The 56488-nt window shown below is 71.2% G+C and carries 51 protein-coding genes (2 of these 51 cut by a window edge); 30 read left to right on the top strand and 21 right to left on the bottom strand.

Annotation, left to right across the window (positions count from 1 at the left end; genetic code table 11):
• The 4 genes in view from ACGGAQ_RS17895 to ACGGAQ_RS17880 are tightly spaced (at most 44 nt apart) and all read right to left on the bottom strand, a layout consistent with a single transcriptional unit that may run on beyond the window.
• On the bottom strand, positions 1-1000 hold the start of the coding sequence (locus ACGGAQ_RS17895; RefSeq protein WP_393050394.1) for a penicillin acylase family protein. Its footprint begins 1055 nt before the window's first position; 1000 of the gene's 2055 nt are visible here — the first part of the coding sequence; its start codon is at positions 998-1000; its stop codon lies off the left edge, out of view.
• Complete coding sequence (locus tag ACGGAQ_RS17890) at positions 997-1800, bottom strand: ABC transporter ATP-binding protein (protein WP_393050391.1); 804 nt, start codon at positions 1798-1800, stop codon at positions 997-999. The genes ACGGAQ_RS17895 and ACGGAQ_RS17890 overlap by 4 nt, the downstream gene beginning before the upstream one ends.
• 23 nt (positions 1801-1823) lie before the next feature.
• Positions 1824-2852 (bottom strand): FecCD family ABC transporter permease, encoded by a 1029-nt coding sequence (locus tag ACGGAQ_RS17885; protein ID WP_393050436.1) that lies wholly within the window; start codon positions 2850-2852, stop codon positions 1824-1826.
• A gap of 44 nt (positions 2853-2896) precedes the next feature.
• Positions 2897-3847, bottom strand: coding sequence for a FecCD family ABC transporter permease (locus ACGGAQ_RS17880; RefSeq protein ID WP_393050434.1), 951 nt, complete (start codon positions 3845-3847; stop codon positions 2897-2899).
• Positions 3848-4076: 229 nt separating this feature from the next.
• Here ACGGAQ_RS17880 and ACGGAQ_RS17875 point away from each other — a divergent pair, with 229 nt between their 5' ends.
• The 6 genes from ACGGAQ_RS17875 to ACGGAQ_RS17850 all read left to right on the top strand — a co-directional run bounded on the left by ACGGAQ_RS17875 (position 4077) and on the right by ACGGAQ_RS17850 (position 11400).
• The gene (locus ACGGAQ_RS17875) at positions 4077-5111 is read left to right on the top strand and encodes an ABC transporter substrate-binding protein (RefSeq protein WP_393050388.1); all 1035 of its coding nucleotides are present in this window, start codon (positions 4077-4079) and stop codon (positions 5109-5111) included.
• 4 nt (positions 5112-5115) lie between these two features.
• Positions 5116-5973, top strand: a complete 858-nt coding sequence (locus tag ACGGAQ_RS17870) for a siderophore-interacting protein (RefSeq protein WP_393050386.1) — start codon at positions 5116-5118, stop codon at positions 5971-5973.
• A gap of 96 nt (positions 5974-6069) precedes the next feature.
• Positions 6070-7647 (top strand): pyridoxal phosphate-dependent decarboxylase family protein, encoded by a 1578-nt coding sequence (locus ACGGAQ_RS17865; RefSeq protein ID WP_393050383.1) that lies wholly within the window; start codon positions 6070-6072, stop codon positions 7645-7647.
• A gap of 26 nt (positions 7648-7673) precedes the next feature.
• A complete protein-coding gene (locus tag ACGGAQ_RS17860) occupies positions 7674-8951 on the top strand; it encodes a lysine N(6)-hydroxylase/L-ornithine N(5)-oxygenase family protein (RefSeq protein ID WP_393050380.1) in 1278 nt (425 codons plus the stop codon).
• On the top strand, positions 8948-9559 hold the full coding sequence (locus tag ACGGAQ_RS17855; RefSeq protein ID WP_393050378.1) for a GNAT family N-acetyltransferase: 612 nt from the start codon (positions 8948-8950) through the stop codon (positions 9557-9559). Before ACGGAQ_RS17860 ends, ACGGAQ_RS17855 begins: the two co-directional genes overlap by 4 nt.
• A gap of 101 nt (positions 9560-9660) precedes the next feature.
• Positions 9661-11400, top strand: coding sequence for an IucA/IucC family protein (locus tag ACGGAQ_RS17850; RefSeq protein ID WP_393050432.1), 1740 nt, complete (start codon positions 9661-9663; stop codon positions 11398-11400).
• A gap of 66 nt (positions 11401-11466) precedes the next feature.
• Here ACGGAQ_RS17850 and ACGGAQ_RS17845 read toward each other — a convergent pair whose 3' ends face one another.
• The gene (locus ACGGAQ_RS17845) at positions 11467-12516 is read right to left on the bottom strand and encodes a S66 peptidase family protein (protein ID WP_393050375.1); all 1050 of its coding nucleotides are present in this window, start codon (positions 12514-12516) and stop codon (positions 11467-11469) included.
• Between the two features lie 288 nt (positions 12517-12804).
• On the opposite strand from ACGGAQ_RS17845, the gene ACGGAQ_RS17840 reads away from it, so the two are divergent.
• The 3 genes from ACGGAQ_RS17840 (at position 12805) to ACGGAQ_RS17830 (ending at position 16353) form a co-directional block, all read left to right on the top strand.
• Positions 12805-15138, top strand: a complete 2334-nt coding sequence (locus ACGGAQ_RS17840; protein ID WP_393050372.1) for a beta-L-arabinofuranosidase domain-containing protein — start codon at positions 12805-12807, stop codon at positions 15136-15138.
• A gap of 151 nt (positions 15139-15289) precedes the next feature.
• On the top strand, positions 15290-16024 hold the full coding sequence (locus tag ACGGAQ_RS17835) for a hypothetical protein (protein ID WP_363938084.1): 735 nt from the start codon (positions 15290-15292) through the stop codon (positions 16022-16024).
• Positions 16021-16353, top strand: coding sequence for a winged helix-turn-helix domain-containing protein (locus tag ACGGAQ_RS17830; protein ID WP_393050370.1), 333 nt, complete (start codon positions 16021-16023; stop codon positions 16351-16353). The genes ACGGAQ_RS17835 and ACGGAQ_RS17830 overlap by 4 nt, the downstream gene beginning before the upstream one ends.
• 9 nt (positions 16354-16362) lie before the next feature.
• On the opposite strand, the gene ACGGAQ_RS17825 is transcribed toward ACGGAQ_RS17830, so the two are convergent.
• Positions 16363-16827 carry a MarR family winged helix-turn-helix transcriptional regulator gene (locus ACGGAQ_RS17825; RefSeq protein WP_393050367.1) on the bottom strand — a complete coding sequence of 155 codons (465 nt, stop codon included), beginning with the start codon at positions 16825-16827 and terminating at the stop codon, positions 16363-16365.
• Between the two features lie 136 nt (positions 16828-16963).
• Between ACGGAQ_RS17825 and ACGGAQ_RS17820 the strand changes: the two genes are divergently transcribed.
• The gene (locus ACGGAQ_RS17820) at positions 16964-17524 is read left to right on the top strand and encodes an NADPH-dependent FMN reductase (protein WP_393050364.1); all 561 of its coding nucleotides are present in this window, start codon (positions 16964-16966) and stop codon (positions 17522-17524) included.
• A 127-nt stretch (positions 17525-17651) separates the two neighbouring features.
• The gene (locus tag ACGGAQ_RS17815; RefSeq protein ID WP_393050361.1) at positions 17652-18926 is read left to right on the top strand and encodes an MFS transporter; all 1275 of its coding nucleotides are present in this window, start codon (positions 17652-17654) and stop codon (positions 18924-18926) included.
• A gap of 16 nt (positions 18927-18942) precedes the next feature.
• Here ACGGAQ_RS17815 and ACGGAQ_RS17810 read toward each other — a convergent pair whose 3' ends face one another.
• Positions 18943-19428, bottom strand: a complete 486-nt coding sequence (locus ACGGAQ_RS17810) for a GNAT family N-acetyltransferase (protein WP_393050358.1) — start codon at positions 19426-19428, stop codon at positions 18943-18945.
• Between the two features lie 153 nt (positions 19429-19581).
• On the opposite strand from ACGGAQ_RS17810, the gene ACGGAQ_RS17805 reads away from it, so the two are divergent.
• Positions 19582-20244: a fasciclin domain-containing protein gene (locus tag ACGGAQ_RS17805; RefSeq protein WP_393050355.1), complete on the top strand. Its 663-nt coding sequence runs from the start codon at positions 19582-19584 to the stop codon at positions 20242-20244.
• A 190-nt stretch (positions 20245-20434) separates the two neighbouring features.
• On the opposite strand, the gene ACGGAQ_RS17800 is transcribed toward ACGGAQ_RS17805, so the two are convergent.
• Entirely contained in the window at positions 20435-21508 is a 1074-nt protein-coding gene (locus ACGGAQ_RS17800; protein ID WP_393050352.1) for a LacI family DNA-binding transcriptional regulator, read from the bottom strand.
• A gap of 93 nt (positions 21509-21601) precedes the next feature.
• Between ACGGAQ_RS17800 and ACGGAQ_RS17795 the strand changes: the two genes are divergently transcribed.
• The 11 genes from ACGGAQ_RS17795 to ACGGAQ_RS17745 all read left to right on the top strand — a co-directional run bounded on the left by ACGGAQ_RS17795 (position 21602) and on the right by ACGGAQ_RS17745 (position 34876).
• On the top strand, positions 21602-22318 hold the full coding sequence (locus ACGGAQ_RS17795; RefSeq protein ID WP_393050349.1) for a cupin domain-containing protein: 717 nt from the start codon (positions 21602-21604) through the stop codon (positions 22316-22318).
• 244 nt (positions 22319-22562) lie between these two features.
• Positions 22563-23546 (top strand): ABC transporter permease, encoded by a 984-nt coding sequence (locus ACGGAQ_RS17790; protein WP_393050346.1) that lies wholly within the window; start codon positions 22563-22565, stop codon positions 23544-23546.
• Between the two features lie 23 nt (positions 23547-23569).
• The gene (locus ACGGAQ_RS17785; protein WP_393050343.1) at positions 23570-24574 is read left to right on the top strand and encodes an ABC transporter substrate-binding protein; all 1005 of its coding nucleotides are present in this window, start codon (positions 23570-23572) and stop codon (positions 24572-24574) included.
• Between the two features lie 43 nt (positions 24575-24617).
• On the top strand, positions 24618-25373 hold the full coding sequence (locus ACGGAQ_RS17780) for an ABC transporter ATP-binding protein (protein ID WP_387180513.1): 756 nt from the start codon (positions 24618-24620) through the stop codon (positions 25371-25373).
• A gap of 38 nt (positions 25374-25411) precedes the next feature.
• Positions 25412-26563 (top strand): Gfo/Idh/MocA family protein, encoded by a 1152-nt coding sequence (locus ACGGAQ_RS17775; RefSeq protein WP_393050340.1) that lies wholly within the window; start codon positions 25412-25414, stop codon positions 26561-26563.
• A complete protein-coding gene (locus ACGGAQ_RS17770) occupies positions 26560-27714 on the top strand; it encodes a dihydrodipicolinate synthase family protein (protein ID WP_393050337.1) in 1155 nt (384 codons plus the stop codon). The genes ACGGAQ_RS17775 and ACGGAQ_RS17770 overlap by 4 nt, the downstream gene beginning before the upstream one ends.
• The gene (locus tag ACGGAQ_RS17765) at positions 27711-28514 is read left to right on the top strand and encodes a sugar phosphate isomerase/epimerase family protein (RefSeq protein WP_393050335.1); all 804 of its coding nucleotides are present in this window, start codon (positions 27711-27713) and stop codon (positions 28512-28514) included. Before ACGGAQ_RS17770 ends, ACGGAQ_RS17765 begins: the two co-directional genes overlap by 4 nt.
• Positions 28507-29712, top strand: coding sequence for a hypothetical protein (locus ACGGAQ_RS17760; protein WP_393050332.1), 1206 nt, complete (start codon positions 28507-28509; stop codon positions 29710-29712). The genes ACGGAQ_RS17765 and ACGGAQ_RS17760 overlap by 8 nt, the downstream gene beginning before the upstream one ends.
• Before the next feature lie 56 nt (positions 29713-29768).
• A complete protein-coding gene (locus ACGGAQ_RS17755; protein WP_393050330.1) occupies positions 29769-30713 on the top strand; it encodes an acyltransferase domain-containing protein in 945 nt (314 codons plus the stop codon).
• Between the two features lie 246 nt (positions 30714-30959).
• Positions 30960-31688 carry a class I SAM-dependent methyltransferase gene (locus tag ACGGAQ_RS17750; RefSeq protein WP_393050327.1) on the top strand — a complete coding sequence of 243 codons (729 nt, stop codon included), beginning with the start codon at positions 30960-30962 and terminating at the stop codon, positions 31686-31688.
• A gap of 188 nt (positions 31689-31876) precedes the next feature.
• Entirely contained in the window at positions 31877-34876 is a 3000-nt protein-coding gene (locus ACGGAQ_RS17745; protein ID WP_393050324.1) for a S8 family serine peptidase, read from the top strand.
• A gap of 49 nt (positions 34877-34925) precedes the next feature.
• Here ACGGAQ_RS17745 and ACGGAQ_RS17740 read toward each other — a convergent pair whose 3' ends face one another.
• The 4 genes from ACGGAQ_RS17740 to ACGGAQ_RS17725 form a co-directional block, all read right to left on the bottom strand.
• Positions 34926-35693 carry a hypothetical protein gene (locus ACGGAQ_RS17740; RefSeq protein WP_393050322.1) on the bottom strand — a complete coding sequence of 256 codons (768 nt, stop codon included), beginning with the start codon at positions 35691-35693 and terminating at the stop codon, positions 34926-34928.
• Positions 35694-35748: 55 nt separating this feature from the next.
• Positions 35749-36153: a pantetheine-phosphate adenylyltransferase gene (gene coaD / locus ACGGAQ_RS17735; RefSeq protein ID WP_393050320.1), complete on the bottom strand. Its 405-nt coding sequence runs from the start codon at positions 36151-36153 to the stop codon at positions 35749-35751.
• A gap of 17 nt (positions 36154-36170) precedes the next feature.
• Positions 36171-36704: a DUF6817 domain-containing protein gene (locus ACGGAQ_RS17730; RefSeq protein ID WP_393050318.1), complete on the bottom strand. Its 534-nt coding sequence runs from the start codon at positions 36702-36704 to the stop codon at positions 36171-36173.
• Positions 36705-36842: 138 nt separating this feature from the next.
• Positions 36843-40307, bottom strand: a complete 3465-nt coding sequence (locus ACGGAQ_RS17725) for a ThuA domain-containing protein (protein ID WP_393050315.1) — start codon at positions 40305-40307, stop codon at positions 36843-36845.
• Positions 40308-40542: 235 nt separating this feature from the next.
• Here ACGGAQ_RS17725 and ACGGAQ_RS17720 point away from each other — a divergent pair, with 235 nt between their 5' ends.
• Positions 40543-40968 (top strand): nuclear transport factor 2 family protein, encoded by a 426-nt coding sequence (locus tag ACGGAQ_RS17720; protein ID WP_393050312.1) that lies wholly within the window; start codon positions 40543-40545, stop codon positions 40966-40968.
• 344 nt (positions 40969-41312) lie between these two features.
• On the opposite strand, the gene ACGGAQ_RS17715 is transcribed toward ACGGAQ_RS17720, so the two are convergent.
• Complete coding sequence (locus ACGGAQ_RS17715; RefSeq protein ID WP_393050309.1) at positions 41313-41954, bottom strand: DUF7003 family protein; 642 nt, start codon at positions 41952-41954, stop codon at positions 41313-41315.
• 192 nt (positions 41955-42146) lie between these two features.
• Between ACGGAQ_RS17715 and ACGGAQ_RS17710 the strand changes: the two genes are divergently transcribed.
• A complete protein-coding gene (locus ACGGAQ_RS17710; RefSeq protein ID WP_393050306.1) occupies positions 42147-42629 on the top strand; it encodes a hypothetical protein in 483 nt (160 codons plus the stop codon).
• A 51-nt stretch (positions 42630-42680) separates the two neighbouring features.
• Here ACGGAQ_RS17710 and ACGGAQ_RS17705 read toward each other — a convergent pair whose 3' ends face one another.
• From ACGGAQ_RS17705 to ACGGAQ_RS17685, 5 genes are all read right to left on the bottom strand, one after another.
• The gene (locus tag ACGGAQ_RS17705; RefSeq protein WP_393050303.1) at positions 42681-43076 is read right to left on the bottom strand and encodes a GNAT family N-acetyltransferase; all 396 of its coding nucleotides are present in this window, start codon (positions 43074-43076) and stop codon (positions 42681-42683) included.
• A 233-nt stretch (positions 43077-43309) separates the two neighbouring features.
• A complete protein-coding gene (locus ACGGAQ_RS17700; RefSeq protein ID WP_393050300.1) occupies positions 43310-44542 on the bottom strand; it encodes a cellulose binding domain-containing protein in 1233 nt (410 codons plus the stop codon).
• Positions 44543-44731: 189 nt separating this feature from the next.
• Positions 44732-46003 carry an RNA polymerase sigma factor gene (locus ACGGAQ_RS17695; protein ID WP_393050298.1) on the bottom strand — a complete coding sequence of 424 codons (1272 nt, stop codon included), beginning with the start codon at positions 46001-46003 and terminating at the stop codon, positions 44732-44734.
• The gene (locus ACGGAQ_RS17690) at positions 46003-46389 is read right to left on the bottom strand and encodes a YciI family protein (protein WP_393050295.1); all 387 of its coding nucleotides are present in this window, start codon (positions 46387-46389) and stop codon (positions 46003-46005) included. The genes ACGGAQ_RS17695 and ACGGAQ_RS17690 overlap by 1 nt, the downstream gene beginning before the upstream one ends.
• A 188-nt stretch (positions 46390-46577) precedes the next feature.
• Complete coding sequence (locus tag ACGGAQ_RS17685; RefSeq protein ID WP_393050292.1) at positions 46578-47525, bottom strand: LysR family transcriptional regulator; 948 nt, start codon at positions 47523-47525, stop codon at positions 46578-46580.
• A 123-nt stretch (positions 47526-47648) separates the two neighbouring features.
• On the opposite strand from ACGGAQ_RS17685, the gene ACGGAQ_RS17680 reads away from it, so the two are divergent.
• The 4 genes from ACGGAQ_RS17680 to ACGGAQ_RS17665 all read left to right on the top strand — a co-directional run bounded on the left by ACGGAQ_RS17680 (position 47649) and on the right by ACGGAQ_RS17665 (position 52757).
• A complete protein-coding gene (locus ACGGAQ_RS17680; RefSeq protein ID WP_393050289.1) occupies positions 47649-48896 on the top strand; it encodes an MFS transporter in 1248 nt (415 codons plus the stop codon).
• A gap of 206 nt (positions 48897-49102) precedes the next feature.
• Positions 49103-50083 (top strand): pectinesterase family protein, encoded by a 981-nt coding sequence (locus ACGGAQ_RS17675; RefSeq protein WP_393050286.1) that lies wholly within the window; start codon positions 49103-49105, stop codon positions 50081-50083.
• The gene (locus tag ACGGAQ_RS17670) at positions 50080-51498 is read left to right on the top strand and encodes a cellulose binding domain-containing protein (protein ID WP_393050283.1); all 1419 of its coding nucleotides are present in this window, start codon (positions 50080-50082) and stop codon (positions 51496-51498) included. The genes ACGGAQ_RS17675 and ACGGAQ_RS17670 overlap by 4 nt, the downstream gene beginning before the upstream one ends.
• A gap of 35 nt (positions 51499-51533) precedes the next feature.
• Complete coding sequence (locus ACGGAQ_RS17665; protein WP_393050280.1) at positions 51534-52757, top strand: cellulose binding domain-containing protein; 1224 nt, start codon at positions 51534-51536, stop codon at positions 52755-52757.
• A gap of 73 nt (positions 52758-52830) precedes the next feature.
• On the opposite strand, the gene ACGGAQ_RS17660 is transcribed toward ACGGAQ_RS17665, so the two are convergent.
• Both ACGGAQ_RS17660 and ACGGAQ_RS17655 read right to left on the bottom strand, forming a co-directional pair.
• Positions 52831-53118: a hypothetical protein gene (locus ACGGAQ_RS17660; RefSeq protein WP_393050277.1), complete on the bottom strand. Its 288-nt coding sequence runs from the start codon at positions 53116-53118 to the stop codon at positions 52831-52833.
• Positions 53119-53458: 340 nt separating this feature from the next.
• Positions 53459-54412: a hypothetical protein gene (locus ACGGAQ_RS17655; protein WP_393050275.1), complete on the bottom strand. Its 954-nt coding sequence runs from the start codon at positions 54410-54412 to the stop codon at positions 53459-53461.
• Between the two features lie 80 nt (positions 54413-54492).
• Here ACGGAQ_RS17655 and ACGGAQ_RS17650 point away from each other — a divergent pair, with 80 nt between their 5' ends.
• On the top strand, positions 54493-54918 hold the full coding sequence (locus ACGGAQ_RS17650; protein WP_393050272.1) for a hypothetical protein: 426 nt from the start codon (positions 54493-54495) through the stop codon (positions 54916-54918).
• Between the two features lie 30 nt (positions 54919-54948).
• Here ACGGAQ_RS17650 and ACGGAQ_RS17645 read toward each other — a convergent pair whose 3' ends face one another.
• Positions 54949-56488: the 3' portion of an NAD(P)/FAD-dependent oxidoreductase gene (locus ACGGAQ_RS17645; RefSeq protein WP_393050269.1), read on the bottom strand. The gene runs 17 nt beyond the window's last position; the window shows 1540 of its 1557 coding nt (coding positions 18-1557); its start codon lies off the right edge, out of view; it ends in the stop codon at positions 54949-54951.

The following is a 56488-nucleotide window of genomic DNA, read 5'->3' as shown; positions in this document are numbered from 1 at the left end:
TGTTTCGGGCGCGCAGCAGCTCCGGTAGCGCCGCGAAGCCCAGTTCGCCGCGGACCCGGGGCGGGTAGCGCAGGCTCACCGCCGTCTCGTCGTCCGGCCCGCCGACGATCACCGGCCCCCGCTCGGTCTCCACCACCTCCACCCGGACCGGGTCCGCGCCGGCCACCTCGATGGTCTCGACGTGGACGTGCGCCTCCCGCCAGCCGTCCGGGCCGAGCGCCCGCACCCCGGTGCCGTGCCGGCGCAGCCGCTCGGCGTAGACGTCCTGGTAGTCGGCCATCGCGTTGGTGATCGCCCACGCCACCGTTCCGGTGTGGCCGAAGTGCGCGATGCCCGGCACGCCGGGCACGGCCAGGCCGACCACGTCGTACTCCGGGCAGGCCAGCCGGATCTGCTGGTAGACGCCCGGGTCCTCGAGAATCCGGTGTGGGTCGCCGGCGATCAGCGCGGCACCGGTGGCGGTGCGGGAACCGGCGAGCAGCCACCCGTTGCTGCCGGCGACGGCCGGCCCGTCGGTGGCGAACACCTCGACCGCCGCCGGGCCGAGGCACTGTGCGACGTGCTCGCGCCAGAGCTTGCCGGGGAACCCCGCGAACAGGATGTGGTGCCCCAGCCACACCGCGAGCGGCGTCCACGGCTCCCACCGGCCCGGCGTCAGCCCGACAGCGGCGAACTCCGGTGACCGGGCCGCCCCGGCGGCGAGGCCGGCGTTCACCCCGTCCACGTACGCGCCCACCCACTCGGCGGTCGCCTCGTCCAGGTTGGCGTGGCAGCGACGGGCGGTGTCGCCGAGCCGCACCTGGCGGGCGAAGCGGTCCCAGGCGAGCGCGTCGACGCCGAGGAAGGCCGCGCTGGTGCCCGCCGACCGGTGCCGTTCCACCTCGATCTGCCACGCCCGGTCGTACGCGGTCACCCGACCCTGCGCCGCCGCGAGGGCCAGCGGGTCGTCGGCGCGTACGTGCGGCACGCCCCACGAATCGCGGAAGAGCCGCGTGCTCATGCCGGCTCGGTCGCGCGCCGGCGGGCGGCGGGGACGACCAGCGGGGTGCCCGTCTCCGGGTCGTCGATGACCCGGCAGGGCAGCCCGAACACGTCGGTGACCAGATCGGCGGTGACCACCTCGCGGGGGTCGCCGGCGGCCACCACCTGCCCGTCGCGCATCGCGATGAGGTGGGTGGCGTACCGGGCGGCGTGGTTGAGGTCGTGCAACACCGCGACCAGCGTGCGGCCCTGCTCCTCGTGCAGCCGGGCGCACAGGTCCAGGATCTCGATCTGGTGGGCGATGTCGAGGTACGTGGTCGGCTCGTCGAGCAGCAGCAGCGGCGTCTGCTGGGCCAGCGCCATGGCGATCCAGACGCGCTGGCGCTGGCCACCGGACAGCTCGTCCACCGGCCGGTCGGCGAGGTCGGCGACCCCGGTGGCGGCCATCGACTCGTCGACGATCCGCTCGTCCTCGCGCGACCACTGCCGCAGCAGCCCCTGGTGGGGGTAGCGGCCCCGGGCGACCAGCTCGGCGACGCCGATCCCGTCCGGCGCGATCGACGACTGCGGCAGCAGGCCGAGGGTTCGGGCGACCGTACGGGCGGGCAGGTCGTGGATGTCCCGACCGTCCAGCAGCACCGTGCCGGCGCTCGGGCGCAGCATCCGCGACAGCGCGCGCAGCAGGGTCGACTTGCCGCACGCGTTCGGCCCGATGATCACCGTGAACGACCGGTCGGGCACCGCCACGGTCAGATCCTCGGAGATGGTGCGCCGGTCGTAGGCGAGGGTCAGCGCGGTGCCGCCGAGGCGGGACGTCATGAGGGCTCCTTCGAAGGGGGTGTTCACAGCCGGCCCGCCCGGCGTTCGACGGCCAACAGCCAGACCAGGTAGCCGCCGCCGAGCACTCCGGTCACCACGCCGACCGGAAGCTGGTGCCCGGTGAACGCGCGCTGGGCCAGCAGGTCGGCGCCGACCAGCAGGGCCGCGCCGAGGGCCATCGACGGCAGCAGGTTCGGGCCGGGCGCCCGGGTCAGCCGCTTGGCCACGTGCGGCGCGACGAGCGCCACGAACGACACCGGGCCGGCGGCCGCCGCCGCGAACGAGACCAGCAGCACGGCCGCGGCGAGCAGCACCAGGCGCAGCCGGCGCACCGGCACGCCGAGCGCGTTGGCCGTGTCGTCGCCCAGCTCCATCATGCGCAGCGCCGGGGCGCAGGCGACGAGCAGCAGCGGCGCCAGCACGGCGGTGACCGCGAGCAGCGGACCGGCGTTGGCCCAGCCCCGCCCGTCCAGGCTGCCGGTGAGCCAGAGCACCGCGCGGGCGGCGTCCATCAGCGGGGCCCGGGTCAGCAGGTAGCCGTTGACGCCGGTGAGGATCGCGGCGACGCCGATGCCGACCAGGACGAGCCGGTAGCCGTGCACGCCGCGCCGCCAGGCGAGCGCGTAGATGAGCAGGCCGGTGGCGAGGCCGCCGACGACCGCGGCGCCGGCCAGGGCCAGGCTGCCGCCGCCCAGGACGACCACCACCAGCGCGCCGGTCGACGCGCCCTGGGTGAAGCCGAGGATGTCCGGGCTGCCCAGCGGGTTGCGGACCAGCGACTGGAACACCGTGCCGCCCAGCGCCAGCGCGGCGCCGACCAGCAGGGCGGTGACCAGCCGGGGCAGGCGCAGCTCGGTCACGATGAACTGCTCCGCCGCGCTGCCGCCGCCGGTCAGGGTGCGCAGCACGTCGGCCGGGCCCATCGGGTAGTCGCCGCTGCCCATCGCGACCAGACCGAGGCCGGCGGCGAGCACCGCCGCGCCGACGCCGACGGCCAGGGCGCGGGGGCGGAACCGCACCGACAACCCACCGGGGGTACGCAGAACCGTCACCGCTCCGCTTCGCTCCGCGCTGGCGCGCCTGCTGGTTCGCTCGTTCACGGGTGCGCCACCCGTCCCCGGGTGACCAGCCAGAGGAAGAGCGGGCCGCCCAGCACGGCGGTGACCATGCCGACCTGGAGTTCACCGGGCCGGCCGAGCACCCGGCCCAGCACGTCGGCGCCGAGCAGCAGCACCGGCGCGAGCACCGCGCAGTACGGCAGCAGCCAGCGCAGGTCGGGCCCGGTCAGCGCGCGTACCAGGTGGGGCACCAGCAGGCCGACGAAGACGATCGGGCCGCACGCCGCGGTGGCCGCGCCGCAGAGCAGGGTGACCGCGACGATCACGGCGGCCCGGATCAGGGCCGGTCGGGCGCCCAGGGCCCGGGCCGCGTCGTCGCCGAGCGCGAGGGCGTTCAGCGGACGGGCGGCGCCGAGCGCGACCAGCAGCCCGACCAGGATTAACGGTGCCACCCGGGTCACGGTCGCGGAGTCCGCGCTGGCCAGCGAGCCGACCGTCCAGAACCGCAGCCGGTCCAGCGAGGCGGTGTCCAGCAGCATGACCGCGCTCACGAACGAGTACAGGGTGGCGTTGAGCGCCGCGCCGGCCAGCGCGAGCCGGGCCGGGGTGGCGCCGCGTCCGCCGCCCACGGCGTAGACCAGCGCCGTGACCAGCGCGGCGCCGAGCAGCGCGAACCAGACGTACCCGCCGATGGCGGTGACCCCCAGGAAGGCGGCGGCGGTGGCCACGGCGGCGGACGCGCCCGCGTTGATGCCGAGCAGCCCGGGGTCGGCGAGGGGGTTGCGGGTGAGTGCCTGCATCACGGCGCCGGCCACTCCGAGCGCCGTGCCGGCGAGCAGCCCGAGCAGCGTGCGGGGCAGGCGCATCCGGTGCACCACCGCGTACTCGGCGGCGTCGCGGTGCAGCAACCCGGACCAGACGTCGGGGAGCGGCAACGACTTCGCGCCGACCGCGATGCTGAGCACCAGGATCACGCCGAGCAGCGTCACCGCGCCGAGCAGGCCGACGGTGCGGGCCGCTCGGTGTCGCTGCGGGGGAGGGGCCGTCGACCGAGTCGGCACGGAAGGTGCCGGTGCGGTGACGGTGGGTGTGGCGTCCAGTGTGGGCTCCGGGGGTGTGGCGACACGGCGAACCGCTGTTGACAACAAGCGAGGTTAGGCTAACCTAACCCCGCTGTCCCGGTCGACCCCGACCTTCCCTTGATCGAAAGACGACACCATGCCCGATGCACTGTCCGCCCGTCGCCTCTCTCGTCGTGGCCTGCTGGCCGCCGGCGGCGCCGCCACGCTGGCCGCGCTGCTCGCCGGCTGCGGTAAGGACGATGCCGCCAAGCCCGCTGGCAGCGGCTCTTCCGGTGGTCCCTGGTCGTTCACCGACGACCGCAACAAGAAGATCGAGGCGGCGGCCCGCCCGGCGCGCGTGGTGGCCTTCACCGGAGTGGCGGCAGTACTGGTCGATTTCGGTCTCGACAAGCAGCTCGTCGGGGTGTTCGGGGAGACCAAGCGCGCCGACGGCACGGCCGACCCGCAGGCCGGCGACCTGAACGTCGAGGGCGTCGAGATCCTCGGCAACGTGTGGGGCGAGTTCAGCCTGGAGAAGTACGCGGCCCTGCGCCCCGAACTGCTCGTCACCCACATGTACGACCCGGACGCCCTCTGGTACGTGCCGGACGAGAGCAAGGACAAGATCCTGCCGCTCGCGCCCAGCGTGGCGATCACCACCGCCCGGGTGCCGATGACCAAGCCCATCGAGCGGTACGCCGCGCTGGCCCAGTCGCTGGGCGCGGACCTCTCGGCCAAGAAGGTCACCGACGCGAAGACCCGCTTCGACGCCGCCGCCGACGCCGTCCGACAGGCCGTCAAGGCCAACCCGGGCATCAAGGTGATGGCCTGCTCCGGCAGCCCCGACCTGTTCTACGTCTCCAACCCCAAGGTCAGCACCGACCTCATGTACTTCGCCGAGCTGGGCGTCGACATCGTGGTGCCCACCAAGCTCGAGGCCGGCGACTACTTCGAGGCGCTCAGCTGGGAGAACGCCAGCAAGTTCCCCGCCGACCTGATCCTGCTGGACAACCGCAGCACCGCCCTGCAACCCAAGGACCTCACCGCCAAGCCGACCTGGCAGCAGCTGCCCGCCGTGCGGGCGAACCAGGTGACCCCGTGGGACGCGGTGCCCCGCTTCTCGTACGCCGGCGCCGCGCCGCTGCTGGAGAACCTCGCCACCGCCATCCGGAACGCGAAGAAGGTCAGCTGACGCCATGAGCACCAGCACCCGCGAACCCGTCGCCCTGCAGTACCGCTTCTTCGCCGCGCACGTCGTGCGGGCCCGGCGGGTCGGCGCCTCGCTGATCCGGGTCACCTTCGGCGGCGCGGAGCTGACCGACTTCGCCGGCGGCGGCCGGGACCAGAGCGTCTCGCTGTTCCTGCCGCACCCCGGGCAGGACGCCCCGGTCGTCCCGGTCGAGCGGGGCGAGGACTGGTTCGGGGCCTGGCGGGAGCTTGCGCCGGACGTCCGCGCGGTCATGCGCTCGTACACCATCCGGGAGCACCGCCCGACGGCCGGCGAGGTGGACATCGACTTCGTCGGCCACGGCGGCACCGGTCCCGCCTCACGCTGGGCCAGCCTGGCGGGGTTCGGCGACCGGGTGCTGCTGCTCGGCCCGGCGGTGTACGACAACCGCAGCGTCTGCTTCCGCCCGCCGGACGACACCGACCTCGTGGTGCTGGCCGCCGACGAGACCGCGCTGCCGGCCACCGCCGGAATCCTGGCCTGGCTGCCCGCCGGCACCCGGGTGCGTGCCTGGATCGAGGTCCCGGACGCCGCGGACATCACCGAGCTGCCCACCGAGGCCGCCGCGGAGATCCGCTGGATCGTGCGCGGCAGCACCACACCCGGCAGTGACCTGCTGGTCAGCGCGCTCCGCGCCGCCCGGCTGCCCGCCGGTAACCCGTACGCCTGGATCGCCGGCGAGTCCGGCGTGGTGCGGGCGCTGCGCCGGCACCTGGTCGGCGAGCGCGGCTTCGACCGTCGACGGGTGACCTTCGCCGGCTACTGGCGGCGCGGGCTCTCCGAGGAGGACCTGCGCGCCGCGGCGCTGGCCGGCGCCACCGCCTGAGTAGCGACCCACCACACCCGCAGCACGGCCCCCGGCGCGCGGATGCGCCGGGGGAGGGTTCCGGCTGCCCATCGTCGAGACCGTGGAGGACATCCCGTGACCGTGCCGACGTACCCCGTCGAGACCGACCCGCCCGTGCCGACCGGCGGGCAGGCCGCTCCACCACCGGTGTCGACAAGCGCGTTGCCCGCGGCGCGGGCGCAGCTGCTGCACGACGGCTCGGTCGAGCAGTACCGGCGGGCGATCGCCGACGGTGTCGACCGGGTCGCCCGCCGGGTCGCCACCGTGGACCGGCCCGCCACCGGCGTCGCTCCGGCCGAGCTGGCCCCCCTCGTGAACACCGTCGACCTGGACCGGCCCCTGGGCGACGCCGGCGCGGCCCTGGACGAGCTGGAGGACGTCTACCTGCGCGACGCCGTCTGGTTCCACCACCCTCGCTACCTGGCCCACCTCAACTGCCCGGTGGTCATCCCGGCGCTGCTCGGCGAGGCGGTGCTGAGCGCGGTGAACTCCTCCCTGGACACCTGGGACCAGAGTGCCGGCGCCACGCTCATCGAGCGTCGGCTGATCGACTGGACCGCCGCCCGGGTCGGCCTCGGCCCGGACGCCGACGGCGTGTTCACCAGCGGGGGCAGCCAGTCCAACCTTCAGGCGCTGCTGCTGGCCCGGGAGGAGGCATGCGCCGCCGCGACCACCCCGGCGGCCCGCATGGAGCTGCTGCCCCGACTGCGCGTACTCACGTCCGCCGCCGGGCACTTCAGCGTGCAGAAGTCCGCCAAGCTCCTCGGCCTCGCCCCGGACGCCGTGATCGCGGTGCCCACCGACGCGCAGCGGCGGATCCGGCCCGCCGCCGTCCGCGACGAGATCACCCGGTGCCGGCAGGCCGGACTGGTCGTGATGGCCGTCGTCGGCACCGCCGGCACCACCGACTTCGGCTCCATCGACCCCCTCGCGGAGCTGGCCGGGATCTGCGCGGCGGCGGGCGTCTGGCTGCACGTCGACGCCGCGTACGGCTGTGGGCTGCTTGTCTCGCCGACGCGTCGGCACCTGCTCGACGGCATCGAGCGGGCCGACTCGGTGACCGTCGACTACCACAAGTCGTTCTTCCAGCCGGTCAGCTCCAGCGCCCTGCTGGTCCGCGACCGGCGGGCGCTGCGGCACGCCACGTACCACGCCGACTACCTCAACCCGGCCCGGATGGTGCAGCAGCAGATCCCCAACCAGGTCGACAAGAGCCTGCAGACCACCCGCCGGTTCGACGCGCTGAAGCTCTGGCTGACCCTGCGGGTGATGGGCCCGGACGCGCTCGGCGCGCTCTTCGACGAGGTGGTCGACACCGCGGCCGAGGCCTGGCAGCTCGTCAGCGAGGACCCGCGTTTCGAGGTGGTGACCCGCTCGCAGTTGAGCACCGTCGTCTTCCGCTACCTGCCCACCGGCCCGGGTCGCGAGCTGGCCGACGCCGCCAACCTGTACGCCCGGGAGGCGCTGGCCGCCTCCGGCCTCGCCGTGGTCGCCGGCACCCGGGTGGACGGCCGGCACTTCCTCAAGTTCACGCTGCTCAACCCGGCCACGACCGGCGACGACGTCGGCCACGTGCTCGAACTGATCGCCGGCCACGCCGGCCGGTACGTGCGCGACAACGTCGCCGCCGACCTGACCTGCCCCGTCGGCTGACCCCGAACCCGCGCCTGGAGAAGAAGATGTCCACCCACGACTTCGTCGCCATCGGGCTCGGCCCGTACAACCTGGGTCTGGCCTGTCTCACCGCGCCGATCGACGAGCTGGACGGGGTGTTCCTGGAGGCCCGGCCGAGCCTCGCCTGGCACCCCGGCATGCTGCTGGAGTCGGCCCGGTTGCAGACCCCGTTCATCGCCGACCTGGTGAGCCTCGCCGACCCGACCTCGCCGTACTCGTTCCTCAACTACCTCAAGGAGATCGGCCGGCTCTACCCGTTCTACATCCGGGAGAGCTTCTACCCGCTGCGCAGCGAGTACGACGCGTACTGCCGGTGGGCGGCGGCGAAGCTGCCGAACCTGCGCTTCGGCCAGACCGTGACCACAGTGGAGTACAACAGCGCCGACGAGCGGTACGTGGTCCGGGCCACCACCGGCGGGTCCGAGAGCGTCACCTACCGGGCCCGGCACCTGGTGCTCGGCACCGGCACGCCGCCGCACCTGCCGGCCGCCGTCGCCGGGCTGCCCGGGGACGCCGTGCACAACTCGCGCTACCTGGAGCACCGGGACGCGCTGCGCACCAAGCGCAGCATCACGGTGGTGGGCAGCGGGCAGAGCGCCGCCGAGATCTACCACGACCTGCTCGGCGACCTCGACCGGTACGGCTACCAGTTGAACTGGGTCACCCGCTCGCCCCGGTTCTTCCCGCTCGAATACACCAAGCTGACGCTGGAGATGACCTCACCGGACTACGTGGACTACTTCCACGCGCTGCCCGAGGCGACCCGCTACCGGCTGGAGGCCGAGCAGAAGGGCCTGTTCAAGGGGATCAACGCCGACCTGATCAACGACATCTTCGACCTGCTCTACGCGCACAGCGTCGACGGGCCGGCGCGCACCCGGCTGCTGACCAACACCGAGCTGGTCGAGGCCGCCCACCGCGACGGGGAGTACACGCTCGGGTTGCGGCACGTGGAGCAGGAGCGGGACTTCACCCTGCGCACCGAGGGACTCGTGCTGGCCACCGGCTACCACTACCGGGTGCCGGAGTTCCTGGCCCCGGTGCGCGAACGGATCCGCTGGGACGCGCACGGTCGCTTCGACGTGGCCCGCAACTACAGCATCGACCACAGCGGGCGGGGCATCTTCCTGCAGAACGCGGGCACCCACACGCACAGCATCACCTCGCCGGATCTGGGCATGGGCGCGTACCGCAACTCCTGGATCATCCGCGAGCTGCTCGGCCGGGAGCACTACCCGATCGAGAAGAGCATCACCTTCCAGGAGTTCGGGGTGATCTCGTGAGCGTGGTCTTCACCCGCGTCGACGACACCCTCGGCGCGTTCGCCCTGCGTACCCTCGATCCGGAGGCCGACGCCCCGCTGCTGCACGGCTGGGTGACCCACCCGAAGGCGGCGTTCTGGCTGATGCAGGACGCCGACGAGGCCCAGGTGATCGAGGAGTACCGGCGCATCGCCGCGCACCCGCACCACGACGCGTACCTCGGCCTGTGGCGGGGCGAGCCCGCCTTCCTGGCCGAGCGCTACGACCCGGCCCACGTCGAACTGGTCGGCCTCTACGACCACCAGCCCGGCGACGTGGGCATGCACTTCCTCTGCGCGCCCGCCGGCACTCCCGTGCACGGCTTCACCCGCGCGGTGATCCGTACCGTCATGGCGTGGCTCTTCGCCGACCCGGCGACGCGGCGCGTGGTGGTCGAGCCGGACGTGCGCAACACCGCCGTGCACGCGCTGAACGCCGCCGTCGGCTTCGAGGTCGTCGGCCCGATCGCCAAGCCGGAGAAGGACGCGCTGCTCAGCGTCTGCACCCGCGCCCAGTTCCAGGCCGCCGCCGGACACACCGCCGCCGCCGAGCCCGCTGCCGCCACCCGAACCGAAGGAGCCCCGGCGTGACCACCACCGCCGTCCCCACCCCGCCGACCGTCGCCGGCCAGGCCGCCCCCGGCGACCCGGTCGCGCACCTCACCCCGCAGCGCTGGGCGCGAGCCAACCGGATGCTGGTCCGCAAGGCGCTCGCCGAGTTCACCCACGAACGGCTGCTCACCCCGGAGCCCGTGCCCGGCCCCGACGACCGGCAGTGGTACGAGGTCCGCAGCGACGACGGCACCGTCACCTACCGGTTCGTCGCCCGGGTGCTCGCCCTGGCCCACTGGCAGATCGACGCCGACAGCATCACCCGGCACCGCGACGGCGTCGCGCTGCCGCCGGACGCCGTGGACCTGATCGTCGAGCTGCGCGGCACCCTCGGCCTGTCCGCGCGGGTGCTCCCGGTCTACCTGGAGGAGATCACCTCCACCCTCGCCGGTGCCGCGTACAAGCTGGCCCAGTCCCTGCCGAGCGCCGCCGAGCTGGCCGGGGCGGACTTCCAGACCATCGAGACGTCGATGACCGAGGGCCACCCCTGCTTCGTGGCCAACAACGGCCGGCTCGGCTTCGGCGTCGACGAGTACCACCGCTACGCCCCCGAGGCCGCCACGCCGGTACGCCTGGAGTGGCTGGCCGCCCACCGGGACCACTCGACGTTCAGCAGCGCCACCGACCTGGACTACGACACGCTCATCTCCGGCGAGCTGGACGCCGAGACCCGGGCCCGCTTCGCCGCCACGATGGCCGACCTCGGCCTGGACCTCGCCGACTACCACCTCATCCCGGCGCACCCGTGGCAGTGGTGGAACAGGCTGGCCGTCACGTTCGCGGGGGAGTTGGCCCAGCGTCGGCTGGTGCACCTGGGTCCCGGGCCGGACTCGTACCTGGCGCAGCAGTCCATCCGGACCTTCTTCAACGTCACCGAGCCGGGCCGGCACTACGTCAAGACCGCGCTGTCGGTGCTGAACATGGGCTTCATGCGAGGGCTGTCGGCCACGTACATGGCCGCGACCCCGGCCATCAACGACTGGCTGGCCAACCTGATCGCCGGCGACGAGGTGTTGACCGGCACCGGGCTGACGATCATCCGGGAACGGGCCGCGGTCGGCTACCGGCACCGGCAGTACGAGGCGGCGACCGAGCGCACATCCCCATACCGCAAGATGCTGGCCGCGCTGTGGCGGGAGAGCCCGGTGCCCGGCCTGGCTCCGGGGCAGCGACTGTCCACGATGGCCGCGCTGCTGCACGTCGACGACGACGGCGGCTCACTGGCGGCGGCGCTGATCGACCGGTCCGGCCTGGCGCCCGAGGTGTGGCTGCGCCGCTACCTGGACGCCTACCTGACCCCGCTGCTGCACAGCTTCTACGCCCACGACCTGGCCTTCATGCCGCACGGCGAGAACGTCATCCTGGTCCTCGACGAGCACCACACCGTCCAGCGGGTGATCTTCAAGGACATCGCCGAGGAGATCGCGGTGCTGAGCGCCGACGCCGACCTGCCGGCCCAGGTGCAGCGGATCCGGGTCGAGGTGCCCGACGACACCAAGCTGCTGACCATCTTCACCGACGTGGTCGACTGCTTCCTGCGGCACCTCAACGCGGTGCTGGTCGAGGCCGGCGTGCTCACCGAGGACGACTTCTGGGGCACGGTCGCGGCCTGCGCCGCCGACTACTTCGAGCGGGTGCCGCACCTGGCCGAGCGGGTACGCCACTACGACCTGTTCGCCCCCGAGTTCGCGCTCTCCTGCCTCAACCGCCTTCAGCTGCGCGACAACCAGCAGATGATCGACCTGGCCGACCCGTCGGCCGCGCTGCAGTTCGTCGGCACCCTCACGAATCCGCTGGCCGCCCACGCTCCGGCCCGCTGACGCCGTCCGCGTCCCGGCAGGCTCCGAGAGTCCGACCGCCGGCCGGGACGCGGACGGCGTACCTCCTTATCGATAGTCGGCGAAGATCCGACGCTCCACACCGTCGACGGTGATCGGGCCGCCGTGGGGGAGGATCCACTGCGGCCTGGTGTGGCCGAACGGGACGCCGACGCAGACGACCGCGTCCGGGTTGTAGCGGTTCACCACGTCGACGACCGTGTCGCGCTGCTCCTCCCGTAGGTGCGCCCTCTCCTCGGCAGAGGGTCGGCGCGTGAAGTCGGAGACCGGCGGACGGGCGACAAGTACCGCGTCGACGGCATCGAGAAGACCGCGTTCACCCAGCGCCCGTACGATCCAACCGACCTCGCGGGCGGGAAGGAGCTTCTCCGACGTCTCGATGATCAGCACGCCGCCGCGCAGAACCTCCGGAGGAAACGGGAAGCGTCCCGCCGTGAGGGTCCACTGGAGGACCTCCAGACACCCGCCCCAGGCGGGGCCGGTGACCGTGCGACGCGGCCCGTACCAGCTCCACGGCGCCGTCGACTCGCGCTCCCCGAACGCGTGCAACGCCCGTGGGTCGGCCCAGCCGATCCCGATGTCCTCGGACTCGCCGGGGTCGGTGATCTCCAACCGCTCGCCGGTGAGGAGCGCGGCCCGCAGTGACCGGGCGTGGATGTCGTCCACGGCGGGCCCGGGGCCGAGGTGCACCTGCGACGACCCGCCGTAGAAGCTCGCGATGCCGAGCCCCCAGAGCCACTGGTGCAGGTTGGTGTTGTCGCTGGTGCCCAGGAACGGCTTCGGGTCGGCGCGGGCGAGGTCGGCGTCCAGGTGGGGGATGACCGTGATCTGGTCCTCGCCTCCGACGACGGCGAGGATGGCGCGTACCCGGGGATCGGCGAAGGCGGCGTTGATGTCCGCCGCGCGCGCCTGCGCGCTCGCGCCGACCGTGCGGGTGGTCGGGTACTCGACCGGGACGAGGCCGGTCAGGTCGGCGAGCCGCCGCATGGCCTGCTCGTGGATCTCGGGATAGGCGCCGGCCGCGGCGAAGGACGGCGACAGGACCGCGATGTGGTCACCCGGTCGTGCCTTCGGGGGACGCACAAGATCATGCTTCATCCCGACATTCCACCAGCGGCGCTCGTCGGCGCGCATCCCGTTTCGCCTTCGGTGTTATCGATAACACGAGGTGGCGCGCCATACCGCATCCCTTTTACCGCCCCTGCTGTCCCAGCTCGTGCACAGGTGTACGGCGTACGAATACAGTCACCATCTTGAATTCGTGGGTCGGTGGGCCGTAACATGCCGGACACGGATGTGAACGCTAACGTTCGGACCCCTGCATCCCACCGAGCCCGTCCCGCCCGGTTGTCGCCCCGTCGCCGGTAGCGCTCATCTGGAGGTCCCATGTCGTCCCTGCCCCTCAGCCGACGCCGCGTGCTGCAGGCCGCCGGCGCCACCGCCGTGCTCTCCGCGACCGGAGCCACGACGCTCGGCGCGGGCCCCGCCGCCGCTGCCGTGGTCCCGCCAGCGCGGTCGGACATCGGCGTCGGCGCCTACCCCTTCGAGTTCGGTCAGGTGCGACTGACCGCCGGCCGCTGGCTCGACAACCAGACCCGCACCCTGAACTATCTGCGCGTCGTCGATGTCGACCGGATGCTCTACAACTTCCGCGCCAACCACCGGCTCTCCACCAACGGCGCCGCCACCAACGGTGGCTGGGACGCGCCGAACTTCCCGTTCCGGACCCACATGCAGGGGCACTTCCTGACCGCATGGGCCCAGGCCTACGCGGTGCTGGGCGACACCACCTGCCGGGACAAGGCGAACTACATGGTCGCCGAGCTGGCCAAGTGCCAGGCGAACAACGGCGCCGCCGGGTTCGGGTCGGGATACCTTTCCGGCTTCCCGGAGTCCGACTTCACCGCGCTGGAGGCACGCACGCTGTCCAACGGCAACGTGCCCTACTACTGCATCCACAAGACGCTCGCCGGCCTGCTCGACGTCTGGCGCTACACCGGCAACACCCAGGCCCGCACGGTGCTGCTGGCCCTCGCCGGCTGGGTCGACACCCGCACGTCCCGGCTCAGCTCCAGCCAGATGCAGTCGATGCTCGGCACCGAGTTCGGTGGCATGAACGAGGTGCTGACCGACATCTACCAGCAGACCGGTGACACCCGGTGGCTCACCACCGCCCAGCGGTTCGACCACGCCGCCGTGTTCAACCCCCTGGCCTCCAACCAGGACCAGCTCAACGGACTGCACGCCAACACGCAGGTGCCCAAGTGGGTGGGCGCCGCCCGCGAGTTCAAGGCCACCGGGACGACCCGCTACCGGGACATCGCCAGCAACGCCTGGAACATCACCGTCGGCGCGCACTCCTACGTCATCGGCGGCAACAGCCAGGCCGAGCACTTCCGGGCGCCCAACGCGATCGCCGGCTACCTCACCAACGACACCTGCGAGCAGTGCAACACCTACAACATGCTCAAGTTGACGCGGGAGCTGTGGCTGCTCGACCCGAACCGCACCGACTACTTCGACTACTACGAGCGCGCCACGATCAACCACCTGATCGGCGCGCAGAACCCGGCCGACAGCCACGGTCACATCACCTACTTCACCCCTCTCAAGCCGGGCGGCCGGCGGGGCGTGGGCCCGGCATGGGGCGGCGGCACCTGGAGCACCGACTACAACTCGTTCTGGTGCTGCCAGGGCACCGGCGTGGAGATCAACACGAAGTTGATGGACTCCATCTACTTCTACAGCGGCACGACGCTGACCGTGAACCTGTTCGTGCCCTCGGAGCTGACCTGGTCGCAGCGGGGCATCACGGTCACCCAGAGCACCACGTACCCGGTGAGCGACACCACCACGCTCACCCTCGGCGGCACGATGAGCGGCTCGTGGAGCGTTCGCGTCCGCATTCCGGCGTGGACCAGCGGCGCGACGATCAGCGTCAACGGTGTGGCGCAGTCCGTCGCCACGACGCCCGGCAGCTACGCGACGGTCACGCGTACCTGGGCGGCCGGAGACACCATCACCGTGCGTCTGCCGATGCGTGTCGTCGTGCAGCCGACCAACGACAACCCCAGCGTCGCCGCCGTCACCTACGGCCCGAGCGTGCTCTGCGGCAACTACGGCAACACCACGCTGAGCGCGCCGCCGGCACTCAACGTCTCGTCCATCGCGCGGACCAGCACCAGCTCGCTGGCGTTCACCGCCACCGCGAACGGGTCCACCGTCAACCTCGGGCCGTTCCAGGACGCCCACGGCTTCAACTACACCGTCTACTGGAACACCAGCGGCAGCAGCGGTGGGGGCAGCCACCGGCTGGTCAACGTCGGCAGCGGGATGGTGCTCGGCATCCAGAACATGTCCACCGCCGACGGTGGGCTGGCTCTGCAGTGGGACGACAGCGGCACCGCCGACCACAACTGGGTGGTGGTGACCGACGGCAACGCCGTCCGGTTCCGCAACGTCAACAGCGGGAAGGTCCTCGGCGTGGAGAACATGTCCACCGCCGACAACGCCCGCGTCCTGCAGTGGGCCGACAACGGCACCGCGGATCACCGGTGGACCCTGGTGGACAACGGCGACGGCACCTACAAGATCCGCAATGTCAACAGCGGCAAGCTGCTCGGCATCCTCAACGGCTCCACTGCGCGTGGCGCGCAGGCCGTACAGGACTCCGACAACGGCAGCGCGGACAACCGTTGGCGGCTGGTGGCCAACGCCTAAACCGTCACGTCGATGGCTCGGCCCGGCCGGGGCGTGTGTCGAAGTCCTGAACCGAGGGCTTCGACACACGCCCTGGTGCTGTCTCGGCACGGTTCGCGACATGTTGCCGCACTCTCTTGCGCGGATAGGTCTGTAATGCAAAGCTAACTTCATGACACACGAATCCGCTCCGCAGGCAGACGGCCCTCGCGAACTGTTGGCGGCCGTGCGCGACCTGACACGCCAGGTCCATGTCGCCCAGCGCGGCACCTGGTTCCCGCTGCTGGTCCTCGCGGTGGTCACCCTGGTCGCGATACCCGTCTACCGGTACGCCCCCTACCTCGACCTGTTCGACACCTGCCGATCCCGCCCACAGGACAGGGTCTGCATGGCGCCCAACCCGACCGAACTCGGATACTGGACGGTCGCGCTGGTGCTCGCCTACGCGGCGATCGCGGGCTTCTACGTCAGGCAGTCCCGGCGGCGTGGCGTGGGCACCCCGATCCGCCCCTACGTCGTCGTCGGCGTCGCGTTGGCCGTGCTGATGACGGCCGTGTCGATCTGGCTGACGTTCCATCCGCTCATCCCCGTCCCCGCCGACCCCTTCTCCACCGACCCGGCCGCGATCGAGGTCGGGCCGGCGGCATGGCTTGTCAACGGGCTGGCCAGTCCCATAGCGGTCATCGCGCTGGCGCTGCTGGTGCTCGCGTGGGTCGAACGCAACTGGGCGCTGCTGGCGTACAGCCTCGCCTTCCTGGCGATCGTGATGGTGCAGGGCGGCCAGGTCATCCACGCGACCTCCCGGTGGTTCTTCCTGCCTCAGCTGCTCGTCCCGGCGGCGCTACTGCTGCTCGGCAGTGCCGCCTTCGCCCTGTTCCGGCCGAGCACCGAGGTTCCGGGGCGATGACCGACCATCCCACCAATGGCCTCGACGACGTGGTCCACCAGCGCGTCCGACTGGGCATCCTGGCCATCGCGCACCAGGCTCGCCAGGTCGAGTTCGGCTTCCTGCGCACCACCCTGCAGCTGACCGCAGGCAACCTTGGGCAGCACCTGACCGTCTTGGAAAAGGCCGAGCTGATCCAGATCGAGAAGGGCTACGAGGGCAAGCGCCCACGCACCTGGGTGACTCTCACCGCTGCCGGTCGGGCAGCCCTGCGTGAAGAGATCGCCCATCTCAAGCAACTCATCCAGCAGGTCGAGCAGGCGGGGACGGCGCCGGCCACCGACCGGTGACCCGCACTGCTAGTCGACTGCTCCCGCGCGCCCGAACGCGCGGGCCAGCTGGGCCAGGTCGAGGCCCTCGAAGTGGCGGAGAAACCGCCGACGTACGGCGGCGAGGTGGCTGGGCCAGGACTCCTGGAGCCGGGCGAAGCCCGCGTCGGTGAGCACCGCGTTCCAGCCGCGCGCATCCTCCTCGCACCGTTCCCGCTTGACCAGGCCCTGCGTCTCCAGCCGGATGATCGTTCGGGTCATGCCGCTCAGTGAGAGGTAGCAGGCCGCCGCGAGCTCGTGCATGCGCATCCGCCGGTCCGGCGCCTCGGAGAGATTCATCAGGGCGGTGTACTCGGTGAGCGGCAGCTGTCGGTCGCTGACCATGTCGGCGTCGATCGTGCGGGGCACCACGTACATCACCCGGCCCAGGGCACGGACCAGCGCCTCCTCATCGGCGTCGAGGGGTCGCAGAGGCTCGGAACTGGGGTCGGCCATGCTCCCCAGCATAGTTGCTTGATTGAGCAATTGCTCACGCACGGTGTGAGCACAGCCATAGGATCGTCATTTGCTTGACGAAGCAAGGAGCGGCTAGCGTTCCGGCGCCAGGTTCGGACTACTGAAAGGCGCAGCCATGACCAGGATCGGGATCATCCTCGGAAGCACCCGCCCGGGGCGCAACGGCGAAGCCGTCGCCCGTTGGGTCCACGAGATCGCCCAGCAGCGCTCCGACGCGCAGTTCGAGCTGATCGACCTGCTCGACTACAAGCTGCCGCACCTCGACGAGGCGTACCCGCCCGCGATGGGCCAGTACAGCCAGCCGCACACGCTGCGCTGGGCCGAGACCATCGCGTCGTTTGACGGGTTCGTGATGGTGACGCCGGAATACAACCACTCAACCTCGGGTGCGCTGAAGAACGCCATCGACTTCCTCTACGGTGAGTGGAACAACAAGGCTGTCGGCTTCGTCAGCTACGGCTCGGTCGGCGGCGCCCGGGCCGTCGAGCACCTGCGCCTGATCGCCGGTGAGCTCCAGATGGCCGACGTGCGCTCGCAGGTCGCGCTCTCGCTCTTCACCGACTTCGAGAACTTCAGCGTCTTCAAGCCCAACGACCACCAGCGGGACGCGCTCAACGTGACCCTCGACCAGGTCGTGGCCTGGAGCACCGCGCTCGCGCCGCTGCGCCAGGGCTGAACCGCTTCGCGTACGCCTCAGACGGCCTCGGGAGTCTTCCCGGGGCCGTCTGAGTTCGACCAGACCTCGTGGGCGACGCCGGTGTGACGGTCAGCACGGCACCACGAGGGCCACTAACCTCGACGGGATGAGCCGAGCTGCCAGCCCTCAGCGGGCTCCGCTGTGGCGGGACCGCTCCTTCGGCACGTACTGGATCGCGCAGTCGCTCTCCGCGGCCGGTGACGCGTTCGCCTACCTGGCGGTGCCGCTGCTGGTGTTGCAGGCGACCGGGTCGGTGGCGCAGATGGGCCTGCTCACCGCCGTCGCCGGCGCGGCGTCCGTGGTCGCCGGGATCTTCGGCGGGGTGCTGGTCGACCGGTACGACCGCCGTACGCTGATGATCGTCGCGGACCTGGCCCGTCTGGTCCTCTACGCCGTGGTGCCGCTGGCCTGGCTCGCGGGCCCGCAGGTCTGGCTGCTCTTCGTCGTGCTGCCGATCTGCGAGGCGGCCGGCATGCTGTTCCAGGTCGCGGCGGTGACCGCGGTGCGCAACCTCGTCGACTCCGACCGGCTCACCGAGGCCAACGGCCGGCTCCAGGCGACGTTCGCGGCGGCCGCCGTTCTCGGGCCGCTGCTCGCCGGTGTGGTATCGGCCCGCTTCGGCCCGGCGGTCGCCATCGCCGTCAACGCGGCGAGCTTCGCGCTCTCGGCGGCCGGCCTGCGGCTGGTCCGGCTGCGCCGGGCTCAGGCCGCCGACGTCGCGCCGGTGCCCCGGGAGCGCCCGCTGGCCGAATTCCTGGCCGGGGCGCGGTTCCTGTGGCGACAGCCCGTGCTCCGCGCGCTGACCGTCCTGCTGTCGGTGTTCATCTTCCTGACCTACGGCTTCACCGATGTGCTGATCTACCACGTGACGCACGACCTCGGCGGCACCGAGCGCACGGTCGGAGCGGTGCTCGGCCTGGCGGCGCTGGGCACGGTCGCCGGGGCGCTGCTGGTGGCCCCGCTGCGTCGTCGGCGCGGCTTCGGCGCCACCTGGATCGGGGCGCACGCCGTCTGCGGGTTCGCGGTGGCGGGCGCCGGCATGGCGACGAGCGTGCCGGCGGTCACCGCGCTGACCGCCGTCTACCTGTGCTGTCTCAGCGTCGGCGGGATCTGCTCGATGTCGCTGCGCCAGGAGATCACCCCCGACCATCTGCTCGGTCGGGTCACCTCGGCGTTCTGGAGCACCCACTACGCCCTCGGGCCGGCCGGCGCCGCCATCCTGACCTGGACCGCCGGCCGGTTCGGCGTCGCGGCTGTCGCGTTCGTGGCCGGAGCGGGCTGCCTGCTGGTCGCGGTCGGCGGGCTGTTCACCCCGATCCGCACAGCTGGCGCGCAGAGGCGTCTGTCGCCTCCGGCCGTCCCGGTGGGTCAGGCCGGCTGACCACCGGCGGGGGCGATCAGAACTCCTGGTACATGACGTGCAGGCCGACCCGGCCGAGGGTGGGGTGGCGGAACGCGCCCGGCACGGTGCCGACCACGTCGAAGCCCTCCCTGCGGTACAGCTCGACCGCCGATCGGTTGGTCTCCACCACGGCGTTGAACTGCATGCCGGCGTACCCCCGTCGCCGTGCCCAGGTCAGGGCGTCGCGGCACAGCGCGGTACCCACGCCCCGGCCGCGCGCGTCGGCGGCGACCACGAAACTGGCGGTGGACACGTGCGCGCCCGGCCCGGGCCGGTTGGTGCCCATCTTCGCGGTGCCGAGCACCCGCTCGCCGTCGACCGCGACGACGGTCCGCCCGGGCGGGGCCTCCACCCAGATGCGGTACGCCGTGTCCGCGGTCATGTCCGGGTCGTAGGGGAAGGTTTCCTGTGCCCGGACCACGTCCTCGATCATCGGCCACACCTGCGACCAGTCCTGGTCGTCGAACTCGCGGATCAGCACCGGCGCAGGCTACGCGGGGCACTCCGGGTGGGGACAGCGGATTTCGACTGTCGAACTTTCCCGGCGGTGGCTGCATCCGGGCGGTGTGCCGGCCGCGAAGCATGTGTCGTGACGAGACGTCACGGATCCGTCGCTTCGACGAAAGGCCCGCTGATGAAGATCGCACGATTCGCCGCCCGGATGGCGGTGGGCGCCGTGGCCACCGCGCTGGCCACCACCGCCGTGGCCGTGCCGGCAGCCCAGGCGACCGGTAAGGCCAAGCCACTCGGCACGAAGTCGCTCGCCCAGGTGCTCACGAAGGACACGAGCGGCTTCGACCGCAACTCGCGGGACTTCGACGTACTGACCGCGGCCGTGCTGGCGGTGCTCGAGGCCAAGCCGGACTCGCCGGTGAAGGTGCTCACGAACGGCACCGTCGCACTGACCGCGTTCCTGCCCAACGACGCCGCGTTCCAGCAGTTGGTGCGCGAGCTGACCCACGCTCGGAAGCTGCCCGGTGAGAGCGCCGCGTTCGCGGCGGTCGCCGGGCTGGGCATCGACACCGTGGAGACGGTGCTGCTCTACCACGTCGTGCCGGGCGCGACCATCGACCGCAGGGCGGCCCTCAAGGCCGACGGCGCGGAGCTGACCACCGCTCTCGGCCCGACCGTCGAGGTCGACGTCCGCACCTACTGGCACATCTTCCGCCAGGTGCGGCTGGTCGACGCCGACACCGACGACCGTGACGCCCGCGTGGTCGCGTTCGACGTCAACAAGGGCAACCGGCAGATCGCGCACACCGTGGACCGGGTGCTGCGCCCGATCGACCTGCCCTGACCCACCCGGGTGGCGGCCGACCCCGCGTCGGCCGCCACCCGCGCGGGCCGCGCCGTGGGGGCAGTTCCCGGCCTGATCTTCTCGTCCCGCGGCACCGTCGGGCGGGCGTGTCGCTCCGGTTCGTCCTCGATCCGCGGACCGGGTACGCCCCGTCGTCCGTCGTGACAGGACGCCGCGGGGCCGACCCCGGTCAGGAGGCGGCGTCGGCCCGGCGGGCGCGGGGCGCCGACGCTGCCGTCTCGCGCCGATCGGCCGGCGCCGGCCCGGACGTGTCCCGCCGGATCAGCTCGGCGGGGAGCACCTCGACCCGGGGCGCCGGCGCCTCCGCGCCGAGCACCAGGGACATCGCCCGGACTCCCATGTCGACAAGCGGCAGCCGCACGGTGGTCAGTGCGGGTGTCACGTCCCGGGCGATCGGCATGTCGTCGAAGCCGACCACTGAGACCTGCTGCGGCACCGCCAGCGAGCGGGCCCGCAGGGTGGCGAGGGCGCCGATGGCCATCGAGTCGTTGAGGGCCACGATCGCGGTCAGCCCGGGGTCGGCGTCGAGCAGCCGGGCGGTGGCCTCGGCGCCGCCGTCGCGGTCGAACTCGGCGTACCGGATGCGGCGCTCGGGCAGCTCGCGGCCCTGCTCGGCAAGGGCCTGTTTGAACCCGGCCAGTCGATCGGTGGTGGTGGTGAGGATGCGGGGGCCGGCGACCACGCCGATCGCCCGGTGCCCCAGCTCGCACAGTTCGCGACCGGCGAGGTGACCGCCGGCCCGGTTGTCCGGCATGACGGCGTCGCCGGAGTGCTCGTGGCGGCCGATGACCGCGACCCGCCCGCCGGTCGCCTCGTACGCGGCGAGCTTCTCGTTGAGCTGCCGGGTGAACGCCTCGTCGTGGTAGCCGGAGCCGGCCAGGATCAGCGCCGCCACCTGGTGGCCGCGCAGCAGCTCCACGTACTCCAGCTCGCGGTCCGGGTCGCGGTAGCTGTTGCAGATCATCAGCAGCCGGCCCTGGTCCGTCGCGACCCGTTGCAGCCCTCGGGTGATCTCGGCGAAGTACGGGTCGGAGACGTCGTGCACGATCACGCCGACCGCGCTGCGGTGCGAGCGGGCCAGCAGTTGGGCGTGCGCGTTGGGCACGTACTGCAACTCGGCGACGGCGGCGAGCACCCGCTCGCGCAGCTCGTCGGTGACCGGTTTGCTGCTGCCGTTGATGACGCGGGAGGCGGTGGCGGGTGAGACGCCCGCGCGCCGCGCCACGTCGGACAGGGTCGCCATGGCCCGCCCCCTCGGTCTGTTGACGGCGTTTCGCCGTGCCGGCTAGCGTCACCGTACCGCAGAGAAAGCCCTTTCCCGCAGGGAGGTTCGGCCATGCCCGATCGCTTCGCGGCGCTTCCCGGCGGGATCGGCGTCTCCCGGCTGCGCGTCTACGACACCGTCGCGCCGGACGGCGTGGTCGGTGGCACCCCGCACGTGCACCTGTGCTGCACCGAGGGGTACGTGGTGACCGACGGCGAGGGCGCGGTGCAGACCCTGACCACGGCCGGCTTCCGGGAAACGCCGCTGCGGCCGGGGGTGGTGGTCTGGTTCGAGCCGGGCACCGTGCACCGCCTGGTGAACTCCGGCGGGCTGCGCATCGTGGTGCTCATGCAGAACAGCGGCCTGCCCGAGGCTGGTGACGCGGTGCTGACTTTCCCACCCGAGGTGCTGGCCGACCCGGCGGCGTACGCCGCGGCGGCGGCGCTGCCCGACGGGGGAGCGCCGGGCGCGGACGTGCGCGCCGCGTACCGGCGGCGGGATCTGGCGGTGATCGGCTTCTCGGCGCTGCGGTCCAGCGGGCCGGCGGCGCTGGCCGCGTTCCACGCCGCCGCGATCGCGCTGCGCCAGCCGTTGCTGACGCGGTGGCGGCAGCGGTGGGAGTCCGGCGCCGGCCGTGCCGCCGCCGACACCGCCGTGCAGCTCGACGCCTTGGAGCGGGGGGATCCCGCGCACCTGGGCGACGCCGGGGTGTACGCGGTGGCCGAGCCGGTCGAGCGGGGCCGGCTCGGCATGTGCGGCCTCCTCGACACCTACCCGGCCGGCGCCTGACGGCGCCCGCCGCGCCATCGGTCCAGATCGGACGGTCCTCTCAGGTTGTGCGGGTCCCGTTCCCGGGAGGTCGAGGTGATCTCGACGTGGCCCGGCGTGTGCGGCGTCGGGCCAATCGACGAATAGATCGAGGAAAGGCCTTGCCCGGCGTGAGGGGGCCGCCTACGCTCCAGGAAAGCGTTTGCCTGATCCGCCGACCGGCCCGCTCCACGAGTGCCGTGCCGGGCCCCCGAGGAGGTTCCGCGTGACCGAGAACTCTTTGGACACGGCGGGCCGGCCGGCCGCCGCCGACCAGGCGAGCGGTGCGCGGGCAGCCGCCTCCGAGCCCGCCTCCGGGCCCGCAAGCGGCGGTGCGCCGGCAGTCGTCGACGGCCCGACATCGTCCCCCGTGGTGACACCGCCGCCTGGCGGTGGCCGTCCACCGCGCCCGACGCTCGGTCGGCGCGCGGCCAGCCTCGCCGACTCGCTGTGGCGACCGGCGCTGGTGCTGGTCGCCTTCTTCGTCGCCTGGTGGTTCGTCGCCGCCCGGGAGTACGTGCCGAACTACCTGGTGCCCACTCCCGGCCAGGTCTGGACCACGATGACCGACCAGTGGTCCGAGCTGGCCCGGCACACCATGGTCACGCTCTACGAGACGGTGCTCGGCTTCGTGCTGGCCGCCGCGCTGGGGCTGGCCACCGCGGTCGCCATCGCCTACTCGCGCACCCTGGACAAGGCGCTCTACCCGATCGTCCTGTTCGCACAGGTCATCCCGAAGATCGCCATCGCGCCGCTGCTGGTGGTCTGGTTCGGTCTCGGCCTCACCCCGAAGATCATCCTGGCCGTGCTCATCGCGTTCTTCCCGGTGGTCATCTCCGGGGTGGCCGGCCTGCGGTCCACCGACCCGGAGCTGCTCGACCTCTCCGCCACCATGGGCGCCGGGCCGTGGCGCACCTTCCGCAAGATCCGCTTCCCGAACGCGTTGCCGCACCTGATGGCCGGCCTCAAGGTGGCCGTCACCCTCGCGGTTGTCGGCGCCGTGGTCGGCGAGTTCGTCGGCGCCAGCGAAGGGCTCGGCTACGTCCTGTTGCTGGCCAACGGCAACCTCGACGCCCCACTGCTGTTCGCCGACCTGATCCTGATGTCCGCCATCGGCATCGTCCTGTTCGTCCTGGTCGAGATCGCCGAGGCACTGCTCATCCCGTGGCACGCCAGCCGTCGCGCCGGCGTGTCCCTCACCACCTCCTGACCGACCCCATCACGGAGGCACCGATGAAACGCACCGCCACCACCATCCTGGCCACCGCCGCCCTGCTCCTCGCCGCCACCGGCTGCGGTGCGGACGACTCCACGGGCAAGACCGGCGCCAACGGCAACAAACAGGCCACCCTCACCCTCAACTGGGTGCCGTACGGCGAACACGCGCCCTTCTACTACGGCCTGCAGAAGGGCTACTACTCCGCCGAGGGCATCGACCTGAAGATCCTGCCCGGCAACGGCTCCGGCAACACCGTCAAGCAAGTCGCCCAGAAGCAGACCGACTTCGGCTGGGCCGACAGCCCGGTGCTGCTCAAGTCCGTGGCCAGCGGGATGCCGGTGCGCAGCCTCGGCGCGTACCTGGAGAAGGGCCCCTCCTCGGTCGAGTTCTTCACCGAGAAGAACATCAAGACCCCGGCCGACCTGAAGGGCAAGACCGTCGGCGGCACCCCCGGAGATGCCCTCTACGCGACCTTCCCGGCCTGGCTGGAGAAGAACGGCGTCAACAAGGACGACGTCAAGGTGGTCAACGTGGACGCCGCCGGCAAGATCGCCGCGCTCGCCGAGGGCAAGGTCGACGCCATCATGGGCTTCTTCCACGACCAGGCCCCGACCATCGAGAGCAAGACCGGCAAGAAGGTCGACGTGCTGCTCTTCGCCGACTACGGGATGAACCTGCTCGGCACCGGCCTGATCGCCAACACGCAGACCCTGCAGAAGGACCCGGAGTTGGTCCGCAAGTTCGTCCGGGCCACCCAGAAGTCCTGGGCCGACGCCGCCCGTGACCCCGCCGGCGCGGTGAGCGCCATGGTCGCGCTCGCCGAGAACGAGCCCGCCCCCGAGGTGCTCACCAAGCAGCTCACCCTCAACCTGCCGCTGCTCGGCGGGGACGGCCCGCCCGGGGTCAACACCGAGGCCCAGTGGTCCGAGACCATCGACCTGATGTCGCGCTACGCCGAGCTGAAGGACCCGGGGGCGCCCAAGGCGTACTGGGACTCCTCGTACGCGGCGCAGGGGTGACCCGGTGAACGCCGCGCCGGCAGCGACCGGCACCGCCATCGGGATGTCCGGGGTGACCGTCCGGTTCACCACCCGGCGGTCGCAGACCACCGCCCTCGACGACGTGTCCCTCGACATCGAGCCGGGGGAGTTCGTCACCATCGTCGGCCCGTCCGGCTGCGGCAAGTCCACCCTGCTGAAGATCGTCGCCGGGCTGGTCAAGCCCACCAGCGGCGAGGTGTCGCTGCTGGAGCGCCCGGTACGCGGCCCACAGAAGGAGATCGGCTTCGTCTTCCAGAAGGCCGCGCTGCTCGAGTGGCGCGGCGCGCGGGCCAACATCCTGCTCCAGGCCGAGATGCGCGGCATGGACCGGGCACGGGCGGCCCGCCGCGCCGACGAGCTGATCGAGATGACCGGACTGACCGGCTTCGAGAAGGCGTTGCCGCACGAGCTGTCCGGCGGCATGCAGCAGCGGGTGGCGCTGTGCCGCGCGCTGCTGCACGCCCCGCCGGTGCTGCTCATGGACGAGCCCTTCGGCGCCCTGGACGCGCTGACCCGGGAGCAGATGAACGCCGAGCTGCACCGCATCTGGCGGGAGACCGGCACCACGGTGGTGCTGGTCACCCACTCCATCGCCGAGGCGGTTTTCCTCGGCACCCGGGTCGTGGTGATGAGTGCCCGGCCCGGCCGGATCATCCGCACCTTCCCGGTCGAGCTGCCGGCGCACCGCGACTACGCGCAGGTGATGTCGGACCCCCGCTTCGACCGGCTCGCCACCGAACTGCGCGGGTTGCTCGGCAGCGCGGCCGCCAACCACTGAACGCGGATCGGCACGACCAGCACGACGGAAGGAACACCATGACCCGCAGGTCCATCGGCATCATCGTCAACGGCGTGACCGGACGGATGGGCTACCGCCAGCACCTCGTCCGGTCCCTGCTGGCCATCCGTGAGTCCGGCGGCGTGCCGGTGGCCGACGGCACGACCATCTGGCCGGAACCAGTCCTGGTCGGGCGCAACGAGACGAAACTGCGCGAGCTCGCCGAACGGCACGGCCTCACCGACTGGACCACCGACCTGACCTCGGCGCTGGCCCGTGACGACGTCGAGATCTACTTCGACGCCCAGGTCACCCAGCAGCGGGAGAAGGCGATCCGCCAGGCGATCGAGGCCGGCAAGCACATCTACACCGAGAAGCCCCTTGCCGAGGACACTGCCAGCGCGCTCGACCTGGCCCGGGCCGCCGACGCGGCCGGCGTCCGCACCGGCGTCGTGCAGGACAAGCTGTTCCTGCCCGGTCTGCGCAAGCTCAAGCGGCTCATCGACGGCGGCTTCTTCGGCCGGATCCTCTCGGTGCGGGGCGAGTTCGGCTACTGGGTCTTCGAGGGCGACTGGCAGCCGGCCCAGCGCCCGTCCTGGAACTACCGGGCCGAGGACGGGGGCGGGATCACGTCCGACATGTTCCCGCACTGGCACTACGTGCTGGAGGAGTTGTTCGGCCGGGTCAACGCGGTCTCCTGCGTGACCGCCACCCACGTGCCCGAGCGGGTCGACGAGGACGGCCGCACCTACGCGGCCACCGCCGACGACGCCGCGTACGCCATCTTCGAACTCGACGGCGGGATCATCGCGCAGATCAACTCGTCCTGGGGCGTGCGGGTGTACCGCGACGAGCTGGTGGAGTTCCAGGTCGACGGCACCGAGGGCAGCGCCGTCGCCGGACTGCGCAACTGCCGGGTGCAGCACCGGGCGGTCACCCCGAAACCGGTGTGGAACCCGGATCTGCCGGTCACCGAGGACTTCCGCGCTCAGTGGACCGAGGTGCCCGACAACGAGGAGTTCGACAACGGCTTCCGGGTGCAGTGGGAGGCGTTCCTGCGGCACGTCGTGGCCGGCGAGCCGTTCCAGTGGGACTTCCTGGCCGGCGCGCGCGGCGTACAGCTCGCCGAGCTGGGACTGCGCGCGGCCCGCGAGGGCGTCCGCGTCCAGGTTCCGGAGCTGCGCGCATGAGCGCCGCCGACGTGGTGCTCCCGGGTGGGCGGCGACACCGGCTGGTCGGGGGGAGCGGCTTCGCCCGCCCGGCCGCCCCGGCGACCGGCCGGATCGCGTACGCCGCCGCGCACGTGGTCGCCGACCCGGGCGCGGAGAACGTGCCGGGGGCCCCGGCGGCGGTGGACTGGGACACCACCCTCGCGTTCCGGCGGCACCTCTGGTCGTACGGGCTGGGGGTCGCCGAGGCGATGGACACCGCCCAGCGGGGGATGGGCCTGGACTATCCGGCGACCCGGGAGCTGATCCGGCGCAGCGCCGCCGAGGCCCGCGCCGTGGGCGGCCGGATCGTCGCGGGTGTCGGCACCGACCAGCTGCCGGCCGGCCCGGCCACGCTCGCAGCGGTCGCCGCCGCGTACCGCGAACAGCTCGACGACGTCCGCGCGGCCGGCGCCCGGCCGGTGCTGATGTGCAGCCGGCACCTGGCCGCCGCCGCCCGCGGCCCCGAGGACTACCTGCGGGTGTACGACGAGCTGCTGACCGCCGCCGGGGAACCGGTGGTGCTGCACTGGCTCGGGCCGATGTTCGACCCGGCGCTGACCGGCTACTGGGGATCTGCCGATCTGGATCTGGCCGCCGACACGGTCATCGAGCTGGTCAAGGCGCATCAGTCCACAGTGGATGGGATCAAGGTGTCGCTGCTCGACGCCGGCCGGGAGGTCGCGCTGCGCCGACGGCTACCGGCGGGGGTACGCCTCTACACGGGCGACGACTTCCACTACCCGGAGCTGATCCGGGGTGACGAGGTGGGCCACTCGGACGCGCTGCTCGGGGTGTTCGCGGCGATCGCGCCGGCCGCCGCCGCCGCGCTGGCGGCCCTCGACCGGGGCGACCTGGCGACGTACGACGAGATCTTCGCGCCGACCGTGCCGCTGGCCCGGCACCTGTTCGCGGCGCCGACCTGGCACTACAAGACGGGGATCGTGTTCCTGGCGTGGTTGGCCGGTCACCAGGACCACTTCACCATGGTAGGCGGCGCGCAGTCCGGGCGGTCCCCGGCGCACCTGGCGACCCTGCTCACCCTGGCCGACGCGGCCGGGCTGCTGCCCGACGCCGACCTGGCCGCCGCCCGCGCGCGGGCGTTCTTCACCGTCGCGGGCGTGGCCCAATGAGTCTGGAACGCTTCTCGTTCAACCAGGCCACCGCCCAGCACTGGGCGCTGCCCGACGTGGTCGCCGGTTGTGTGGCGGCCGGCGTGCCGGGCATCGGGTTGTGGCGGGAGCCGGTGGCCGGGTACGGGCTGGCCCGTTCGGCGAAACTGGTCCGCGACGCCGGCCTCGTCGTGACGTCCCTGTGCCGGGGTGGCTTCTTCTCCGCCGACGACTGGCGGGCGGAGAACCTGCGGGCCATCGAGGAGGCCGCCGAGCTGGGCGCACCCGAGCTGGTACTGGTCTCCGGCGGTCTGCCGCCCGGCAGTCGGGACGTCGACGGTGCCCGGCGTCGGATCGCCGACGCGATCGGCGAGTTGGCCCCGCACGCGGCCGCGGCCGGCGTCCGGCTGGCCATCGAGCCGCTGCACCCGATGTTCGCCGCCGACCGGTGCGTGATCGCCACCCTCGGCCAGGCGCTCGACATCGCCGAGCGGTTCGACCCGGAGGTGGTCGGCGTGGTCGTCGACGCGTACCACGTGTGGTGGGACGACACGGTGTACGCGCAGATCGCGCGGGCCGGCGCGCGGATCGCCGCATTCCAGGTCTGCGACTGGGTGACCCCGCTGCCCGAGGGGGTGCTGCTCGGCCGGGCGCTGCCCGGCGACGGGTGCATCGAGCTGCGTCGGCTGCGCGAGGCGGTCGACGCCGCCGGCTACCGCGGCCCGATCGAGGTGGAGGTCTTCTCCGCCGAGGTGTGGGCGCGTCCCGGCGCGCAGGTGCTGGACGCGGCGATCGCCGGTTACCTGCGCCACGTTGTCTGAGCGACTGTCCGACGGCGGGCCGGGCGGCGCGCGGACGTCCTCGCTGCACGCGGCTCCCGGACGGCGCTGGCCGTCGGCGGTCGGCGCCTGGCTGGGCATCGGCACCGCGCCGGCCACCCTGGTGCTCGGTGCGGCGATGGCCGCCCGGCACGGCGGCGCGGTGCCGGTGACCGGGCTACTGGTCGGCGGGGTGCTGATGGCGGCGCTGCTCTGGGGGCAGGGTCGGATCGGCCTGCGCCGGCCGCTCGGCGACGGCGGGACGTTGACGGCGGTGCTGCCCGCGTACCTGGGCGACACCTCGCGGCTGTTGTTGGCGGCGGTGCTGACCGTGTCGATGATCGGCTGGAACGGGTTCAACGTCGGGCTCGGCGGCGCGTCCCTCGCCGCGTTGGCGCACCTGCCGGGCTGGGCCGGACCGGCGCTGCTGGAGGTGGCGGTCCTCGCCGTCTCCTGGGCGCCGGCCCGGTACGGCAACCGGGTCGCGGTGCTCACCACGCTCAGCGCGATGGTGCTGGTCGGCTGGTGCCTGACCGTGCTGCCGCCGCCGGGTGCGCCGGTGCGCGTCGCCGCCGGTGGGCTGGCCGACGGCGCCGCGCTCATCGGCTATGCGGCCGTGTTCGCGTTGCGGGCGCCGGATTTCAGCGTGGGTCTCGCCCGGCGGCGGGACCTGGCCTGGTGTGTGGGGCTGCTGATCGGGCCGGCGCTGCTGGGTGTGCTCGCGGGTGCCGGCCTGTGGCTGCGTACCGGCTCGGCGGACGTTGTCGCGCTCCTCGCCGCCGGGTCGGGGCTGGCGGCGTACGCCAATCTGTTCGTCGCGGTGGCGGTCTTCGCGGCGGCGTTGACCACGACGTACTCCGGGGCGCTGGCGGTGCGCGGCCTGGCGCCGCGGGTGCCGGCCCGCCCGGCGATGGTCGCCGTCGCGGTGTTCGGCGGGCTGTTGGCGGTGGCGCGCTTCGACCGTCTCGTGCTGCCCTGGTTGACCCTTTTGGCCGCCGCGCTGCCGGTGCTGGTGGTGCCGATGGCGACCGAGGCCGCGGCCCGTCGGCGCGGTCGGACCGCGCGGACCGTGCCGGCCTGGTGCTGGGTGCCGCCGGCGCTGGTCGCGGTCGCCTGCACGCTCGCCGGGATCGGCGTCGCCCCGCTGCTCGGTCTGGCCCTCGCGGGAATGCTCACCCTGCTCTGGAGGCGTCTTCCGTGACGCTGGCGAGGCGATGCGGGCCGTGCGGGAACGTCGGCCGGCGGTAGAGTCGCCCGGTGGATGTGGACGACACCGCCGCCCGGCTCGGGGTGCCCGTCGAGGCGGTCGAGCGTGTGCACCGCCTCGCCGGCGACCGGCCGTCGGCTCCGCTGCCCGCCAAGGCCGACGCGCTCGCGATGCTCGACCGGCTCGCGGTCCCCTCGGACGACGCCGCCGAGATCATGGCCGGCTGGCCCGACCTCGACTCACCACGGTGGACGCCCGAGCTACGCTGGCTCCTCGACCGCTCGATCGCCCTGGTCCGCGCCGATCTCGGCGGCTACGTCTGGCTGCCGCCCGGCCCGGAGCTGCCGCGCGAACGGGGCCCCGCCTGGCGGCATCTCTACGTGTACGCGTACCTGGCCCTGGTCGACGTCGTCCGCGCGTACCACCGCGAGCACGGCGTCCCCGATGCCGTCTCCTGGGCGACCCTCGCTGACCTGGGCCGCAACCTCGCCATCGACCGTCGCATGCGCGGCGAGGGGTGGCCGGTCATGCAGAGCTGGTTGACGCTGCACGTACGTGGCGCCGTCTTCGAGCTCGGCCGGTTGCAGCACCACCGCGGCGACGGCGCCATCGGCCTGCACATCCCCGACTCGGGGCCGTTGACCCCGGAAGCGGTCTCGGCGTCGCTCGACGAAGCCCGCGGCTTCTTCCCGCGCCACTTTCCCGACGAGCACTACACGGCGTTCTCCTGCGGCTCGTGGCTGCTCGATCCGCAGTTGCGGGAATACCTTCCCGAGGATTCCAACATCATCCGCTTCCAGCGACGGTTCGAGCTGGAGCCCTACGAGGAGCCGGAGGGGCTGGACGCGGACGTCGAGGTGCTGCGGTTCGTGTTCCGTACGCTGAGCACGCCGCTCGACGAACTGCCGCGCCGCACCGTCCTGCAACGGGCGATCGTCGACCACCTGACGGCCGGCCGCCACTGGCAGTGGCGGCAGGGCCGCTTCCCGATCTGACCCGAGTAATTCCTAACCTCTGCTGGGCGGTGGGCCTAGCCGGCGGCGGGCGGTGCCCCTCGGTCACCTTTGCGGGGGCGGTTGCGGCGGTAAGCGGTATACCTCAGAGTCATATTCATACCTCTGCGGTATACCGCTCAACAGCACATCGACACGGCGGGCAGCCACAGCGGACGACCAGCGCCCTTCGCCGCAGCCCTCAACCCCCAGCCCTCAGCCTCGCTTGACGGTGAATATGGTCCCCGGATGCCCGATGCGATTTTTGCCCACCCTCTCCTCGCACGTGTCTACGACGCTTTCGATGGAGAACGCGACGACTTGGCCGCCTACCTCGCGATCGCCGGCGAGCTGACCGCGAGCCTTGTGCTTGACGTCGGTTGCGGGACAGGATCGCTGGCGATCCTGCTCGCCGGAAGCGGCCATACAGTCGTTGGCGTCGACCCGGCCGAAGCATCAATCAAGGTCGCGAAGCTTAAAGATCACGCGGGGAGGATCCGCTGGATCCACGGCGACGCCACCGGACTGCCGGCGCTCGATGCCGACCTGGCGACGATGACCGGGAACGTGGCCCAGGTCTTTCTTACCGACAACGACTGGGCGCAGACCCTCCAGGGCATCCACACCGCCCTCCGCCCGAACGGCTATCTCGTCTTCGAAACCAGGCGCCCCGAACATCGCGCTTGGGAGGAGTGGGCGGCGGACGTCGATCCGGTCACCCTTGACATCCCGGGAATCGGGCCGGTGGAGCAGCGCCTTGAGGTCACCCACGTCGCCCTTCCATTCGTCTCCTTCCGGCACACCTACCGCTTCCTGAACGACGGCACGACCATCACCTCGGACTCGACCCTCCGGTTCCGCAGCCAGGACGAGGTCGAATCGAGTCTGGCCGCCAACGGCTACCGAGTCCTCGACGTGCGGGAGGCGCCCGATCGCCCAGGTCGAGAGCTCGTGTTCATCGCCGAACGTTCGTCTTAGGCGCGTCATGATCCGTAACACCGCTCGAATCCTCATTTAACCGTCGAGGGCTTAGGTGGGGGAGCGCTCCCACGCGGGTCGCGGTCAATGAGGAGCTCCACACAGGGGCCATGGAAGGGAGTCTCGTGTCCACACGCACGAGCGGGAACAGCTTGCGAAGACTGGCGATACCGACGCTGGTCCTCGCGATGATCACCGGTACAACCGGTGTCGCGGGATCGGCGTCGGCAGCGCCCGGAGACCGGTCGGCCAGCGGCAGCCCCGGCTATTTCACCAAGGGATCGGACCGGCGCACCACCCTGACCGACGGCGCCGATCGTCACGCCGATGTCGAAGGAACCAGCCCGAAGACCGCCGTGGACGCCTCCGGTTCGGGGGTCTACATCGTCGAGTTGGCCGAGGCGCCGCTGACCACGTACGTCGGTGGGACGTCCGGGCTCGCGCGGACCCGCCCCACGCCGGGTGCCCGACTGGACGTGACGTCGGCGCCGTCGCAGGCGTACCGTCGGCACCTCGACGCGCAGCGATCCGCTGTCGCCTCCGCGGCCGGTATCCAGGTCAAGGCCGCCTACACCGCCGCCTTCAACGGGTTCTCGGCGACGCTGACCGCGAAGCAGGCGACCGCGCTGCGGGCCGACAAGCGCGTTCGCGCCGTCACCGCCGCACGCGCGCTCGGCACCCGATCGACGTCGCCGCTCGCGACCAGCACGACGGCCGCCACCCCGACCGCCACCACCTCGGGTGGGGCCGACCGGTCCGCGGCCGACCGCACCACCAAGCCGGTCAAGCCCGGTCCCGCCACCGGCGCGGGCACGGTGATCGGCATTCTGGACACCGGCATCTGGCCGGAGAGCGCCTCGTTCGCCAAGAAGATGCCCGCGCCCCCGACCTGGCACGGCACCTGCCAGACCGGCGTGGCCTTCGTGGCCGAGCACTGCAACGGCAAGATCGTCGGTGCCCGGTACTTCGCCGACACGTGGCTCGCGGGCGGTGGCTCGGTGCCCGAGGGTGAGTTGCTCTCTCCCCGCGACATGGAGGGGCACGGCACGCACACCGCCTCGACGGCGGCCGGTCTGCCGATCTCGGACGTCACCATCGACGGTCGGCGCTTCGACCCGATCTCCGGGGTGGCGCCGGACGCTCAGATCGCCGTCTACAAGGTGCTCTGGGGCGGGATGGGCTTCGACGCCGACATCATCGCCGGCATCGACGCGGCCGTCGCGGACGGCGTGCAGGTCCTGAACTTCTCGATCGGCTCGCAGCTCGGCGACTGGGAGGCGAACACGCCCATCGGCGTCGCCTTCCTCAACGCCACCCTGTCCGGGGTCTTCGTGGCGGCGTCGGCGGGGAACACCGGCATCGTGAGCGGCGCCATCAGCAACGCGGCGCCCTGGGTGACCACGGTCGGCGCGGCGGTGACGAACCTCGACGAGGCGACGCTCAAGCTGGGCGACGGCACGAAGCTGGTGGGCGGCTCGCTGGACGCGCTGCCCGGTGGCACCGCGCGGGCGATGGTCTTCGGCGACCAGGCCGGATCGCCGGAGCTGGGCGCCGTCTACTGCGAACCGGGCAGCCTGGACCCTGCCAAGATCAAGGGTAAGGTCGTCGCCTGCGCGCTGTCCGACACGTTCGCCTCCGCCGCCGAGATCAAGGCCAAGGGCGGGGCGGCGATGGTGCTGTTCGACCCGGTCGGCAACTACCGGGTCAACTCGATCTACAACTTCCCGGTGGTGTACCTGCCGACCGAGAAGCAGGCCGGCACGTTGTTCAACTACCTGATGCGTCACCCCACCGACGCGACGGTGTCCCTGCGCGCCGGCGGTGACGGTTCCAGCGTTCCGGGCGTCCCCAGCGTCGCGGACTTCTCCTCCACCGGCCCGGACAAGGTGACCCTCGGCGTCTTCAAGCCGGACCTGGTCGCCCCGGGGTCGGACATCATCGCCGCGGTCTCACCGGCGGGCAACTTCGGGCGGCAGTTCGACGCGTACTCGGGCACCTCGATGGCGTCGCCGTACGTGGCCGGCGCGGCAGCGGTCCTGCGTGCCACGCACCCGGACTGGACGCCGGGCCGCGTCGCCTCGGCGCTGCGGACCACCGCGACCGACACCGTCGGCACCACCAGCCCGCTGGACCAGGGCAGCGGCTTCATCAACCTGGCCCGGGCCACCGACCCGGGACTGGTCATCGAGCCGACCGCTGCGGAGCTGGTCGCCTTCAGCGAGACGGCCCAGCCGGACGGAAAGGAACTCAACCTGCCGGCCATCTCGCTGCGCGAGTACGACGGCACCCGCCCGGTGACCCTCACGCGCACGCTCACCAACGTGGGCAAGGCGCGGGAGACCTACCGGTCGACGGTGTCCGGCCTGCCCGGCATGAAGGTCACCGTCACGCCGGCGTCGGTGACGCTGGCGCCGGGGACGTCCGCGACGGTGACCATCACGCTGCGCCGGGGTAGCGCCCCCTGGGACCGGTACGTGACCGGGTCGATCACCTGGAAGGGCAAGGGGCACAGCGCCCGGATCCCGGTCGCCGCCCGCCCGTGGGGGATCAGCGCGCGGCCGTACGGTGACGACGGCGAGGAATTCGGCCGGATGACCAGCGGCTCCTTCGGCTTCGCCCAGATGGGCTTCACCGGGCCGCTTGCCGGTCGCAGCACCGGTTACACGCCGATGCTGCGCACGTCGTACTCGATGCCGGCCGGCGTCTACGGCGGCGTCTTCGACCCGAGCGCCTCCGGCGTCAAGAAGGTCGACTTCACCGTGCCGGCGAACACTGCGGGCATCATCGTCGAGGCCAACACCGAAGACCCGAACACCAACCTCGATTTGTACCTGTACAAGGGCGACACCCTGGTCTACAGCAGTGACAGGTACTGGACCAGCGCGGAGCAGGCGTACAAGTTCCTGCCCGAGCCGGGGCGTTACACCGCGTACGTGTTCGCGCAGGTGCCCGGTGGCCCGGTCGTCGACTTCGAGCTGTGGCACGCCATCATCGGTCGTAACGCCAAATATTCGCCCGCCACGCTGACGCTGCCGTCGACGACCGAGCGCGGTCAGAGCGTCAACTTCACGTTGAAGCCGAACGGGCCGCTGCCCGAGGGCGACTTCTGGGCGTACACCGAGTACGACACCAACGGCACGATCATCCCCGGCAACCTCGTCTCCACCCAGCAGAGCGCCTGGCAGTAGGTCATGACGGAGCGTGGGGCGGTGCCGTCGGGCGCCGCCCCACCTTCCGCTAGCGCTGCCAGGCGTCGATGGCCTGCACACCGTCGCGCACGGTCCGGTCCAGGATGGTCGGGTTGCCGCTGCTGCCCTCCCAGCCCTGGTCGTGGAACACGGTCACCACCTTGTCGACCCGGGCCACGGCGATCTGGGCGGATGTGTTGCCGCCGGTACGCTCACCGTTCAGGCTCGTGGCGGCCCACGTTCGAGTCACCAGCAACGCTTCGTCCCCGACGCCGGGCAACGTCCCGCTCTTGACCGTGACCGGGTTGCCGCCCTGGTCGTACGAGGGGCACGCCTGCACCGCGCCGCGCAGGCGTCGCAGATATTCCGAAGCGCCGTCACCCTCGAAGGTGAAGATGGTCTGGTGGATCATGCCCTGCGGCACGTTGCTGTCGGGCTCGCCGGCCTTCTTGTAGGTCACCGTCATCGCCGCGCTCGCGGTGACCTGTCGGCCTCCGGTGCCGAACTCGTTGCCACAGAACTTCGGTAGGGCCTCGGTGACGGCCGTCGGGCGTCGCGGGGACTTCCGCAGCTCGACAGGCAGCTCGACGAAGGCCGACGTGGGGATGGTGACCGGCACGCTGGCGCTCGCGGATGGTTGCCCGGTCGGGCTCGGGGTGGCCGCCGCGGTCGTCGGCGACCCGGTAGACGACGCCGAGTCGGGCGCGTCCCCACCTGTCGTGCAGGCGGCGCTCAATGCGACGGTGCCCAGCAACGGCAGGATCAGCCGGAGCGCCCGTGGCGCTCGCGTGGTGGGTGGCGCTGCGTACCGGCTCATGTTTCCCCCCTCACCTCTACCCGAGCAGTTCCCTGCGACGAGCCGGCGGAAACGATCAGCGCCCGAGCGTGCGCACCGCGGTCGACGACACGCCGGCCAGTTCGGGCTGCGCGGGTAGGAACACCGTGGGAACACCCAGCGACTGGTTCATCGCGGCGAGTTGGTACTCGTATCGAAAGTCGGTGGTGTTGCGCACGCCTCGGACGATCACATCCACGTCGTGGCGGCGGCAGTAGGTGGAGGTCAACCCGTTCCAGGCCACAACGGTGACGGTCGTCCACTCGACCGGCAGGACGGCCCGTACGGCGGCCGTCCGCCGCACTTCGTCGGTGCCCGGACGCTTGCTGCTGTTGACCGCCACGAGCACGACCACTTCGTCGAAGAGCTCGCGTGCCCGGCTCACCACGTTCACATGCCCCGGGGTGAAGGGATCGAAGGTGCCGGGGTAGACGGCTCGCACGCGTACGCGTCCGGGTGTCACGCCCCCAGGACCCGCTGCGCGTCGCGGATGACCGGTGCGGAGGCCGCCGGGGCCCAGGAGGCGAACAGTGCCCGGAAGTAGGCGCCGTGGCGCGCGGCCACCGCGCGATCGTGCTCGATGACGTCCAGTTCGTTGACGATGCTCAGGTCGATGAGCGACCGACGTTGAGCCCCACTCGTCGTTCTCACCTGACCCACGAAGCGGTCGAACACCTGGCCGGTCGTGGCCAGCTCCCGCCAACTGCGTTCCCGGTCGCAAGCGCCGTACAGATAGACAAGCTCCTCGGGGTCGGCGCCGATCAGATCCCGCAGGACCGCACGATCGGCCCGATCGAGCAGGGTGAGGTCGAACCCGTCGGTGCCGTAAACGGCGTGGGTGAGGCCGGCGGCCGATACGTCGCCGTCGCAGCCGAGCGCGGCGAGTCGGTCGCTGACGCGACACAGGTGGGCGTACAGATTGCCCCCGGGATGCGCGATCTGCTCAGCGCCCCGGTCGCGGAGCCAGACCCGCACGTCGGTGTCGGTGCTCATGGCCCCGACTGTAGGTATCGGCTGCCGGAACTCGCTGCCCCCGGACGTGGGCAATATGTCACAGCGCCGTCAGCGGCTTCGCAGGACCGTCTCGACGGGGGCGGACGGGGGTTTGGCCCGTCCGCCCCCGACTCCCGATCAGGTGGCCGTGACGGTGAGGTTGAGCGAGCGGGTCTCCCCGCTGGTGTAGGTGACCGTCACCCGGGCGGTGAAGGTCCCCTTGCGCGCGTAGCTGTGACTCGTCGACCGCAGGGTCGCGCCGTGCGTGCTGGTGCTGTTGTCGCCGAAGTCCCACGCGTAGTCGGTGATGCTCTGCCCCGACGGTGCCGTCGCGGTGGCGGTCAGCGTGGTGGTCAGCGGCGCGGTGCCGCTGGCCGGGTTGGCCGCGAGCGACAGCGTCCCGCCCGGTTCCTGTTTGACGCCGGCCCCGTTGAACCGCAGCCAGTCCAGCGAGAGCAGGTCCGGTGTGCCGCCGACCTGTGCGGCGTTGACGAACTTCACGTACAGGACTGTGGTGCCGGCGGGTTTGTTGGTCAGCGTGACGGTGGGCGAGACCAGGTTGTCCCATCCGCCGGTGGAGCCGATGGTGGCCGAGCCGATCAGCGTGCCGGTGGGGGAACCGGTGCGCAGCTCGATGACGCCGCCGAGCCCGCCGTTGGTCACTCCGAGTGTCACCGAGCCGATGTTGCGCAGGTCCACCGGCCCGTACGCCGCCCAGTCGTTGTGGTCGACGTCGCCGAGCCGCTTGCCGGCGCGGGCGGTGGTCCGGTCGTTCACGGTGAGGCCGGACTGGGCGCTGAAGTGCTCGGCCTCCTTGCTCTTGGGTTGCAGCTGCGCCCGGGTCGAGCCGGTCAGCGCCGGTACGCCGCCGGCCGCGCCGCCGTCGGTGTACTGCGCGGTGACGACGGTGTAGAGGTTCTGCCCCGGCCCGTGGCCGTCACCGGCGTCCGCCTCGGTCGCGAGCAGTCCCGAGCAGCCGGTGTAGACGTCCAGCGGGTGGGCGTGCGTGTCGTGGCCGAGTTGGGTCTGGACGGTCACCTTGGCGCAGTCGATTGTGGTGTCCTCCGGGTCGGTGACCGTCACCGTGTAGGGGATCTTGTCGCCGAAGTCGAAGAACCCGCCGTCGGGCACGGTGATGGTCACCGTGGGTCGGGTGTTGCCGACCACCACGTCGGTGACGGCGCTGGCGGTCAGGCCGTTGCCGCTGTTGCGTACGGTCAGCCGGGCGGTGAACTTTCCGGCCGTCGAGTAGGTGAAGCTCGGGTTGGCGGCCGTCGAGTCGGTGGTGCCGTCGTTGGTGAAGTCCCAGGCGTAGCTCAGCGCCGAGCCGTCACCGGCCGCCGTCCCGGCCGAGGAGAAGCTGACCGCGAGCGGCGCGCGTCCGCTGTCCGGGGTGGCGGCGATCTTCGCGGTCGGCGGCCGGCCGTTGGCCACGTAGTCGATCCGGTAGATGCCGGCGCCGGCGTTGCTGCCGCCGCGACCGCTGCCGGTGCCCTCGCCGAAGTCGATGACGTAGAGCGAGCCGTCCGGGCCGAACTCCGCCTCGAAGGGCTGGATCCAGCTCATGTTGTCGAAGATTCCGTTGATCGACTGGAGGTCGCCGACGGCGGTGGGACCGAAGCGCGAGTTGGTGAAGGTCTGCGCGGTCTGGTGGATCGAGAGCGTCTTGAACCACTTGCGGGTGAACTCGTACGTGATCCACTTACCGTCGAAGTACTCGGGGAACTTCGTGGTGCGGGTGTTGGCCGGGTCGTAGTCGTAGACCGGCCCGCTCATCGGGCCGCCGCCCCCGGTGCCCACCTCGGGGAACTGGCTGGAGGCGGAGTACGCGTACCAGACCAGTGCGGGCTTCGCCGCCGGCAGGGTGGTCAGGCCGGTGTTGTTGGGGGAGTTGTTCGTCAGCGCCGCGCAGGTGAACTTCGCCCCGGAGGTGCTGGTGGCGAAGTTGTAGTCGTTGAACGGGATGTTGTTGCCCACGCAGTACGGCCAGCCGTAGTTGCCGGCGGCGGTGATGCGGTTGAACTCGACGGTCCCCTCCGGACCGCGGTTGGGGTCGGCCGCGCGAGCGTCCGGGCCGTAGTCACCGACCAGCACCGCGTTCGTCTGCGGCTCGATGGTGATCCGGAACGGGTTGCGCATGCCCATCGCGTAGATCTCCGGCCGGGTCTTCGCCGTGCCGGCCGGGAAGAGGTTGCCGCTCGGCACGGTGTACGTACCGTCGGCCTGCGGGGTGATCCGCAGGATCTTGCCGCGCAGGTCGTTGGTGTTGCCGGCCGTGCCCTGCGCGTCCCAGGCGGCCCGGCCGGCCTGCTCGTCGATGGGGGTGTAACCGCTGGAGGCGAACGGGTCGGTGTTGTCGCCGATCGCGGCGTACAGGCGACCGGCCGCGTCCATGGCCAGCGAGCCGCCCATGTGCGAGTTGGCCCGACCCACGCCGCGGTACGTGGGAACGGTCAGCAGCCGCTTCTCCGAGGACAGCGCGACGCTGTTGTTCGCCACCGTGAACCGGGACAGGTTGAGCTGTTTGAGGGTCTTGTCCGACCAGAGGAGGTAGACCCAGCCGTTGCTGGCGAAGTTGCGGTCCAGGGTCATTCCGAGCAGCCCGTCGGACTGGTCGGTCATCGCCGAGGTGTAGGCGAAGTCCAGCAGCGTGGTGACCTGGAGCGTGTTCGAGTCGACCACCTTCAGCGCGCCGGTGCGCTGGATGTAGTAGACCTTCCGGTCCGGGGCGACGGCCAGCTCGAAGGGGTCGGCCAGGTTCTCGGTGACCAGGCCCACCCGCTCGAAGTTTCCGGTCTCGGTGGCGGAGCAGTCGCCGGCGACCGCGCCGGCGGCCCACTCGATGCCGTAGCGCAGATGCTCCAGGAACGCCGGCTCGCTGAACCGGGAGCTGGCGTGCCCGCCGGCGGTGAACCACGACCGGCCGCCGTCGTAGCGCTGACACCAGGAGTACGCGTGGTCGACGCCCTCGTCCAGCCCGTTGATCCCGTCGCGCACCTTGATCTGCGCGAGGGTGTGCACGTTGCCGGTCGGGTTGGTCCGCCAGTTGTACCACTCCTCGCTCTGCTCCCACAGCTCCGGCAGATTGCGGGTGGAGGGGTGGGCACGGTCGAGCACCTTGACCCGGCCCGGGTAGGTGCCGCCGGTGGCCGAGAAGTCGGGGTGGTAGTCGAAGATGGTGCCGACCAGGCCCTCGTACCACGGCCAGTCGCGCTCGCTGGCCGAGGCGGCGTGCAGGCCGGCCCAGCCGCCGCCGTTGCGGATGAACGTCTGCAACGCCGCGCGCTGGCTGGCGTTGAGCAGGTCGCCCGAGGCGGGGGTGGAGTTGGTGTTGTTGAAGACCAGGGCGTCGAAGGTGGCGAGGTTGGCGTCGGTGAAGGCGCCCGCGTCGGTGGTGGCGACGACCTCGAAGTTGTGGGTGGCGCCGAGCTGCTGGATCGCGGCGACGCCGGCCGGGATCGAGTCGTGGTAGAAGTTGGTGATCTTCGAGAAGACCAGCACCCGGAAGCGGGGCGCGGCCTCGGCGGGCAGGGCGGTGGTGGTGCTCAGCACGGTGGCGACGGTGAGCAGGGCGAGGCAGATCGCGCGCAGGTGTTTGGGCATGGGGGCGCTCCCTGTCGGACGGTGAGGGTCGGAAAGCGCTTTCTCGCTGCCCGCATCACGGTACTGACAGCCAGTGATGACCGTCAATAGCCATCGGGTAAGCGTTTTCCTGACGCGGTGGCGGGACACCGCGCTCGCGCGGCGGCGCTTACGATGTCCCCTGGACACGCTCCGTCACGTCGTGAATGCGGCGTTCGGTCGACTCGTCGACGACGCGTCCCGGGAAGGTGAATCGATGACAGCCACGTCACGCGACGTCGTCGAGCGGGTGTTGCGGGCGAGCCGCGACCTGGATGTCGAGACGTTCGTGGGGCTGATGGCGCCCGACGGGTACATCGAGTGGCCCTACCGGCCGCCGGGCGTGCCCGCCCAGGTGCGGGGCCGCGCAGAGATCCGCCGGCATCTGACCGCGACGGCCGAGGCGTTCATCAGGATCGCCGAGCACCGCAACGTGGTGGTGCACGAGACGACCGATCCGGAGACGATCATCGTGGAGTACGAGGCGCACGGCAGCGTCGTCGCGACCGGCGCGGCGTTCGAGCAGATCGTCATCGCCGTGTTCCGGGTCCGGGACGGTCAGATCCTGTCGTACCGCGACTACATCAACCCACTGCCGCTGCTCGACGCGTTGGCCAGCATCACCGGCGGCACGCACGCGTAGGCCGCCCGCCGATCTGCGTCACCTGCAGTGGGAGGAGGCCTCGATGGGGGAGAACATCGAGGCCGCCGCGACGTGGCGCGATCTCGTGCCCTCCCTACCGGGTCTTCACCCCAGGCTATGAACGGCTGGTTGGTGAGGCCACGACAGCAGCCCAAGCCGTAGAGCTTGTCGTCGCGAGCCTTTCCGGTCCGGTGTCCCCTGACTCGATGCACTGATTGCCGCTCTCCGGCGGCACACCTCAGCTGCCGATCCGGTCGCCCCGGTCGAGTGGTGTGGGGGCCACCGTCAGGCTGGTGGCTGGGAGCAGCGGAGACGTCCTGCCGGCCGAGGTCCCGCCGTGAGGGTTACAGGTTCCCGGACTCCGGCCAGTTGGACCAGTGTGTGTTGGGTGGCATGTCTGGCGCGTACCGACTCGCATCTCCCATCGCCAGCACGTCGGCGAGCTGGCGGAAGGTCGTTGACTGACTGGGAAGGGCCTCCTGGAAAAGGTCCGGGTGGTGCCACCGATCCAACCGCATGATCTCTGGGAGGTCGGCCGGGATCCGCCGCCGCAGCTCGACTTCGTCGGCCAGGAGCAGCTCCCGGTGATCCGGAACGAGCCGGCGAAGCACGTCGACCAGTTCCTCGCCCAGCTCGGCCGCTACCGCGATCCGCTGTCCTCGTACCGCAATCGGGTTTCCGCAGTAGATCTCGGGCTCGTCGACATCCTCGATCTCGTCCCAGTTGTCGACCCGGTTGAGGAAGTCCTCGTTGCCAAAGCCCGGCTCTCCCGTGGTGAGACAGTTACCGAAGACGTGCAGGACGTCAACGAGGTTGCCAGCCCTGGGCGAGTATCCCAACGCCTCGACGATGAGCGCCCACCGGTGCGCATCGCGATAGGCGTGCAGCCGCGCGTCGACCGCGTAGAAATAGCCGTGGCCCAGGTCCGGGAACCGGAAATCCTCGGCCGCGGCGTCGAGCTGGTCGAGAATCTCGCCGGAGCGCATGGTCGTGCAGTGTAGCCACGGACGCTCCGACATGATCAAGCGTGGACGTCAGCCCCGGATGGATTACGACATCGACGCGTGTCACTCTGACTCTGGACTGAGTCAGCTTTCGGTCCGCTGAACCGGTCGGCAGCCGCCCGCAGCCGTCACGAGCTACCTCACCCGCTTCGGTGGTGTGGCTATCGTTCTGACATGCTCCGCGACTCATCCCGCGCCGTCGGTGCCGTCTTCCTCGCGGACGGCCCGGCCGATGGCGTCGATCTCAGCCTGTTCGGACAGTTCACGGGTTCCTGGGCGCTGGACTGCACCGAGTACGACCCCGACGGGTCGTCGTCCGTCCGCCGGGGCGAGTGGCACTTCGGGTACGCGTTGGCAGGTCGGGCGACCACCGATGTCTGGATCCTGCCCGGCGTCGAACACGGCGTCAGCGTGCGCTTCCCTGATCCCACGGCAGGTCCGGGAATCTGGCGCTCGACGTGGGTGGGGCCGGGTCGGCATCGGACGCACACCTTCCGGGCCGCCCGGGTCGGCGAACTGATCGTGCTCGACGGCGGTGATCTGCGGTGGACCTTCTCCGACATCGCAGCCGACGAGTTCCGCTGGCGCAACGAGGCGCGGCAGCCCGACGGTACGTGGCGGGTGCAGCAGACGTTCCAGGTGTGGCGGCAGGTCTGACCGGTGCCGCGACCCGCCACGCTCCGCCGATGACCCGCCGCGACGATCCTGTCAGCCGGAGGTGGTGAAGGTGAGAAAGGTGTCGGGGGGCCGCGTTTCGGCAGTGGGGCCATCGTGGATCTCCCACGCGTCCCCGACGACCTGTTCCGCCACCCGCGACCAGAAGGCTTCGACGCCGACGTTGTAACGCTGAAAGCCGATACTCCACCTGCCGGGGAACAGCGAGATGACCTGGACGGCAGCGGTACGGCCGACGCCGGTGCGGCGCAGCGCGCGGACGACGAAGAAGCTGGTGACGGACATGCCGCCGTCCTCGGTCGGCGTGGTCATCACGAACCCCGCCGTACGGCCGGCGGCGGTGATCAACCAGGCCCGGCGCTGCGGGTCGACGCCGGCGAGAAACCGGTCGAGTGGCCGGTCGTTGAACGTGCCGTCGTCGTTGGGCACGTGACCGTACGCCTCTGACAGATCGTGGCGATACAACTGACCCAGATTGCCGAGCACCGCCCGGTGCGACCGGTCGACAGGTATCAGCGCGACGGGGTTCGAGGGCGGGCGAGGCGGCATCGCAGCTTCCCAGGGCACCGCGGCAGTCTCGCATGTCGACCGGCGTGTCCTGGCCGCGCGCGACCGCCCTGCGGGCCGGTGCCTCCGGCGCCGACCCGCAGAGCTGGCCTACGTCAGCTTCCGGTGCAGGTGACGGTGGCGCCGCTGCCGATGCCGGTGCCCTGCAACCCGAAACTGGTGGTCTGGCCTGCCGCCAGTCGTCCGTTGTAGCTCTGGTTGGTCACGGTGATGGTGCCGCTGGTACCGCTGGCGACGCCGTTCCACACCGAGCTGACCGACGCTCCGCTCGGCAGGGCGAGGGTGACCCGCCAGCCGGTCAGCGCGGAGGTCCCCGCGGTGACGGTCACGCTGGCGACAAATCCACCGTTCCACTGGTCCTGAATTGAATAGACCGCGGTGCAGGCCGTGCCGGTGGGCGGAGGCGTGCTGGGCGGAGGAGTGGTGGGCGGGGGCGTCGTGGGCGGAGGTGTCGTGGGTGGCGGCGTGGTGGGCGGCGTGCCGCCGTCGAGCGTCAGGTTCTTCTGCTGGACGGTCCACTGGCTGCGGCACAGGCCGCAGTCCGGCCCGACGAAGTTGGCGCCAGCGGTGGTGTCACCCTTGAGGCGCCACTTGAGGTAGAGCACCGCGACGCGGCCGAACTCGCCGCCGTTGGCCTGGTCGTAGGTGCCGCCATGACCGACGTTGAGATTGCCCATGAAGGCGGGCAGCCCGGTCGGCAGCTTGCCCCAGTCGTCCATGGCGTTGGGGTAGGCGATGTCGCTGGGCCCGCCGATGAAGTAGGCGATCGGCTTGGTCAGCCTCCTGAGCTGGTAGTCGTCGGCGTCGTTCAGCAGGCCGCTGCTGAAGATCCCGGTCGTGGTGACGCGTGGGTCGGCCGAGACGGCGTACGCCTCCAGCCCTCCGCAGGAGAAGCCCGCGACGGCGACCTTGGTGGTGTCGAGCTTGTTGAAGTACTTGCTGCCCTGGCGGGAGTTCTCCGCGACGGCCCAGTCGATGGACTGGGTGAGCATCTGGGAGGTCGTGGAGCCGGATCCGTTCGGGGCTCCGTTGGCGATGGCGAGGAAACCGTGGGAGGCGATCTCGCGCAGGAAGTTGCCCTGGGAGAGGCCGTTGGCCGAGCACCCGCCGTTGCCCCAGACGACGATGGGGAGGCGTTCGGACGGGAGCGTCTGGGGCCGGAAGATGGTGTGGTTGGCCAGGCTGGCCGACGTCTCGTAGTCGGCGGGATAGGGCCCGGAACCGCCGACGGCGGCATCGGCCGGTGTCGCGCCGAGCATCACGATCACCGAGGCGACCGGGACGATGACGCTCACCAGCCCCGCGTAGATCTTCGATCTCCTTCTCATGCACCCCTCCAACGGATGTCACGGTGGGCTCCCGGCGGCGGTGGCGGCTGTTCGTTCACGCTGCGACCGCAGCGGTCAGCGCAGGCCACGGGCCAGGTCGAGGCGAACGCGTCGACCACCCGGCGGGGTCCCCACAGGCGATCCGTTGGGAGCGGTATGCAGTTACTATCACTGTCGTAACGAAAAGTGTCAATCTATGGTCGGTCCGGCGAGGCTGGGCGGCACCGGTCCTGGGCCCGCTGCTTCCGACGCCTTGCGCAGCAGCACCGAGCGTTCACGCTGGTTGGCGCACAGCCGCGCCGCCAGCTCCAGCTCGGCGCGCGCTTCCGCTCGCCGTCCGAGCCGGGCCAGCAGCTCCCCGCGTACGGTCGGGACCAGGTGCGATCCGGGGAGCCGGTTCGCGGCGATCAGCTCGTCCACCATCGCCAGGGCGCGCGCCGGGCCCGAGGCCATGGCCACGGCGACGGCCCGGTTGAGGTCGACCACCGGTGAGGGGGCGACCCGGCCGAGCGCCTCGTAGAGCACGACGATCCGCTCCCAGTCGGTCGCCTCGACGGAGGGCGCCGACGCGTGGGTGGCGGCGATCGCGGCCTGCAGGCCGTAGGGGCCGAGCCCGCGAGCCGACGCCCTGGCCAGCGCGGTCAGCCCGCGACGGATCGCGCAGGCGTCCCACTGCCGTCGGTCCTGGTCCTCCAACAGGACCGGGGCGCCGTCCGGGCCGGTCCGGGCCGGAAAGCGCGCGGCCGTCAGCTCGCACAACGCGAGCAGGCCGTGCACCTCCGGCTCGTCCGGTTGCAGCGCGGCCAGCGTACGGGCCAGCCGGATCGCCTCGTACGCGACGTCGGGGCGCAGCAACCGGTCGCCCGACGTGGCCGTCGACCCCTCGGTAAAGATCACGTACAGGACGCTGACCACGCCGCCGAGCCGTTCCCGGCGCTCGGCGGCCGGCGGCAGCTCGAACGGCACCCGGGCCGCCGCGATGGTCTTCTTGGCGCGGGTGATGCGGGCCTGCACGGTCGGCACGGGCACGAGGAACGCGCGGGCGATCTCCTCGCTGGACAGGCCGCCGACCACGCGCAGGGTCAGCGCCACCCGGGCCTCGGGGGAGAGCACCGGGTGGCAGCTGACGAACATCAGTGCCAGCACGTCGTCGTCGATCCGGTCGGGGTCGCCGCCCTCGTCGACCACCGAACCGGCCGCCGCGTCGACCGCCAACAGGGCGTACCGCTCCTGGAGCGCGCTTCGGCGGCGGATCGCGTCGATGGCCCGCCGTCGGGCCGTGGCCATCAGCCAACCGGCCGGATTGGCCGGGGAGGCACGCCGCCACGACACCAGCGCCTCGGCCACCGCCTCCTGGGCGGCGTCCTCGGCCAGCTCGAAATCACCGGTGAACCGGGTCAGCGCGGCGACGATCCGCGCCGACTCGATCCGCCAGACGGCCTCGACGTCGGCCGTACCCATCAGAGGTGGCCGGTGCTCGCGCTGTCCGCCGGGACCTCGTCGGCCTCGGCCACCCGCCGGACCTCGATCTTGGAGCCGCGGACCGCGGGGAACCTCCTGGCCCACTCCACCGCCTCCTCCTTCGAGGCGACATCGAGCAGGAAGTAGCCCCCGAACAGTTCCTTGGTCTCGCCGTACGGCCCGTCCGTGACCACCGGGGCCTCGCCGCCGAAGTCGACCACGACGCCCTCGGCCGGATCGTCCAGCCCTTCGGCCGCGAGGAGGACGCCGGCCTTGACCATCTCCTCGATGAACGTGCGGGTCGCGACCATCGCCTCGTCGATCGAGGCCATCATGGCGGCGTTCGACTCGTCGGTGCCTCGCATGATCAGCATGTACGTCGACATCGCGTTCTCCTCGTCCGGTGGGGCCGCCCCTCGGCCCTCACCCCACACGTCGAACGGGCGGCCGGTGGATCGACGCGGCCCCGCAACAAAACTCTCGTCGCAATCCAGCTCGTGGGCTCGCGTCCCGTCCGTCGGACCAGCTCTGAGCGTCGGCTGACGCGGACGCTCGGCAGATCACCTGCGCATTGTCACAGCTCCGCGAAGCCCGGTGTCGCTGCCCAGGACGGGCGCCAGGTCGTCGCGGGGAGCGGCGCCAGGCTCGCGACGTGGTCGATGACCGCCTGGAGTCCCGGGTGCGGGTTGACCCGCGGCAGGATGAGCGAGAGCGGGTACGCGAGCGTCGGGCACGCGATCGGGATGCGGCGCAGGTCGTGGTTCGTCGGCCAGAGGTACCGGTCGCGCGCGCCGACCAGGGTCGCCACGTCGGCGGAGTCCGCGAGGATGTCGAGCAGCACCTCGTCGCCGAAGTTCGGGCCGGCGGCGTCGATGCGCAGGTCGAACTCGGTGGCGAGTTCATCGTAGAAGTCCGACCATTCGCTTCGCGGCGCGATGCCGGGGACCCAGATCCGGTGCCCGCGTAGCTGGGCCGGTGTCAGTGTGCGCGCGGAGGCGAGCGGGTGTCGCGGGCCGACGAGCAGTTCCAGGGGTGAGTCGAACGCGTGGATCATCCGCACGTCGCGCGGCAGCGTGGCCGGGTCGGTGACCGAGCGGAACGAGGCGTCGACGTCGCCCGCCTGGACGGCGGCGACCGCTGCGCGCGGGTCGTTGACCCGCAGGGTCACCACGTCGAGCCTTATGTCCGGATGTGACCGCCAGTAGTCGTGCAGGACGACGGCCTGCGCGGACCGCAGGCCGAGAACGTCGATTCGCAGGGCCCGCGAGCCCGGTCTGATCGCGGCGAGGGCGCGGTCCACCCCGGCCACGATGCCCCGGGCGTGCGGGAGGAATGCCTGGCCGTCGAGCGTCAGCTCGACCCCTCGGGGAGTACGCGTGAACAACCGGACGTCGAGGGCGCGTTCAAGGGCGGCGATCCGCTTCGACACGGCCTGCTGCGTCACGCCCAGCTCCTCGGCCGCGTGCTGCAACTGCCCGAACTCGGCCGCCCGGACGAACGATCGCACCGCCTCGGTATCCACCGGACCATCATCCACCCGTACAACCGTTGGTTGTGACACGCCCGGACGGTGGTTGTTTGCGCCGACGTCGGTGGCGTTGGTGTGCTGCCCGGACCCGAACGTCGGTTGTCACGAGGGGGGCGGATGGGCGCGCGGTTGGGGTCCAGTTTCGGTTGGCTGTGGTCGGCGTACGCCGTCAGCACGTACGGCACGTGGATCGCCTTCGGCGCGTTCCCGCTGATCGCGGTTCGCATCCTGCACTCGCCGGCGTTCGCCGTGTCGATCCTGGCGGCGGCCGGACCGGCCGTCGCGGCGGCCGTGGCGTTCTCGCTCGGGCCGTGGGTCGAGCACCGGGCGAAGCGTCCGGTGCTGGTCGCCATGGACCTGCTCCGGTTCGTGGCCATGGCGAGTGTGCCGCTCGCGTACGCCTTCGATCTGCTGTCCTACGGCCAGTTGCTTGTCGTCTCGGTCCTCTCCGGGACCGCGAGCATCGCCTTCGCCGCCGCGTCCGGCGCGTACCTCAAGTACCTCGTCCAGGGCGATCACCTGGTGGTGGCGAACGGGCGGTTCGAGGCCACGAACTGGGCGGCGATCGCGGTAGGCCCACCGCTCGGCGGCGCGCTCGTCGGGCTGCTCGGCCCGGTCGTCACGGTCGCGGCCGACGCCCTGAGCTACCTGCTCTCGGCGCTCGCGGTCCTGCGGATCCGCGGCGGCGACGTCGCGTCGCCCCGGGACCGTGCCGGCCGGCTGCGCGGCGCCGATCTTCTGGTCGGCTGGCGGTTCATCCTGCACGACCGTGCCCTGCGAGGGCTGTTCCTCAACTCGATCCTGGTCGGCGGCCTCATCATGGCCACCGCGCCGCTCCTGGCTGTCCTTCTGCTGGGGCAGTACCACCTCCCGGCCTGGCAGTACGGCCTCGCCTTCGGCGTCCCGGCGCTCGGCGGCCTGGTAGGCGCCCGGCTGTCCGCCCGCCTCGTGGCCCGCCACGGCCGGCACCGGGTCATGATCGTCTCCGGGTGGTTGCGCTCGGTCTTTCCACTCGGTCTCGCGCTCGTCCAGCCGGGCATCCCCGGACTCGTCACCGTGATCGTCGTCGAGGGCCTGCTGATCACCTGCATGGGCGTCTTCAACCCGATCTACGCGACCGAGCGACTGCACCGCACCCCGCTCGGCCACACCGCCCGCGTCCTCAGCACGTGGAGTGCCGTCAGCAGACTCGTCCAGGCGGCCCTGGTGGTGATCTGGGGCGTCCTCGCGACCCTCACCAGCCCTCTCGCGGCGATCACCATCTCCGGCCTTCTGCTGCTCGCCACCCCGCTCCTGCTGCCCGGGCGTACCCCGTCGGTGGCCACCGAGCCCGCCGCGCCCGCCAGAGACGTTCAGGTCGGATGACCGGGTGGCTCACCCTCCGTGCCCGCCATCTTTATATTCCCAGTCATCGATGTTAACGTTCACTTAACGTCGTCGTCTGCCGGTCGTCATCATCGTCGGCAGCGGCCCGGTGGGATCGGAGAACGCTCATGACCACATCCGGCAGGGTTCTTCGCGTGCGCTCGGTGGCGGTGGTGACGGTGTGCGCTCTCGCCGCCGCAGTTCCGATGGCTTCTGCCGCGTCCGCGTCCGCGACCATCACCGTGGCCGCCGATGGCAGCGGCAACTACACGACCGTGCAGGCGGCGATCGACAGTGTCGCGGCGAACAACGGCGCTCCGGTCACCATCACCATCAAACCCGGCACCTACCGGGGCGTGGTCACCGTTCCCGCCAACAAGCCCCACCTCACGTTGGCGGGCGCCGGTAGCTCCGCCGCCCAGGTGGTGATCGTCGAGGGGCACGCGGCCGGCCAGACCAAGCCCGGTGGCGGTACGTACGGCACGTCCGGCAGTGCCTCGGTCTTCGTCAACGCCAACGACACCACGATCAGCAATCTGACCATGTCGAACGACTTCAACGAGGCCGCGAACACCCTCGACGCCGAGCAGGCCGTCGCTGTCAACACCTCCGGCGACCGGGTGCAGTTCGACAACGTCCGCATTCTCGGCAACCAGGACACCCTGCTGGTCAACGCACCCAGTGTCAGCGCGGTCCGGCGTCTCTACGTCCGCAACTCCTACGTGGAGGGTGACGTCGACTTCATCTTCGGCCGGGGCACCATGGTCTTCCAGAACGGCACGGTGCACTCGCTCACCCGGGGCTCGTCGTCGAACAACGGCTACCTCACCGCCGCGGCCACCGACATCAACAACAAGTTCGGCTTCCTGTTCTGGGGAACCACACTGACCAGCAACGCTCCCGCCAGGACCGTCTATCTGGGCCGGCCCTGGCATCCCAGCGGTGACGTCAACGCGCGCGGTCAGGTCCTCTACCGGGGCGTCTCGATGGGCGCACACATCCGTAACGATCCCTGGACCGACATGTCCGGCTTCTCGTGGAGGACCGCCCGGTTCGCCGAGTACGGCAGCACCGGGGCTGGCGCCGTCATCAACGCCGACCGGCCCCAGATGAGCGCCTCCACCGCCACCCAGTACACACCGACCGCCTACCTGGCGGGTAGCGACGGCTGGAACCCCATCCGATGACGAAGATTCGTTCCCTGCGGACCGCGGCCCTCGTCGCAGTCGCCGCCGGGGTGCTCGCCGCAGGTCTGCCGGTCCTCAGCGCCGAGGCTGCCGCCGGTGACGGCACACCGGCCGACTCCAACATCAGCTTCGTCGGCCGGTGGAACAAGACGAACGCCTCGGCCTACGTGCCCTACTGGGCCGGCGCGTACCTGCGGGTCGGGTTCACCGGCAAGACGGTGAAGCTCCGCCAGCGCAATACCATCCAGCTGTGGGCCAGCATCGACGGTAGGGCGTTCACGTCCTTCGCCGGCTCCGGCACGATCAACCTGACGCCGACCGCGCTGGCGGCCGGCAACCACACCTTGATCGTCAGTTACCGGCAGGTGGCCGGCTCCTACACCGGCGACGCGGTCTTCCAGGGGCTGATTCTGGATTCGGGCGCGCGCACATTCACGCCACCGGCCCGCCCCAAGCTGGTCGAGTTCGTCGGTGACTCGATCACCGCGGGCGCCACGAGCAGCCAGCTCGCCGTGACCGGCTACGCCTTCAAGGTCGGCGAGAGGCTCGGCTACGACCACACCCAGATCGCGATCGGTGGCATGTGTCTGGCCGAGACGACCGATGGATGCTGGGCGCAGGAGACCCGCTACTGGATGTCGTCCGGTGGCCAGGTCGGCACCGACCCGTGGGACTTCTCCCGCTACACGGCCGACGGCGTGGTGATCAACCTGGGGACGAACGACAAGAGCCATGGCGTGAGCGCCGCGGACTTCCAGGCGACGTACACCACCTTCCTCGCCAGGATCCGGGCCAGGTTTCCGAACGCCAAGCTCTTCGCCATGCGGACGTTCATCGGTCGTTATGCGACGGAGACGGAGGCGGCGGTGCGGGCACGCAACGCCGCGGGTGACACCAACGTGTTCTACGTGGACACCAGCGGCTGGCTCCCGTCGGGCGGCCTGAGCGACTCGGTGCACCCGAACGACGCGGGCCATCAGGCAATCACCGACCGGCTGGCCCCGGTCCTCAGCGCACGACTTTCCACGACCCCGGACCCGACGACCCCGCCCCCCACGACTGCGCCGACCACGCCGGCGCCGACCGCTCCTGCGGGCGGGGCCTGCGCGGTCACCTACCGCAAGACCGGTGACTGGGGTACGGGCGCCCAGTTCGACGTGACGCTCAGCAACACCTCCGCCGCCCCGGTCAACGGTTGGACACTGACCTGGTCCCTGCCAGGCAGTCAGCGGATCACGCAGTCCTGGAATTCCACAGTCACCCAGTCCGGCGCTACGGCCACGGCGGTGAACGCCGCCTGGAACGCGGTGATCCCGGCCGCCGGTTCGATCAGCTTCGGATTTGTCACCGACAGTCCACTCAGCGGAGCGACGGGCTTCGCCCTCAACGGCTCCGGGTGCGCCGCCGCCACGTGATGGCGAGCGTCTCCGATCCAGGCAGGAGCAACCCGATGAAGGTTTGCCGATCGCGTCTCGTGGTCCTGGCGGCAACGGTCCTGACCGTCGTGGCCGGCGGGCTCGGCATCGCCACTGCCCAGGCCGCCACCCCGGCGTGCGATGTCGCCTATCGGGTCACCAGCCAGTGGACGGGCGGGTTCGGAGCCGATGTCGTCGTCACCAACCTCGGTGACGCGGTGACCAGTTGGACCGTGGGGTGGAACCTCGCCCCCGGGCAGGGCGTGACGCAGGCGTGGAACGCCACCGTCACGGTCACCGGCACGGCGGTGACCGCCACCAACATGAGCTACAACGGTGCCGTCGGCTCTGGCGGATCGGTCAACTTCGGCTTCACCGGCTCGTGGAGCGGCAGCAACCCGGTGCCGTCGTCGTTCTCGTTCAACGGCATCACCTGTGCCGGCCCACCGACAGCGACCCCCACCGCACAGACGCCCACGCCGGGGCCAACGCCCTGCCCCGAGCCGAGCACACCGCAGGCGACCCCTTCCACGTCATCGGCACCCGCGCCGGTCAGGGTGTGGATGGCCGGCGATTCCACGATGATGAATGCCAGCTCCTGTCCGATCGGCTGGGGCAGCCAGTTCGCGTCCTACTTCACGTCGACCGTCACCGTGCAGAACAGCGCCGTCGGCGGTCGCAGCATCCAGACGTGGCTGTACGAGGGCAACGTGACCTCCACCAAGAACTCGGCCGGCGAGTGCACGCTCAGCTCGACCGCCTACAGCGCGCGATGGTCGGCGATGCTGGACACCGGCAGCGGCTTCAAGACCGGTGACTATCTGATCATCCAGTTCGGCATCAACGACGGTGACTCGGCCTGCCCGCGACACGTTGGCACCAATCGCTTCAAGGAACTGCTCGGCGTCATGGCGACGGCTGCCAAAGCCAGAGGGGTGAAGCCGATCTTCGTCACTCCGGTCGCGGCAATCACCTGCAGCGGCAGCACCGCCGTCGGCAATCGCGGTTTCGTCACCGAGACGACCGCTGCGGCCGCCGCCAACGGCGTACCGGTCATCGACCTGCACGCCAGGAGCGTGGCGCTCTACAACACGCTCAGGCTGTGCCCGAACAACGGCGACTACTCGACGGGCGCGGTCGGTGCGTTCTTCTGCAACGACCACACCCACTTCGAGGCGGCCGGCGCCAGACAGATCGCCGGCCTGATCACCACCGCCCTCCGGGCGCAGAACATCCCGCTCGCCGCCCACCTGACGTGACAGCCACCCTTTGGCGGTGTGACCCGGTCGCGCTCGCAGACGACAGGAGCCAGGCTGCTGGAGGCGTGCGCCGCTACCTGCTCTTCGTACGCCTTGCGTTGGCGGCGATCCGGACGTCACGGAAGTCGATAACTGCCTCGCGAGCAACCGTGATCAGGACGGCGAGGTCACCTTCCGCCAGCAACAGGACGTCGTCGAGCACGGAAGGCGGAACCTCCAGTTCCTGGGGGCCATAGCAGTCGTGCCACGCCATGTCCATGAGGTGCAGGAGGTCGAGCGCGGCTTCAACCTGCTCACCGGCGAACAGCCCTTCGACGCGCGGCTTGCGTTCTCCACGACGTTGCTCGCTGCCAAGTGCCACGGGTAACTCCTTCGCAGGTCTGCTGCCGGCTCCACGTAATCAACTCACGGCGAGTGCCTTGCAGCGGCGCCGCAGCGCGGTCGCCGCGACGTGCCTGGGGCATCTCGCGAGGGTCTACCGTCAACTGGATGAACGCCGCGTGGTCGCCGCTCTGCGCCGAGCCCGGGCGCTGCCACACGTCACCGGTCCTGCCGGGAACGCGCTGGAGGACATCGAGGTCTTCCTTGACCCGCGGCGCGCACGGTTGCGCGGACGTGTGTGGAGGGCGATCCGCCCATGGACGTGGTTCTGTGTCGAACGCAGGATTGCCACCGGCCCGTAATGGAACCCCTTTCGGCGGTCAGCTCTGCTGGTAGTTCACCGCGGCGAACCCGCACGGCTGGTGCAGGTGCAGGTAGTAGGCGCCCTCGCCGTAGTCGTCCAGGTCGGCGCCGGCGATCAGACCCACGTAGTCCATCGGTTCGCCGCAACCGGGGCAGTCGGCGTGCTCGGCGTCCTGGATCCACTCGGGCCGGCCGCCCAGTGTCGATCCGCCCGGGTTCCAGGCGCTGACCTGATAAGGGCTCGCCAAGGCCCGCCCGAGGACCGGCACCAGCGTCGGGGGGTCCTCCGGTTCGTCGGCGTCGGGGAGGTAGCTCGGGCGGGTGTTGCCGGCCCACCAGGTGGCGCCACCGGCCGGAGTGACGTGGCTGTACAACGTCGTGTAGCAGGCGCAGAAGTGGCACGTCTCGATCACCAACCGCCCGGACCACCCCGTGTGCGCCAGCGCGGCGGCGATGGCGGCGTCCGTGGTGTCGAGGTCTGCTGCAACCCACAGCGGCGAGGCACACCAGGGGCAGCCGGGCTGATCCGCGCCTGGCGCTGTTTCGCGCATGATCCACCGGTACGCGGTGTCCCCGCACAGGTCCCGTCGCCGGCCGTCCGAGCCGACCGCCCAGCCGCCCTCGTGGGCGTAGCGGAGCGCACTGACGTACAGCTCGCCCGAACCTGCTGGAGGCTGCGTCGTCCAGCGACGCAGGGCGCTCTCGGCGGTCGGGTGAGCACTGTGCGCCAGGACCATGAGCAGGTGGTTGAGCCGATCGGGCGTGCGGCCGCTGTCGACCTGCTCGATGACCCGACGGACCGCGTCGGCGTCCGCCGCGCGGTACAACTTCGCCGGCCACAGCACACCGAGGTCAAATAGAAGACTCAGGTGCGGGGTCAGCCTTCGGGGGTCGCTGTCCGTGATCGCGCACAACTCCTCGATCGCGTCGTCGTCCTCGGCGGCAGCACGTCTGATCAACTCCTCGATCACGAGGCGATGGTAGCCACGCCGGGCTGTTACGGTCCTGCACCGGAATGACGATCATGGTGAATGCTGGGGAGTTGACGCGGATGCGTAAGAAGCCGAATACGCGGTGGGCCGGTGCGCTGATCATGGTGCCGACGACCGTGGCTCTCGTCCTGGTCGGCACCGCCTCGGCGGCGTCGGCGGCCACGGGCACGCCGAGCGGTGCGCCGCCGGCGGCCAACGGTGTCGACGTGTGGTGCGTGTCGACGACCGGCGCCAAGGCGTGCTTCGCCGCGTACGGGGATCGGGTCTGGGTGAAGGACACCAAGGCGAACGGCGCGTCCGCCGCCGGCACGATCCAGGGACCGGACTGGAGCCGGCAGTGCTTCAACAGCAGCGGCGCGGACGCCGGCTGGGTCATGTGCAACTTCGACGTGCCGGAGTACGACGAGGGTCTGCTGTGGGCGGTCAACAACCCGTTCGTCGGCAACGAGAGCAGCACGGAGATCTACACCAGCGGTCCGATCTGACCCCGGCGTTCGCGTAACGAGCCCGGCCCGTCAAACCAGCGGCGCCTGCGCGGATCGGCCGCCGTCGTCGGCCGCGTGGGCGCCCTCGGAAACGGTGATCGGGGCGGTGATGATCCGGCTGGGCAGCACCGGCGCGTCGCGGCCCGTGCCCCGCCGACCGCCGCCGGTCGACTGCTCGTGGTAGTCCTGCTCCACGTTGACCGACCAGACGTCGTGCGTGGCGCCGGTGGCGATGTTCTCGACGGTCAGCATCGCGGTGAGCATCGAGTGGTCCTGGTTGTTGTAGCGGTGCATGCCGTTGCGCCCCACCGGGTGCACGTTCGGCACGGCCTCGGCCAGCCACGCTCGGATCACGTCCACGTTGTGCTGGTAGCGCTCGTCGTACACCGGGTATGCCTTGGGCATCCGCACCACGTGGCCGGCCTCCACGACACCGGGGCGGACCAAACCCAACCGCTCCAGCTCCGCGGTGGCCAGGGCCACGAGGTCGGCATCCGGGGTACGCCACATCTCGTCGTCCTCGAAGACGAAGTACTCCAGACCCAGGCAGGTGCGTCCGTCCTTGACGAGGTAGGGCGACCAGGAGCCGAAGTTCTGGATCCGGCCCACCCGCACCGCCGGGTCGTGCACGTAGATCCAGTTGTCGGGGAACGAGAACTCGGCCGGCACCACCAGGGCGACCGTCAGGAAGTCGCGGTAGCGCAGGTCGGCGGCGCAGGCCAGCACTTCCGGGGGCGCCGGCGGGCGCAGCGCGGCGACCAGCTCCGAGATCGGCATCGACGAGATCACGTGGTCCGCCGGCTCGGTGCGCTGCCCGCCCGCGCCGTTGAGCGTCACACTGATCGCCCGCCGTCGTTTCGGGTCGCGGTGCACGGCGGTCACCCAGGTGCCGGTCGACACCTCCCCGCCGCGCCGGCGCACCTCGTCGGCGCAGCGCTCCCACATCATCCCCGGCCCGAACTTCGGGTACTGGAACTCCTCGATCAGGCTGGTCACGTCGGTGCGGCGGCGGCGGGGCAGCACCGCGTTGCGGATCGCCGTGGCCAGCGACAGGTTCTTGATCCGCTGCGCGGCCCAGTCGGCCTGCAACCGGTCCGCCGGCATGCCCCAGACCTTCTCGGTGTACGTCTTGAAGAAGATCGAGTACAGCCGCCAGCCGAACCGGGCCGACACCCAGCCCTCGAAGTGCGACTGGTCCTTCGGCGGGCGCAGGCGGGCCCGGGCGTACGAGCCCAGGCAGCGCACCGCCTCCGGCAGCCCCAGATTGCGCAGCGCGTTGGTCGCGCTCAACGGGTAGTTGAACAGGGCGCCCCGGTAGAAGATCCGGCTCATCCGGGGCCGGGTCAGGAAGTCCTCGTCGGGCAGGATCTCGTGCCAGAACGCCTCCACCCGGGGCACCTTGGTGAAGAACCGGTGCCCGCCGATGTCGAAGCGCCACCCGTCGCGCTCCACGGTCCGGCTGATCCCGCCGACCACCTCGTCGGCCTCGAAGACCCGGACCGGCCTCCCGTGCCGGAGCAACTCGTATGCCGCTGTGAGCCCCGCCGGCCCCGCGCCGATGACCACCGTG

The sequence above is a fragment of the Micromonospora sp. NPDC047557 genome, from assembly GCF_043205095.1.
Lineage (GTDB): Bacteria > Actinomycetota > Actinomycetes > Mycobacteriales > Micromonosporaceae > Micromonospora.
The sequence above is the reverse complement of the archived record's forward strand: the minus strand, read 5'-3'. Positions and strand labels throughout refer to the sequence as shown.

Coding starts and splice junctions, on each gene's coding strand:
- ACGGAQ_RS17840 (WP_393050372.1), top strand. CDS start 12,805: ATGTCGTCCCTGCCCCTCAGCCGACGCCGCGTGCTGCAGGCCGCCGGC.
- ACGGAQ_RS17650 (WP_393050272.1), top strand. CDS start 54,493: ATGCGTAAGAAGCCGAATACGCGGTGGGCCGGTGCGCTGATCATGGTG.
- ACGGAQ_RS17845 (WP_393050375.1), bottom strand. CDS start 12,516: ATGAAGCATGATCTTGTGCGTCCCCCGAAGGCACGACCGGGTGACCAC.
- ACGGAQ_RS17740 (WP_393050322.1), bottom strand. CDS start 35,693: ATGAGCCGGTACGCAGCGCCACCCACCACGCGAGCGCCACGGGCGCTC.
- ACGGAQ_RS17835 (WP_363938084.1), top strand. CDS start 15,290: ATGACACACGAATCCGCTCCGCAGGCAGACGGCCCTCGCGAACTGTTG.
- ACGGAQ_RS17890 (WP_393050391.1), bottom strand. CDS start 1,800: ATGACGTCCCGCCTCGGCGGCACCGCGCTGACCCTCGCCTACGACCGG.
- ACGGAQ_RS17765 (WP_393050335.1), top strand. CDS start 27,711: ATGAGTCTGGAACGCTTCTCGTTCAACCAGGCCACCGCCCAGCACTGG.
- ACGGAQ_RS17875 (WP_393050388.1), top strand. CDS start 4,077: ATGCCCGATGCACTGTCCGCCCGTCGCCTCTCTCGTCGTGGCCTGCTG.
- ACGGAQ_RS17805 (WP_393050355.1), top strand. CDS start 19,582: ATGAAGATCGCACGATTCGCCGCCCGGATGGCGGTGGGCGCCGTGGCC.
- ACGGAQ_RS17675 (WP_393050286.1), top strand. CDS start 49,103: ATGGCTTCTGCCGCGTCCGCGTCCGCGACCATCACCGTGGCCGCCGAT.
- ACGGAQ_RS17825 (WP_393050367.1), bottom strand. CDS start 16,827: ATGGCCGACCCCAGTTCCGAGCCTCTGCGACCCCTCGACGCCGATGAG.
- ACGGAQ_RS17830 (WP_393050370.1), top strand. CDS start 16,021: ATGACCGACCATCCCACCAATGGCCTCGACGACGTGGTCCACCAGCGC.
- ACGGAQ_RS17820 (WP_393050364.1), top strand. CDS start 16,964: ATGACCAGGATCGGGATCATCCTCGGAAGCACCCGCCCGGGGCGCAAC.
- ACGGAQ_RS17700 (WP_393050300.1), bottom strand. CDS start 44,542: ATGAGAAGGAGATCGAAGATCTACGCGGGGCTGGTGAGCGTCATCGTC.
- ACGGAQ_RS17745 (WP_393050324.1), top strand. CDS start 31,877: ATGATCACCGGTACAACCGGTGTCGCGGGATCGGCGTCGGCAGCGCCC.
- ACGGAQ_RS17690 (WP_393050295.1), bottom strand. CDS start 46,389: ATGTCGACGTACATGCTGATCATGCGAGGCACCGACGAGTCGAACGCC.
- ACGGAQ_RS17670 (WP_393050283.1), top strand. CDS start 50,080: ATGACGAAGATTCGTTCCCTGCGGACCGCGGCCCTCGTCGCAGTCGCC.
- ACGGAQ_RS17715 (WP_393050309.1), bottom strand. CDS start 41,954: ATGCGCTCCGGCGAGATTCTCGACCAGCTCGACGCCGCGGCCGAGGAT.
- ACGGAQ_RS17730 (WP_393050318.1), bottom strand. CDS start 36,704: ATGAGCACCGACACCGACGTGCGGGTCTGGCTCCGCGACCGGGGCGCT.
- ACGGAQ_RS17815 (WP_393050361.1), top strand. CDS start 17,652: ATGAGCCGAGCTGCCAGCCCTCAGCGGGCTCCGCTGTGGCGGGACCGC.
- ACGGAQ_RS17775 (WP_393050340.1), top strand. CDS start 25,412: ATGACCCGCAGGTCCATCGGCATCATCGTCAACGGCGTGACCGGACGG.
- ACGGAQ_RS17800 (WP_393050352.1), bottom strand. CDS start 21,508: ATGGCGACCCTGTCCGACGTGGCGCGGCGCGCGGGCGTCTCACCCGCC.
- ACGGAQ_RS17770 (WP_393050337.1), top strand. CDS start 26,560: ATGAGCGCCGCCGACGTGGTGCTCCCGGGTGGGCGGCGACACCGGCTG.
- ACGGAQ_RS17795 (WP_393050349.1), top strand. CDS start 21,602: ATGCCCGATCGCTTCGCGGCGCTTCCCGGCGGGATCGGCGTCTCCCGG.
- ACGGAQ_RS17780 (WP_387180513.1), top strand. CDS start 24,618: ATGTCCGGGGTGACCGTCCGGTTCACCACCCGGCGGTCGCAGACCACC.
- ACGGAQ_RS17680 (WP_393050289.1), top strand. CDS start 47,649: ATGGGCGCGCGGTTGGGGTCCAGTTTCGGTTGGCTGTGGTCGGCGTAC.
- ACGGAQ_RS17720 (WP_393050312.1), top strand. CDS start 40,543: ATGACAGCCACGTCACGCGACGTCGTCGAGCGGGTGTTGCGGGCGAGC.
- ACGGAQ_RS17725 (WP_393050315.1), bottom strand. CDS start 40,307: ATGCCCAAACACCTGCGCGCGATCTGCCTCGCCCTGCTCACCGTCGCC.
- ACGGAQ_RS17850 (WP_393050432.1), top strand. CDS start 9,661: ATGCTGGTCCGCAAGGCGCTCGCCGAGTTCACCCACGAACGGCTGCTC.
- ACGGAQ_RS17695 (WP_393050298.1), bottom strand. CDS start 46,003: ATGGGTACGGCCGACGTCGAGGCCGTCTGGCGGATCGAGTCGGCGCGG.
- ACGGAQ_RS17710 (WP_393050306.1), top strand. CDS start 42,147: ATGCTCCGCGACTCATCCCGCGCCGTCGGTGCCGTCTTCCTCGCGGAC.
- ACGGAQ_RS17665 (WP_393050280.1), top strand. CDS start 51,534: ATGAAGGTTTGCCGATCGCGTCTCGTGGTCCTGGCGGCAACGGTCCTG.
- ACGGAQ_RS17750 (WP_393050327.1), top strand. CDS start 30,960: ATGCCCGATGCGATTTTTGCCCACCCTCTCCTCGCACGTGTCTACGAC.
- ACGGAQ_RS17785 (WP_393050343.1), top strand. CDS start 23,570: ATGAAACGCACCGCCACCACCATCCTGGCCACCGCCGCCCTGCTCCTC.
- ACGGAQ_RS17860 (WP_393050380.1), top strand. CDS start 7,674: ATGTCCACCCACGACTTCGTCGCCATCGGGCTCGGCCCGTACAACCTG.
- ACGGAQ_RS17870 (WP_393050386.1), top strand. CDS start 5,116: ATGAGCACCAGCACCCGCGAACCCGTCGCCCTGCAGTACCGCTTCTTC.